This window comes from Paenibacillus marinisediminis (assembly GCF_054343325.1).
Window position 1 is genome coordinate 1 of record NZ_JBTGUH010000017.1, and the last position, 57,671, is coordinate 57,671.

The window sequence follows — 57,671 nt, forward strand, 5'->3', positions numbered from 1 at the left end:
TACCGCTACCTCGAGTTCTTCTACAACCGAAAGCGATCTAACAGTACCCTCGGATATATGTCGCCGGTACGATTTGAGCAATTGTACTACGAGAGAGCAGCATAACTTAAGGGTGTCCACTCTATTGACAGAAGAGCATATTACCTGTTACAGCACGGGAAAGGTGTTCCTTGGGAGCGTTAACGGGGAATTTCCCGCTTACAGAGGGGCGGCGGAATCTGTCGACGCTTACGCTTAAGTCGAAGCACAATTAAAAAAGCGTGGGCAGCCCATAACAGGCCGACCACGCGCTTTTATGATTGCATGAGATATTCAACTTACTACTGGCCTAGCGCTTGCAAGCCAAGCGCCATAGCGCCTGTGATGCCAGCACGGTCATCGAGACCTGGAGCCACAATATATTCGCTGTTCGTATCCAACACCGCTGGATGCTGAACATATCCGTTCAAGAGACGCTTCACTTCCTCGCGAATGCGCGGGAACAAGTGCAGCTGCTTCGACACGCCGCCGCCCAAGATAATCTTCTCAGGTGAGATCGTCAATATATAGTTCATGATCGCTTGAGCCAGATAGAACGCTTGGAAATCCCAAGCCTTATGATCTTCACCAAGCTCATAAGCCTTAACGCCCCAACGCGCTTCAATTGCAGGCCCTGCCGCCATGCCTTCAAGGCAGTCATGATGGTAAGGACATTTGCCCGCATACGTATCTTCAGCATGACGCTTAATCATGATATGACCCATCTCAGGGTGCGTCAATCCGTGTATAAGCTTGCCTTCCACAACAGCGCCAGCACCAATACCGGTACCTACCGTAATGTACAGGCAGCTGTTCAAGCCCTTGGCAGCGCCGAACATTGCTTCCCCAAGCGCCGCGCCGTTCACATCAGTATCGAAGCCGATCGGCACATCAAAATGACGCTTCAAATGGCCCACCACATCATATCCGCTCCAATGCGGCTTAGGTGTCATCGCGATATGTCCATACGTCGGACTGTTCAGATTCAAGTCAATCGGCCCAAATGATCCGAAGCCGATCGCGTCAACGCCTTTATCCTTAAAGTATTCAACGACACGTCCCATCGTCTCTTCTGGAGTCGTAGTCGGGAATGATTCAATACCTTCAATCTTACCGTCCGGAGTTCCTACGCCTACGACGAATTTCGTGCCTCCGCCTTCAATTGCACCTATTCTTGTCATATCTATTTCTCCTCGCTCTCCTACCTGCAATCTCTTCATAGTTTCATGTTGTGATTAGGTTGACGTTCATTATGCTAATTATACGACACCTCTTACGCATATTCATTATATCATTTAGGTTAAATTAATAAATAGATGTGATCGCGCGATTTATAGTTGTTCATTTTTACCATAAACCCATAGACTTTATCCCTTTGCTGTATTAAAATATCTCTAACCATTCGATCAATCTAAAGGAGGAACTCTTATGACAACATCCGCTCAAGCAGGTATGTTTGGACAGTTCGGCGGCAGCTTCATCCCGCCTCAGTTGCAGCAAGCGATGGATCAATTAGCAGATGCTTTCTACCGATATAAGGATGACCCCGACTTCATCGAAGAATACAATTACTGCTTGCGGGAATACGTTGGCAGACCTAGCCCGTTGACCTTTGCCAAGCATCTGACGGACAAGCTCGGAGGAGCAAAAGTATACCTGAAGCGCGAAGATCTGAACCATACCGGTTCTCACAAGATTAACAATGTATTAGGTCAGATCCTGCTTGCTAAGCGGATGGGCGCTCATCGCATCATCGCTGAGACTGGTGCAGGGCAGCACGGAGTTGCAACAGCAACTGTCTGCGCGATGTTCGGCATGGAATGCATCATTTATATGGGCGCGGAGGATATTCGGAGACAAGCTTTGAACGTATTTCGCATGGAGCTTCTCGGCGCTAAGGTCGTTTCGGTCACGAAAGGACAAGGCCGGTTGAAAGATGCTGTGGATGAAGCGCTTAATGATCTCGTGGAAAATTATGACCATACCTTCTACTTGCTCGGTTCAGCAGTGGGACCGCATCCATATCCTTCGATCGTGCATCATTTTCAATCGATTATCAGCCAAGAATCCAAGCGCCAGATCCTAGAGCTGGAAGGAAAACTCCCCACTGCTGTTATCGCTTGCGTTGGCGGCGGCAGTAACGCGATCGGTTCGTTCGCGCATTATCTGGATGAGCCCTCTGTACGCTTGATTGGCGTTGAGCCGGATAAGGCAGCGACGATGAAGCTTGGTGTTCCTGCTGTGCTGCATGGCTTCAAATGTCTGGTGCTTCTCGATGAAGAAGGCAATCCAGCCCCTACTTACTCCATCGCCGCTGGACTTGATTATCCTGGCGTAGGCCCTGAGCACAGCCATCTGAAGGAGTCCGGACGCGGAGAGTATGTTGCGGTATCCGATGAAGAAGTTCTGAACGCGTTCCAGGTTCTATCCCAAACAGAAGGCATCATTCCAGCGCTGGAAAGCTCTCATGCCGTTGCTTATGCCTTAAAGCTTGCGCCAGAGCTAAACAAGGATGACATCATCATCGTGAACATTTCTGGTCGCGGCGATAAAGATGTGGAGCAAGTATTCGAAATGCTTCGAAAATAAAAACAACCACCTAAAAGCAGCCTTGGACCGAATTCACCATTCGGACTGAGGCTGTTTCTATTTCCTCGCTCCCCTCCAGCAGCCCCCTCTGTAAAACTTCTCCACGCCCATGCTCCTAAACTATTAATACTTAACAGCCGATATAGTATAAATAGTATGTCTACAGGAGGAGCCAGCCGTGCAACGCATTGTTAGAAAGATCAATCAATGGCTGCTGATCATGATCACGCTCGTCGTATGTGCTCTTTCGATCCAAGCCGCGCTGCGCACACCAAAGGAACACCAATCATCCGATCCATTATTCCGCATAACTGCGGATGATGTCGTGCTGATGATGTACAGTAATACCGCGCGCGTCGGACAGTATCTAGTGTCGATTGACGAGCATGTGCCTGATGCAGCTCCCTACGTGAAGGACGGGGAAACACTCGTGCCGGCTCGATTTCTTGCAGCCCGCCTGAACGCACAAATAACAAGTCAGGATAAGCCAGGATACATCAACCTGTCTTCTGAGGATACAACCCTCGAATATCAAGGAAATGTTGCTGTAGTCCGTTCACATTCAGGAAATACGTCTCAGCGAATAGAATTGAACACCGCTCCAATCGTAAAGGACGGTATCACTTATGTGCCGCTTCGCGCCGCAAGCGACGCCCTAGGTCGCAATCTGTTCGTACAAGACGGTATTGTGTTTATGACGAAAAATAAAACAGCGCCCCCGCCCGAGCAGTGGAATAGCTGGCGTGAAGAGCTGTCCGTTTATATTGCATATGAATCATTCGGTTCGTATACCGTTGATTCACAAGGTACGACGCAGGCTCTATTCCAGAGCTGGAGCGAAGCGTACGCTTACGCGACTCAAGCTCCTGGGCGAACTATTAAATATCGCGGCGATATCGCACTTTGGGATCCGAAGAAGCAGCCGCCGAACGAGCTGCGGCTAACTGGAGCCCCGCTCATTCTCCAGCTGCCCGATCTGCCGCGCGGCTGTGAAGTAACCTCGCTTGCGATGCTCCTGCAGCATGCAGGCGTTCAAGTTGATAAGATGGAGCTGGCCAACCGGATCCGTAAAGATCCAACGCCGTATCGCAAGTCTGATGGGGTCACCTACTTCGGCAACCCGCATGATGGGTTTGTTGGCAATATGTACACCTTTGATCAGCCGGGGCTTGGTGTGTATCATGATCCGATCGCTGACTTGGCTGAACAGTATGTGCCGGGTCGGGTTGTTGACCTGACGGGAACATCGTTCGAGCACCTGCTCTGGATCGTAGGTCAAGGTCATCCAGCATGGGTTATACACACTACCTTATATGATGAAGTGCCAGCATCAGCATGGCTCACATGGCAGACACCGTCTGGTCCGGTCAAAGTAACGTATTATGAGCATTCGATGCTCGTCACCGGCTATGACGAGAAGTATGTATACGTGAATGATCCGCTTAACCGTAAGGATCGGATTGAGCGGGCGGCATTCCAACGCGGTTGGGAACAGATGGGAAGCCAAGCGATAATTATATTACCTGACACGGCGAAATAACTAAAGAGGGGCATTCACCGAACATTTATCGGTGAATGCCCCTCTTCTATTCAATCCGAACCAGCATCCTTAGAAGATTTGCCCGCTCGCTTCATATATTCATCGTAACGGTCATCCAACTCCTGCGCCATTTGTCGATACTGAATCGTTTCCTCTACAATTGGATCCATCATTGTCTGGATTCGAACTTCAGTCCGCGGCGCCAGCTTCTTGCGAGCACCTTCTTGCGGATCTTCCGCCTGCATGTCTCCAAAGGTGAGCAGCGTTTCAATCTGTTCTTCCAGATCGGTTACGGACTTTGGTTTCTTCTCGTCCACAGTCATACCTCCTTCACCCATGTAGCATGCGCATGGCAAAAGAATTTCATGAATGAACTAGGCCGATATTGCATTCTAGCCTTGTGCATCCGCCTCTTTCAACACATGAATCACATCATCGTGGATGTGTCCATTGGTCGCAAGCATGTCACGCACACACAATTGATACGGTTGGCCATGTGTATCTGTAATCTTCCCTCCGGATTCGGTTACGAGCAGACTGCCCGCAGCCAGATCCCATGCGTTCAGATTAAGCTCCCAGAAGCCGTCCAACCGACCAGCTGCTACATAAGCGAGATGAAGCGCTGCCGAGCCGCCGTTCCGTATGTTGCGCACCTGCGGCGCAATTGCGGTCATCCCCTTCAGATTAAGCGGAAGCGCCCGCTCGCGTTCAGTAGGGAATCCAGTCGCCATCAAGCATCCAGAAAGCTCTGTTTCAGCAGATACCTGCATCCGCAGACCGTGAACATATGCGCCTTTGCCTTTCTCAGCGACGAACAGTTCATCTCTCATCGGATCGTATACGACACCTACGACAACCTCTCCTTTATGCGCAAGCGCAATAGAGACCGAGAAGTAAGGAAACCCGTGAACGAAGTTCGTTGTTCCATCCACAGGATCGATGATCCATAAATATTCAGAAGACTTCAATTGATTGATCGCATTATTTGCAGCGTCAGCTCCAGGAGCTACGCTCTCTTCACCTAATATGTCATGGTCAGGAAAATGCGTCATAATCAATTTCTTGATCATGACCTCTGCACCTTTATCCACCTCAGTGACAATATCATGCATTGAAGATTTTATCGTCAAGGACTTGAATTGACCAAGTCGGGATTTGATCCATTCTCCAGCTTTCGCCGCGGCGTTAACCGCCACTGCTGTATAACTTTTGCTGCTTACTACATAAGGTTCTTGCTCTTGACTTCCCACCTGATCTCACACCCTTTACATAAAAATGTCAGTACCCTCTTTAACTATACGTGCACTATTGCACAAAGTTTCACTGCATTCAGCGGATGTCACTATTATATCATCATTAGCCCCAGAAGCCGCTTATAATCATGCGTATCGCCAAAACGAACAACGTAATTCGCAGCAGCATCAGCAAGCCTTTGCCGGACATGCGGTTCGCTATTGAAGCGCCTATCTTGCCTCCAATCCAGGCGCTTGGCGCCAATACGAGCACTAGACTCCAATCGATTGCTCCGTTCCAAGCATGAACCGTCGTTCCCAGTATAGAACTAAGAAAGATCACAAACATCGAAGTGGCTGTCGCGATATGCGCAGGATAACGAAACAGCAGTACCATTAAAGGCACAAACAAGGAGCCGCCGCCAATGCCAAATAAGCCCGAAACAAAGCCAACAAAGAAGCCGATCACGAGCATCACTGCAATATTTTGCCCATATTCATGCTGTACGCCAGCACCGTCAACGAATGAGCGGGTAACACGCCAGTTAATATGCAATGGCTTCATTCGTTCCTTCATGATCATCAAGATCGCCATCGCCAGCATAAAGAAGCCGAATACGATCTGGAAGGAATCATTTTGAAAATATTGAGTCATAGCAGCCCCGAGCATTGAAGCAGGACCGCTTGTTATAAAATACAATACACCGCTCCGCCAATCCACGCGTTTCACTTTCTTGTAGGCAAGAGTTGAGGATAATGAAGTGAAGATGAGAACAGCTAAGGAAGTAGCTACAGCCGTTTGAGAGCTTATGTCTTGATTAAGAAAGGTAGGACCCAGAAAGATAAGACCGGGAACGAGAATAATTCCCCCGCCCAAGCCGACAAGGCTGCCAAACGAAGAAGCCACCAAGCCGATAAGGACGAGCACTAATATAGTTTCTAGCACACTATGTTCCTACTTTCACATATTGAATTTGAGCTGTACAAGGACTACGAGCTTGATAGCCGCCCCTGCCGCAGACAGTCACCCTTTCTGGTGCAGTGACCAGAGAGGACAACTGGCTGCGAGAGCGACATGATCGTCGATCCGATTATACGCCTACAATATGGTAGCCGCTGTCGACATAGATGACTTCACCTGTAATACCGCGTGACCATGGGCTCATCAGGAACATCGCTGTATCGCCCACTTCCGCTGTATCGGTTGTACGGCGAAGAGGAGCCTTCTCTTCCACCTGTCTAAGGATCGAGTTGAAATCGGAGATCCCCTTAGCAGCCAGCGTACGAATCGGTCCAGCCGATATCGCATTCACACGCACATTGAATTGACCAAGATCATTGGCCAAGTAACGTACGGAAGCCTCAAGAGCAGCCTTCGCCACACCCATAACGTTATAGTTCTTCATCGCGCGCTCAGCACCCAAGTAAGTCATAGTCATGATGCTGCCGCCCTCCGTCATCAGCGGATACAAGCGCTTCGATACCGCTACGAGCGAATAAGCGCTGATATCATGAGCTAATGCGAAGCCAGCACGCGAAGTTTCTGCATACAAGCCTTCTAATTCTTCTGTCTTGGCAAATGCAATGCTATGTACTAGCCCGTGCAGTACGCCAAACTCTTCTTTTAATTGTGCAGCGAGTGTGTCGATCTCCTCATCAACGGTTACATTGCAAGGAAGAATCACGGAATTCGGAATTGTTTCCGCCAATTTGCGAACACGGCCTTCCACTCGCTCACTCTCATATGTAAATGCCAATCTTGCGCCTTGAGCAGCCAGTGACTGTGCAATCGCCCATGCGATACTGCGATCATTTGCAACGCCCATAACTACAATATTCTTGCCTGCCAACACCTGGGACATATTGTTCCTCCTCTTTATAACAACGGATACTTCATAGTCAACGTATCGTATTTTACGAACATTTTCAAGCACAAATTAGTACCTAGTCACAATTCACGGCTAATTGTACTGCAATCCTTATCTCCCTGTTAACCTTCTATTTTAACTGTCGCATGATCCATGACCTCTACCCCTTCACCTGCATAGGACATCAGCATTCTCATAAGGGCGAACAACGCCTCATCCTTCCGCTTCGCCTCGATCATGACATCAAGCCGATCGGTTATAGGCGCAATGCTTCGCATAAAGGCCAGCAGCGGCGCGACATCCACGTAGTCAGCATGACCACGTGGATCCTTCTCACTCTTCGGACTGGAGACGTGAATCTTCGGCGGCAGCGGATCATCTGGAGGAGCGTCGGCTTGTCCGTATGGTGTGTCCCAAGTCTTTAGGACTCGCGGCCACAGCTCCTCTGGCTTATCGCCGTCATTGTTCACCCATTGGTGATGAATGTCGAGCACCATCGGCACTTGAAGCTGCTCACATATCTCCAGCGTTTCCCGAGCTGTAAACGTCTTGTCGTCATTTTCTAATGTCATCCGACGCTTGATGGATTCCGGCAGCCTTGTAAAATGCTCGATAAAGCGCCCCCCTGCCGCCTCCTTGTCGCCATATGCCCCGCCGACATGAATATTGTTCTTCGCGCGCGCGTCCAGTCCCATCGCCTCCAGCATCCGAACATGATGCTCCAGATCTCGGATGGACTTCTCCAGCACCTCCTGGCGAGAGGTGCTTAGAACTGTAAAGTGGTCGGGATGGAAGGAGAGCCTCATCCCGTGTTTATTTGCATAGTCTCCTATTGCGAGAAATGCATCCGCCAGCGCGGGAAACGGATCCCAATCGTGAAGCGCCTCATGTGTCGCCAGCGGGATCAGCTTAGATGAGCAGCGATAGAGACGGATATCATGCGCTATACTATGCTTCAACAACCGCAGCGTATTATGAAGATTCTCTTCCGCCAACCTTTCCAATTTGCGAATGGCAGCTTCGCGATCATCCAGCTTACTGAAGCTGGTGTATGTCATCGTTCTGGAAGGAGAGGAATTGGCAACAGTCATAGACATCGCGACATAACCGAATCGCACCAGCATAGGCAATCGACTCTCTTTCTATTCAGCGTGCTGTCTTCATAGGAATGACACTGAATGGCACGTTCTTAATACTATCGTTTCCTAATATATTTCAGTTCATAAGGTGTAGTCTGGATAATTTGATCGCAGCAGCAATATGCCGAGCAATATGCCGATATCGTGACAAAGCTATTTATAAGAAACTTTCTCTTCGATCATACGTCACTATGAAAGAGTAGATCCTAATAAAGGGGTGCAAGCACGATGGAACAACGCATTGAGCAGTGGTTAAATGAATTGACGATTGAGGAAAAAGCCGCATTAACAGTAGGCGCCAGCTTCTGGTCTACTGAACCGATCGAACGACTAGGCATACCGTCTATCAACATGACAGATGGTCCGCATGGCGTACGTAAAGCGCAGGCCAATACGGAGATCGGCTTCGATTCGATTCCAGCAACCTGTTTTCCAACCGCGTCCGCATTAGCTTCATCCTGGAATACGGAACTTTTGGAACGGATCGGACACGCATTGGGTCAAGAAAGCCAAGCTCTAGACGTACAGGTGCTGCTCGGCCCAGGCATCAACATGAAGCGTTCGCCGCTGTGCGGCCGCAACTTTGAATATTTCTCAGAAGATCCTTTGTTATCCGGCACGCTCGGAACCGCTTGGGTGCGCGGAGTACAGGGCGAAGGTGTAGGCGTTTCACTGAAGCATTATGCGCTGAACAATCAGGAGCATGAGCGGATGACGATCAGCGCGGAAGTGGATGAGCGCGCGATGCATGAGATTTATTTGAGCGCGTTTGAGCAGGTGGTGAAGGAGGCGCAGCCTGCGACGATCATGGCCGCTTACAACAAGATCAACGGGGTGTATGCGACGGAGCATGAATACCTGTTGGAGCATGTATTGCGCGAGCGCTGGGGCTTCGAAGGCATCGTCGTGTCCGATTGGGGCGCGGTCAATGACAAGCCCGCTTCGATTCGCGCGGGCATGGACCTGCAGATGCCGGGGCGCGACGACGCCGGCGCGCAGAAGCTGGCGGCGCTCGTGCGGAGCGGCGAGTTCCCCGAGGCGCTGCTCGACCGCGCCGTGCGGCGCATTCTGCGCCTCGCGGCGGAGGTGGATTCGCACCGCCGCATGGGGGCGAGCTTCGACGCGGAAGCGCACCACCAGCTCGCGCGCGAAGCAGCGGCCGAGTGCATCGTGCTGCTGAAGAATGAAGCCGGCTTATTGCCGCTTCATCCAGACCGTCAGCAGCACGTTGCGGTGATCGGCCGCTTTGCGCGGGAGCCGCGCTTCCAAGGCGCCGGCAGCTCGCAGATCGTGCCGACGCAGGTGGACAGCGTGCTCGCCGAGCTCGAGAAGCTCGCCGGCGGGCGCATGCGCTTCACCTACTGCGAAGGCTACGGCGACAGCGCCGAGCCTGACGAGGCGCTCATTGCGGCGGCCGTCGAAGCGGCGCGCGGCGCTGATGCCGCCATCATCATGGCGGGGCTGCCGCCCGCGTTCGAGTCGGAAGGCTTCGACCGCAAGCATATCGATATGCCGGCAGCGCATGATCGCCTCATCGAAGCGGTCTGCGCAGCGCAGCCAGCGACAGCGGTCGTGCTCGTGAACGGCGCCGCGGTCGCGATGCCTTGGGTCGATGCGCCTCAGGCGATCGTAGAGAGCTGGCTCACCGGGCAAGCATCCGGCGGCGCGGTTGCCGACGTGCTGCTCGGCGCGGTGAATCCGTCCGGCAAGCTGTCGGAGACGTTCCCGGTTCGACTGCAGGATACGCCTGCCTACTTGAACTTCCCGGGCGAGCACGATCAAGTTCATTACGGCGAAGGCATCTTCATAGGCTATCGCTACTACGATAAGAAGAGCATCAAGCCGCTGTTCCCATTTGGATACGGGCTGTCGTATACAACCTTCGCATTATCTGATCTGCAGCTAAGCTCCGGCAGCATATCAGATCAGGAAGCTTTGAACGTATCCCTTCAGGTTACGAATACCGGCTCTGTGGCTGGAGCCGAGGTTGTGCAAGTGTACGTTCGCGACATAGCTTGCAGCGTTCAGCGCCCAGAACGCGAGCTCAAAGCCTTCGGCAAAGTATGGCTCGCTCCAGGTGAAACGCAAACGGTGACGCTCACGCTCCAACCTCGCTCCTTCGCCTTCTATGACACGACGCTCCAAGATTGGCGCGTAGAGTCAGGCTCGTTCGAGATCGCGGCGGGTACATCAAGCGCTGACCTGCCGCTGCGCCAGATCGTGGAGGTAACCGCAGCTGAACCATACGCGCAGCCGTTCCACAGCATGTCGCTCTTGAAGCATGTTCTAGCTTGCTACAGTGTTGAACAGGCGCTGGGCATGCTGTTTGAAACATTCGGCGTCGAACCGCCGCAATCCGGCGCGCTCTACCAAGACGAGTTCATGCTCACCTTCGCCATGGATATGCCGATTGGCAAGCTCGTCAAGATGATGGCGCAAGTCGATTCCGATCAAGCGATCAACGCTTGGATTGATCGCTTGAATGAGCAGCATAGCTAAACATGCTTCAACATAGCAGAAGTCCGAGGATTCAATAATCCCTCGGACTTCTTTGCAACTCAATTGGTTAACTGCCTTTCATGCAGTCAATTCACCCATCTCCCCGCCTAAAGAGGTGGTTCAACCGCAATATATACAGTTATTTAGGGTGCAACCGGTCGAGAATACCTTCAGCAGCTAAATTAACTGTACGATATGAAGTTATTCCCCAGACTCCATATTCGGCGCCAAATTAACTGTACATTTTGCAGTTAAGTCTGATGCCGGCGATAGCTGCTATTTCCCCACATCGAATGCCACCCAAACTCGGCCGCATCACCGTATCTCCGCGCCGCTTCCAAATTACGCTATAATCATGCGATCCTCACGCCGAACTCAGCCCTATCGAGCATTACATCTCCTCGATCCTGACCCAGCGCCGCTCGCTGATAGAGCGCTCCACCGCCTCCAGCACCTGCTGGCACTTTACGCCGTCGCGGAAGTTCGGCATAGGCTGTCTATCCTCCGCGATCGCTTGCAGCAGCTCCACCGTCTCATGGATGAACGTGTGCTCATAGCCGATCGTGTGTCCCGCAGGCCACCACGCCTCCATGTAAGCATGAGCCGGATCCGTGGCTATCACGCGGCGGAAGCCCTGCACATCTGCCTCATCGCTAGTAAAATACACTTGCAGCTCGTTCATCCGCTCGAAGTCGAACTTCACGCTGCCCTTGCTGCCGTTGATCTCAAACGCGTTCGTGCAGCGATGTCCCGGCGCAAACCGCGTCGCCTCAAAGCTGCCGAGCGCTCCATTCGCGAAGCGCGCCATGAACAGCGTAGCATCATCCACGCTCACAGCCGCTCGCTCTTCGTCCGCTCCACCCATCGCGTTACTTTTTCCGCTCGCCTCGCGCTCGGTTCCACCCGCTCCATGCGCATCAGCGCCGTCCGCCTCAACTCCCGCACCGCTGCTCCGACTAATCGCGCTCAATCCGCTCATCGCCGCCGGCAGCGGCCGCTCCTTCACGAACGTCTCGCTCATGCCGATCACCTCATCCAGATCACCGATCAGGTAATGAGCGAGATCGATCAGATGTGCGCCCAGATCGCCATGCGATCCTGAGCCCGCTACCTCCTTCTGCAGCCGCCAGACGAGCGGAAACATCGGATCCACGATCCAATCCTGCAAGAATTGCGCTCTCATATGATAGATCCGACCGAGCCGCCCGTCCTGAACCAGCTTCTTCGCGAGCTGCACTGCGGGAGCGAAGCGGTAATTGAAGCCGACCATATGCTTCACACCCGCCGCCTCCACCGCTTCCAGCATCTCGCGGGAATCCGCCAGCGTCAGCGCGAGCGGCTTCTCGCAGAAGATATGCTTACCGCAAGCTGCTGCGGCGAGCGCAATTTCCTTATGTACATTGCTGGGTGCATTAATATCGATCAAGTCGATATCGTCCCGCTTCACCATATCGCGCCAATCCGTCTCATAACTCTCCCAACCGAACTGCCCCGCCGCCTGCCGCACTGCGTCGGCGTCACGTCCACAGATAGCCCTCATTATCGGCTTCGGCACATTCGGGAAAAACATCGGCACATCGTGATACGCATGACTATGCGCTTTCCCCATGAATTTGTATCCAACCATTCCTACTCGAATCTCTTGCATCCGCTTCTCCTCCTTAACGGTAGTACAATCGTTTGTAGAGTATATGAATGTCAGCGTACATTACTTACAATATCTTTTCTATACTGCAAGGCGCTTCTCCTGCTACTGGACAACCCTGACAAAATCACTATTGACTTCGGTGGTCAACAAGAATACAATCATCTTGACCACATCGGTCAAGATCTTGTCTCTGCGGAATGGAGGTGCAAACTATGTTCGAGAAATTTCATAGTATCGACGCGGAGAAGCAAGCGCGAATCCTCAATGCGGCAATGAATGAATTTGCGCGTAATGGCTATGCTAACGCCTCAACCAATGAGATCGTGAAAGCCGCTGGAATATCCAAAGGGCTGCTGTTTCACTATTTTGACAACAAGAAGCAGCTGTTCCTATACATCTACGATTACTGCTTGGATATTTCCATGAAGGAGCTATACGAACAAATTGACTTTGAGGAGACCGACCTATTCGCCAAGATCCGTCAGATTCAGAACATTAAGCTGGAGATCGTGCTGCGTCACCCTGAGTTTTTCAGATTTGTCGAAACTGCATATACCGATCAATCTTCCGACATTAAAGATGATATTGATCAACGCAATACAGACCTGCTTGCATCCAGCATGAGCCGTCTCTTCGCCAACATTGACCATTCCAAATTCAAAGACAATCTAGATATACCTAAGACGATCAATATCATCCTTTGGAGCTTGGAAGGCTATGGTCAACAGCTGATGAAAACAGCAAAATTAACAGGTCAAGAATTGGATTATGTTGCAGCAGCACATGAGTTTGATCATTATATTGAGATCTTAAAGAACGGCTTCTACAAATAACGCTTGGAGGTTGCCCCTATGAATGTGATCGAGATTAAGAACTTAACGAAGAGATACGGTAATGCTAGAGGTATTGAGGATGTTAGCTTCAATGTTGAAGAAGGAGAAATCTTCGGCTTCATCGGTCCTAACGGGGCGGGTAAATCGACCACGATTCGCACCTTGCTCTCCCTCATCTATCCAACAAGCGGCAGTGCCACGATATTCGGCAAGGATATCGTCAAGCATTCATCCGACATCAAGCAGCTCATCGGGTATTTGCCGTCAGAAGTATTTTATTATGAGAACATGAAGGTTATTGATCTGCTCAAGTACTCCGCTTCCTTCTACAAGAAGGATTGCAATCAGCGCATTCATGAACTCGCATCGATGCTTAATCTCGACCTCAACAAGAAGATTGAGGACCTGTCCTTCGGCAACAAGAAGAAGGTAGGGATCGTGCAGGGACTTCTCCATTCACCGAAGCTGATTATATTAGATGAACCAACCAGCGGCCTGGACCCGCTGATGCAGCAAACCTTCTTCGAGCTTATTAAGGAGGAAAATAAAAAAGGAGCAACCATCCTGTTCTCCTCGCACATCCTGAGCGAAGTGCAGCATACCTGCGACCGCGTTGCCATCATTAAAGAGGGCCGGATCATCAAGATTGAGAAGATCAGCACGCTGCGTGAAAATACGTATAAGAAGATTGCTGTCGAAGCCAAGCAACCGATTAATCGCCAGCATTTTGATGTCAAAGGAGTTACGAAGCTCGACGTCCATGACAAGTCCGCAACCTTCTTGTTCAGTGGCAGCATGAATGCGATCATGAAGGCGTTAGCTGCGCTTGACCTCCGTAACATAAGCATCGAGGAGCCTGATCTTGAGGAAATCTTCATGCACTACTATCAGAAGGAGGAGTAGGCTTATGAATGTATTCTGGTTCGAACTCAAATCTTATCGAAGCTCCATTCTGACATGGACGCTCTCGCTTGCTCTGATTACCGTTGCATTCATGGCGCTCTTCCCTGCCTATGCCAGCAATGAAGAGGTGCTGAGAGAACTGCTGGCAGGCTTCCCGGATGCCGTGCTTGCGATGTTTGCATTGGATCTGGACACCTTCTTCAGCATTCCAGGCTTCTATTCTTTCATCTTCTTATATATAGCGCTCTGCGGGGCTATCCAAGCGATCAATATGGGGATCTCCATCATATCGAAGGAGAATCGCCACAAGACTGCAGACTTCCTGCTGTCGAAGCCTGCCAAGCGTCATCAGATCTTAACAGGGAAGCTGTTTGCCGTACTGGCCGCCATCGTATTCACGAACATCGTGTATCTAACTACAGCTATTGTGTCAGCAAAACTGATGACAACCGAAGCCTTCAGCATGAAGGTGTTTGTATTAATCTCGCTTTCCTTGTTCTTTCTGCAATTGGTGTTTGCTGCATTTGGGGTGCTCATTGCTGTTGTATTTCGAAAAATAAAATCGGTTATATCCGTTTCGCTCAGCGTCGTGTTCAGCTTCTTTATCATCGCCATGCTCGACTCGGTCCTGAACAAGGAAGCGATCAGCTACTTGACTCCGTTCAAGTTCTTCGATCCGAACTATATCGTTGCGAATGCCAGCTATGAGCTTCCGCTTGTACTATATTCCATCGCTGTGTTTGCTGTTGCCATCGCAGTCAGCTATATCCTATACATCAAACAAGATGTTTACACGGCATAAGGGGGGCGGGCATATGAATATATTCTGGAGAGAAATGAAGTCCAATCTCAAATCGATTATCATCTGGAGCATAGCGATGCTGTCCATCATCGCTGTCAGCATTGGCAAATACGCCGGCTTATCTGCATCTGAGATATCTTTGAACGAGATTGTCGCAAAGATGCCGAAAGCCCTGCAAACGATGATGGGCGGAGCAGCATTTGATTTTTCGAAGGCGAGCGGATTCTATGGTGCCATCTTCGGCTATCTGCTCCTGATCGCAACGATCCATGCCGCTATGCTGGGCGCTAACATCCTCGCGAAGGAAGAGCGGGATAAGACAGCGGAATTCCTGCTGTCCAAGCCGATTACCCGCGGTACCATCGTCGGATCAAAACTCGCGAGCGCGCTATGCAATATCGTGATTCTCACTCTCGTTACTTGGGGCATGTCCGTTATGATCATGAAAGCATTTGGCGAAAATGAACAGGTCACTGCTGAGATTACGATACTGATGGCCGGAATGCTGATTCTGCAGCTGTTATTCTTCTCGCTGGGCTTCGTCCTGAGCGCCGTGTTTGCCCAGGCCAAGCGCGCTTCCGGCATCACAGTAGCCGTCCTGCTTCTTACTTATTTGCTATCCTTCATGATTGATCTTTCAGATTCATTAAGCGGTTTGGCTTTCCTGACACCGTTTAAATATTTTGACACGGCAGCGATACTCGGCGGAGGCGGACTTGATGGCGTATATGTGATCGTTTCACTTGCATTATCCGCTCTGTTTATCGCGATGACCTTCGTGTTCTATCAGAAGCGCGACTTAAACCTATAAATACACAAACCGGACTGACGGGCCCGCAAGCCTGTTCAGTCCGGTTCTATTATGCCTAATGCTATTTCTGATCTCCAAAGAACATCTCATACGCTAGCGCGGTCTGCACACGCGACTCTTCATCCGTCAGCTTCCTAATCAGCACCATCTCAACCTCTGTGACTTCTTCACCCTGAAAATTGATTTCTGCGATAGAAGCCACGATCTTGACGATGGCAACCGCCACATTATCAAGGGAATAAGCAATGACCTTCTGACCTGTCGGAAATACACGAAACCCTGACTTTTTCATTTTGCCGCGGCCGTATTCTAGCAGCTCGTACAGCTCTTGCTCCGACTTAAACTTACATACTGAGTTGAACTCTGTCTGAAATCCCATTCAATCAGCTCCTCTCTATCCTGCTGTCCTTATTGAACCATGAAATGAGAGACAGAGGCAATTCCTTTATTCTATCTGTTGCGTGACGCGCTGTCCGGCATCCGCTTGCCGCAGCTCGGGCAGTACATCCACCCCGCCAAAACGGCTGCATGACAAGAAGGGCACTGGATATGTTGTTTATCACCGCAGTTAGGGCAATATTCGAAGGTATCCAGCATCATGTGAGAACAGGTCTGACAAGCATGCATGGTCTGTGGCCGCATCCCTGCGTCCAACCCATTAGGGCCATATTGCCCTGCCGCATACGCTCCCACTGGATTGCGAACGATAACGTACAACAGCAAGCCGATAGGGATATACATCGCGATCAAGGTCCACAGCCATACGTTCATTCCGCGTGAACGAGCGTCGAGATACACATATCGACCGACAAAGCACCCTATAAGTACGATGAATATCATGAATCCAAAGAAAATATACAGGAGCAGCGGGTTCCCTTCATGTAATAATCCAAGTGTACCTATAAATCCGATACCCGCCACCATCATAGATACGAAAGTGGTCACAATGATAAATAATGTCTTGCTATTCATAGATGCGTCCTCCTCTAATCAATGTTCGAATATACGCCAAGGATTGAAGCTCCTCTCGATTGCGAAGCCCCCAGATGATAAACAGCTGAACTCCAACCATGCCAAGCAGTGTCCACAGAGCCATGGTCCAGATCCATTCGTTCCGAAGACTCGGAACGAATACAGCTAGCAGTCCTCCTATGAACAATAGAAAGAGCGCTCCCCAGAGTATAGTTACGACGAGCGTAGCTATAAGGCCGTTCCTCTTCATCTTGTGCTTCGTTTGCTCCACTACGGCTTGAGGAAGCTCGATCCGTTCTTCCTTCATTTCTTGAAGCAGCTCTTCCAATCTGTTATCTTCCATCATCCAGCACCTCCATCTGCTTCTTCAACGCTAGTTTAGCCGCGTGCAATCTTGACTTGACCGTCCCTTCCGCGATTCCTAAAATATCAGCCATCTCACGATAGCTGCATTCTTGCATGTAGAACAGCACGATGGCAATACGATGCTCGTCCTTTAACTGGCCTAAGGCCTTCCGCACGAGTTCCTTCTCCTGCAGCTTCAGCATATGCCGCTCTGGCTGCATGCTGTCGTCCACAGCGCGTTCCATCTCGATCTTCTGGCTGTCGGCATCCCAGTACGGCTTGATTCGCAGCAGCCAGCGCTTCGCTTTGCGATATCGGTCACGATACAGGTTGATCGCGATCGTAAACAGCCAGCTCTCCTCAGAGCGCATACCATCCATCTCGCCCGCATGCTTCATGACTCGCAGCCACACATCCTGAAACAAGTCATTCGCTTCCGCTTGGGAGCGGCACAGGTGCATGCAGAATCGGTATAACGGCTGCTGATACCGTCGCATTAATGCCTCGATCGACGGGTCATTCTCTCGCTGCAGGCTTGCTATATTATCCCTCACCAGCCGCCTCCCCCTTATTGCTTCTATTCAGTATGACGCCCAAGCCTCACGCTTGTTCGCCAGTTTAGAAAAAAGTTTTCCACACAACATTAAGCAGCCCCCTGTGCGGCATAGCACGCACAGGGGGCTGTATGGAGAAGCGGCATATGCTTCTCTTATTTACTTTCGTATTGAAGCTGCTGTTTTACCTCATAGCGGTCAAGCGCCAGCTGTATAAGACGGTCAAGCAGCTCGCGGTACGGCAGCCCTGTTTCCTTCCACATCAGCGGGTACATGCTGTACGGTGTGAAGCCAGGCATCGTATTGACTTCATTAATGAATACCTGCATGTCGGAACGACGTACAAAGAAGTCAACGCGTGACAGTCCGGAGCCGTCAATCGCGCGGTATGCCTCAACAGCCATCGCACGCAGCATCTCCGTCAGCTCGCTGTCGATTGGAGCCGGGATCGCCATTTTTGACTTGCCGTCAGTATACTTCGCTTTATAATCATAGAATTCATGCTCTGATATAATCTCGCCCGGCACAGAAGCCTGGGGATAATCGTTGCCCAATACGCTGACCTCAATCTCACGGGCATCAACGAACTCTTCTACGACAACTTTGCGATCGTAGTTCAGCGCCAGGTCAACTGCGGCAATCAGTTCCTCGCGATTGCGCGCCTTCGATATGCCCACTGATGAGCCCAAGTTAGCCGGCTTTACAAAGCATGGATACCCGAGCAGCTCCTCAATATCGATCAGCACCTGCTCACGCTCATGCTTCCATTCCGCAGCGATAAAGTCAACATAATCGCACTGCGGCAATCCGATCGCCGCGAATGCTTGCTTCATGAAGGCTTTATCCATGCCAACCGCGGAGGCGAGTACACCCGCGCCTACGTATGGAATGTTGGCCATCTCGAACAAGCCTTGAATCGTGCCGTCCTCGCCATTCGTGCCATGCACGAGCGGGAACATCACATCGATTGCTTCATCAGAGGCCGAATTCGCGCCGCTATCCAAGCCCGCGAACAGAAGTCCCATCGCAGCAACCGTTCCGCCGCGCGCTGAGCTAAGCGTCAGCTCGGAAGCATCTTGGAATGGAGCTTGCATCGTCGATCCTACTCTCCATTCGCCTGTCTTCGTAATGTAGAACGGAACAAGTTCGTATTTGTCATAATCAAATGCATTCATTACCGCGTATGCCGTCGATAACGATACCTCATGCTCTCCAGATTTACCGCCGTACACAATGCCGACGCGCATTTTTCCCAGTTGTCCCATAATTCCCTCCGTCAGCGCTCCTTTGCGCTACATTTCCTGTTTCGACGCATTCTGCAGCACAGCATCACATAAGTGCAAGCACGCCAAGACGCTTCAGTTTGGCAGCTCAGCACTCTAGCGATCCAGCAGCGATTCGTCTATGCAGCACGCAATAACGGCACCACTCGACCGTGCAAGCTAGAAAGCGTCTGTAATATGAAAGAAACGATACGTTGTCGCTTCTGTCCAAGCATATGAATCCTGGTAATCCCAATACCGATGGCGGCTGTTGTTCGTATGCGCATTGACGAGAGGCATTCCTTTCATATCAAATGCAGTTACGATCGTACTATGTTGGAAATTGCCATTTCCATCCCAATCGTACTGAATGATATCGCCAAGCTGCAGTTCCTTTGGTTCATCGACACGTTCCGCACGCAGACCTGAAGTGCTATTGTCCAAATAACGGTTCAGACCGTTCGACACAGCCCAGCTGAAGCTCCACGCTTCGCGGCCGTTCACCATGCCTTTGAACCACCAGCCCATTTCCCTTTTACCAGTATAGTTCATAGGTGCACCACCTGCAAAGAGACATTGCGAAACGTAATTGGTGCAATCGACTTCAAACGCCAGAAATCTTGGATTCGATTCATTCCACCACTGCTCCGCGTACTCTACTGCCTTATTCCTCCGATATGGAATCCTTGAAGCAGGCTTCTGCCCTCCTAAAATATCTGTATTCAAATAAGGTGTAGAACGCGAGATGTGCGCCTTCTCTTCCTTCTCTTCACGATAGATACCGCGGGCATGACGTTCCGCCTGAGGCTGTTCGATCTGGGTAATCACCCAGCCATCGCCTTCTTTACCTAATGTAATCCGCTCGCTCTCAATTCGTTCCTCCATCATCTGAAGTCCCTGCTGTTCCAGCATCAACTGCACATGGAATTCCAGATCAACGACGGCTTCGCCTTCACTTTCATGTGTACGCACGAGCTTGGCCTTTGTCTCGCTGCGCACAGGGTACGTATCGCGAGCACTGTACCATTCCTTCATGCGCTGAGCCCGCTCGCTCATTCGCATCGTATAGCCCATGTCCATTATTGGCACCTGCAGCGGCTGACGCCGGTCATCTACTTCATTGCGGTTATGCTGGTCCACATATAAGTAAAGTGTATTCTTCCAAGCCTGACGCATCCCATGTCCCCTCCGAATCATCATCGATTTGACGTAATCGCTACTGCTAGCGGTCTTGTCCTTCTTTTACTTGCATCTATTACAACCATTGTATGCAAGCGGGAACGCGGGCATGTCGAGAGGGTTGAATTAGGTATTATTTCACAGGAAAAACACTTTACCATTCTTGGAGAAAAAGCTATACTAAAGGTGTAAATCACTTTTTGAAATCAAGTTCCATCTAGTGAAACAGAGTCGGATTAATCAGTTTGATCTCCATTTTTCACAACAGACATATGAAATGAACTGCGAATGATGATCGCACACAACACTGAGGGAGGTTCTACTATGACAAGAACTGATGCATACTCCTCCGCCCGCGACCTGAGCGTTGGAGGCCAATCGTACCGCTATTACAGCCTGGAATCACTGGAGAAGCAAGGTTATGGCGGCATTTCACGCCTGCCGTTCTCGATCAAAGTGCTTCTGGAAGCAGCAATCCGTCAATTCGACGGCCATGCCATCACGAAAGAGCATGTCGCACAGCTTGCGAACTGGGCAGATGGACGTGATGAGAACAAGGAAATTCCATTCATTCCTGCACGTATCGTTCTTCAAGACTTCACTGGTGTGCCAGTTGTTGTTGACTTGGCTGCTATGCGCGACACAGTGAAGAAGGCAGGCGGAGATCCTAAGCAGATCAACCCGCTCGTTCCTGTTGATCTTGTCATTGACCACTCCGTTATGGTTGATGCTTTCGGATCGAAGGATGCGCTTGAATACAACATGAACGTCGAATTTGAACGCAACGAAGAGCGTTACCGTTTCCTCCGTTGGGCGCAAACGGCATTTGATAACTTCCGCGCGGTTCCTCCTGCGACGGGTATCGTTCACCAAGTTAACTTGGAGTACCTCGCTTCCGTTGCGGCTACAAAAAATGTTGACGGCGTTGTAGAAGTATTCCCAGACTCCCTGGTCGGAACAGACTCTCATACGACGATGATCAACGGTCTTGGCGTTGTAGGTTGGGGCGTAGGCGGTATTGAGGCAGAAGCAGGAATGCTTGGTCAACCGCTCTATTTTGTTACACCAGAAGTTATCGGCTTCAAGCTGACTGGCAGCCTTGCAGAAGGCGCAACAGCAACTGACTTGGCGTTGACGGTTACGCAGATGCTGCGCAAGAAAGGCGTAGTAGGCAAGTTCGTTGAGTTCTATGGCCCAGGACTCGCAAGCATCGGTCTTGCAGACCGTGCAACTGTAGCGAACATGGCACCAGAATACGGCGCAACAATCGGTTTCTTCCCGGTTGACAGCGAAACATTGAACTACATGCGCGGCACTGGCCGTTCTGAATCACAAATCGAGCTCGTTGAAGCTTACTATAAAGCACAAGGCATGTTCCGCGAGGCGAATACGCCGGATCCTGTATTCTCGGATACAATCGAGCTTGATCTCGCTTCCGTCGTACCAAGCTTGGCTGGACCTAAGCGTCCACAAGACCGCGTAGAACTGACCGATATGAAGAAATCTTTCAACGAGATCATCCGCACGCCGATCGAAAAGGGCGGATACGGATTATCCGATGAGAAGATTGATGAAATGGTAACCGTTCAGCATCCAAACGGTGCAGTGAGCAAGTTTGGTACTGGCGCAGTCGTGATCGCTGCGATCACTAGCTGTACAAATACATCTAACCCTAGCGTTATGATCGGTGCGGGTCTTGTAGCGAAGAAGGCAGTTGAGCGCGGCTTGACGAAGCCAGCTTACGTGAAGAGCAGCTTGACACCAGGTTCTCTAGTGGTTACGGAGTACTTGCAGAAGGCAGGACTGCTCGACTCGCTCGAGGCACTTGGCTTCCACGTTGCAGGCTACGGCTGCGCAACATGCATCGGTAACTCCGGCCCATTGCCAGACGAAGTTGGCAAGGCAATCGCAGACAACGACATGACGGTTGCAGCTGTATTGTCCGGTAACCGTAACTTCGAAGGCCGCGTACATGCACAAGTGAAGGCGAACTATCTGGCTTCTCCTCCACTCGTCGTTGCATACGCGCTCGCTGGTACAGTAAACATCGATCTTGCAAACGATCCAATCGGCTACGATCAGAACAACCAGGCTGTATATCTGAAGGATATCTGGCCTACTTCCGCAGAGATCAAGCAAGCGGTGGCTGACGCTATCACACCTGCTATGTTCCGCGAGAAGTACGAGCACGTGTTCACGCAGAACGAGCGTTGGAACTCCATTCCGGTTCCGACTGGAGAGCTGTATGAGTGGGATGAGAAGTCCACATACATTCAGAACCCTCCGTTCTTCGCGAACCTTGGCGAGGGCTTGGCTGACATTCAAGATATCAAAGACGCTAACATATTGGCACTGCTCGGTGATTCCGTTACGACTGACCATATCTCGCCAGCTGGCAACATCAAGGTAGACAGCCCTGCAGGCTCCTACTTGATCGACAATGGCGTGAAGAAGCAGGACTTCAACTCCTACGGTTCCCGTCGCGGCAACCATGAAGTGATGATGCGCGGTACATTCGCTAACATCCGTATTCGCAACCAAGTAGCTCCTGGTACAGAAGGCGGCGTAACGACATACCTTCCTACTGAAGAAGTGATGTCCATCTACGATGCATCCATGAAGTATCAAGCTAGCGGCAACAACCTTGTCGTCATCGCTGGTAAAGAGTACGGCACGGGCAGCTCCCGTGACTGGGCAGCTAAGGGTACTTATCTGCTTGGCGTGAAGGCTGTCATCGCTGAGAGCTTTGAGCGTATTCACCGCTCAAACCTCGTTGGCATGGGCGTTCTGCCGCTTCAATTCGAAGCAGGCCAAGGCTGGAAGCAGCTTGGACTCACTGGCCGTGAGAAGATCGATATCGAAGGCCTATCGAACGACGTGCAGCCAGGCCAATCCGTGCGCGTAACAGCTACACGTGAAGACGGCACATCCTTCGAATTCAACGCAATAGCTCGTCTCGACAGCTCCGTTGACGTTGATTACTACCATAACGGCGGCATCCTGCAAACAGTGCTCCGTCAAATGATCGCTAACGAACGCACTCATGCCTAATTCATAATCTTGTAACGAACACCCGCTGGAGCCATGCTCTAGCGGGTGTTTTGTTGCAGGGATTAAGCATGAACGAGCCGCATAATCCCAGCCCCACTGTGCATGCATATGGTGCTGCACGTTCCCCCTATACCTCATATGCTCACCCCACGCCTCAGGTAAGTGGCAGCTGTAAGGTCCCTTCCTGCTTGCATTTGACCACTATCCCATCCAATCAGGTAACCTGCTCCTGAGCGTGTGGGATATTACATAAATGGCGGCTAGGGAGACCCTTCCTGCATGTATTCGACCATTATCCCATCCAATCAGGTAACCTACTCCTGAGCAAGCGGGATATTACCCAAAAGGCAGTTTGGGCGAACCTTCCTGCTTGTATTCGACCATTATCCCATCCAATCAGGTAACCTACTCCTGAGCCAGCGGGATATTACCCGAATGGCAGTTGCGAGTTCTCTTCTTGCTTGTATTCGACCACTATCCCATCGAATCAGGTAACCTATTCCTGAGCGAACGGGATATTACACAAATGGCGGCTGGGGGTTCCCTTCCTGCATGTATTCGACCACTATTCCATCCAATCAGGTAACCTACTCCTGAGCCAGCGGGATATTACATAAATGGCGGCTAGGGAGACCCTTCCTGCATGTATTCGACCATTATCCCATCCAATCAGGTAACCTACTCCTGAGCGAGCGGGATATTACCCGAATGGCGGCTGGGGAGACCCTTCCTGCTTGTATTCGACCATTATCCCATCCAATCAGTTAACCTGCTCCTGAGCCAGCGGGATATTACCCAAATGGCGGCTGGGGCACTCTTCCCGATTGTATTCGACCACTATCCCATCCAATCAGGTAACCTACTCCTGAGCAAACGGGATATTACCCGAATGGTGGCTAGAGGTTCCCTTCCTACTTGTATTTGACCACTATCCCATCGAATCAGGTAACCTACTCCTGAGCCAGCGGGATATTACTCAAATGGCAGCTAGGGAGACCCTTCCTGCATGTATTCGACCATTATCACATCCAATCAGGTTACCTACTCCTGAGCGAACGGGATACTACTCAAATGGCGGCTGAGGATTCCTTCCCTGCATGTATTCGACCACTATCCCATCCAATCAGTTAACCTGCTCCTGAGCCAGCGGGATATTACACAAATGGCGGCTAGGGAGAACCTACCTACTTGCATTTGACCACTATCCCATCCAATCAGTGAGCCTGATTCTGAGCCAGCGGGATATTACCCAAATGGTGGAATAGTGTGGTGATGATTATTTGACGAATAGTTAAAAGCTATTTTTACCCGTTACAGCGTGGAAACTTCGCCGAGGGCTCGAGTTAACGGGGGAAAAACTTCTTAAGGATGCGCAGCGGTGAGCGCCAAGGGTCGCTACCACGGAAGATGTGGACGGGTCACTTCCCAACGGATAGGCACCTGCATAGGATAGAGCACCAATACGTTAGGCTCCTTGAAGGAGGTGCATTTATGGGAATCGAATTAACCGCGATACACGGCATATATGTGCTGTTTATCGCCATCATCATCGGATGCCTGCTGTTTCGGAAGGATACGACGCTCGTCTGCATCGTGGGCATTCTGGCCATTGGATGGCTCGCCAGCTCTTCTCTCACTATTGCTGTAAGCGGTGTCTTTAACGCCTTCATCTATGCCATCCGCGAACTGCTGGGCACAATTCTCATCATTTCTATCATTGTCGGAATGGGTCGTGTGCTGCTCGCTTCTGGCATCAATGAAGCGCTGGTGTCACCTTTTACCCGACTCATGCGCGGACCGACAATGGCATATTGGACAGTTGGTATCGTGATGTTCATCATCTCGCTCTTCTTCTGGCCATCGCCCGCTGTTGCACTGATCGGGGCGGTGCTGCTGCCGGCAGCTATCCGCGTTGGGCTGCCCGCTCTCGCCGTTGCAATGGCGATGAACTTGTTCGGACACGGCATCGCTCTATCCGGCGACTTTATCATTCAGGGCGCGCCCAAGCTGACCGCTGACGCGGCCGGGGTACCTGTTCAGGGTGTTATTAACGCCAGCATCCCGCTCGTCATCGTCATGGGCGTCGTCACTACAGTCGCAGCCTTCTGGTTCATACGCCGCGACATGAAGTCCGGCAAGCTCAACATGAACAGCGGCACCACCGAAGTAGATAACAAGAGCAGCTTCGATGTTGAGCGTCAGCCGCTCTCGACCAAGCTGAAGCGCATCATGGCAGTCATTATCGTGCTGCTCTTCGCACTCGACGTATTCCTGCTATCACACTATAACCTGCAGGGCGGCGATGCAACTGCGCTGATTGGCGGTACAGCAGCGCTTATCCTACTCGTCGTCAGCTTGCTCACTCATAAGGGCAAAGGCATGGAGAAGACAACATCCTATCTCGTCGACGGCTTCCTGTTCGGATTTCGAGTATTCGGCCCCGTTATTCCGATCGCCGCCTTCTTCTATCTCGGCGATGCCGCCCTGTTCGATCTGTTCGGCAAAGTGCTGCCGGAAGCTTCGCACGGTATCGTCAACGACCTTGGCGTTGCGCTTGCGAACACAATGCCGATCCACCCTGCCATCGGCGCTGTAACGATGACTGCTGTCGGAGCAGTCACCGGCCTTGACGGCTCCGGCTTCTCAGGCATCTCACTCGCTGGCTCGGTCGCTTCCGTGTTCGGCACAGCAATTGGCAGCGGCACTGAGACATTAACCGCTCTCGGACAGATCGCTGCGATCTGGGTTGGCGGCGGTACATTGATCCCATGGGCGCTCATACCTGCCGCAGCCATCAGCGGAGTCAGCCCATTCGAGCTTGCGCGCCGCAACCTCTTGCCTGTGCTGATTGGCTTAGTCGTGACCACCATTGTCGCCATGATTATTTTAATGTTAACCTAATGCTTGCACACTAAGCAGCCCGCTTGAGACATCATTCCATATCTCAAGCGGGCTGCTGCATTATACAATTAAGCCTGTTCTGCCATGCAGGTTGCAGCCACATAGCCGAAAGTCATAGATGGACCGATCGTCGCACCGGATCCTGGGTAAGTTTCACCCATAACGGAAGCCGAACAGTTGCCGGTTGCAAACAATCCTTCGATAACTTCGCCGTTGTCTGTCACAACACGGGCGAACTCGTCTGTAAGCAATCCGCCCTTCGTGCCGATATCCCCTGGAACGACTGGAACTGCGTAGAATGGTCCATTTTCCAATGCCAGCAGGTTCGGATTCTTCAGTGTTGGATCCCCATAGTAGCGGTCATAAGCGCTGTCCCCGCGATGAAAATCCTCATCAACACCATTCTTGGCAAACCGATTGAAGCGTTCAAAGGTAGCCGTCAATTTGTCAGCAGGGACGCCCATTTGCTTCGCCAGCTCGGCAGGAGTGGCTGCTTTCTTGACAAATCCGCTATCCAACCATTTCTGAGGAAATGGCTGACCAGGGAACAGGCCCAAGAAAATATAACGCTTCTTCGCAAGCTCATCCAGGATAATCCAACAGGTCGAAGTCTTCGCATCAGGTCTATCCTTCGCATACATCGTATCCACAAACTCATGGTATGGCACACATTCGTTAACGAACCGCTCACCCGCTCCATTAACGGCCATCATATTCGGAATCCCGCGGTCAGCAACAAGGAAGAATGGCTTGCTGCCTGGAGGCACAACAGACGGCGCCCCCCATACGCGTTCCATCAGGTCGAGCTTTGCGCCAAGACGTACGGATGCGCCAATGACATCGCCAGTTTGAGCTTCCGCTGAGGATGTCCATTCCACTTTAGATGGTGCTGGCAAATATTTATCACGCATCTGCTGATTATGAGAGAAGCCGCCAGCAGCCAGAATAACGCCGCGCTTTGCTTCGATGCGAACCTGTTTGCCATTGCGCTCTGCAGTAATACCGATGACACGCCCATTGTCGGTTACATAATCCACAAATGAAGTGTTCAACCACATATCGCCTTTCACCTCCAAATGAGCCATGCGTAGACGCGCGATCAATGCTGAGCCAAGCGTTGCATACTTAGCGCCTGTTATCTTACTCCCAATCAAGCGCATTCCAAGCTTAATTGAAGTACGTTTGCCGATCCAAGTGCGCGTAATCATATTGACCTTATGAAATTCAGATGTATTCATGACCAGCCCCTTCGTAGGAAGGCCATTCTCCCGCATGTTCGGAAGATCGTCACCCAGCTTGCGCAAATCAACCATTAACGGCTCAATGGAGCGACCGTTAGGGTTGCCACCCGCATGTTCAGGATAATAATCTGAATAGGCTGGAGTATATCTGAATCGCACATAGGTCGTATTTCCATACAGAAAACGGAGCATTTCCCCACCGCGCTTTACATAGGCCTCTTTGCGCGCATCAGACACACGGTCACCTACTGTTGAGTTCATATAAGCCATAGCTTTATCATATGTATCCCTTAAACCCGCTTGTTCCAGATAAAAATTGTTCGGTATCCATAACGCGCCGCCGGATAGCGCACTGGAACCTCCATACTTGCTTGTCTTCTCAATCACGAGCGATTTCAAGCCTTTCAATTGAGCTGTTAGAGCCGCAGTAAGTCCGCCGGAACCAGATCCCACAACAACGACATCGAAACTTGCATCCCACTTGTTACTCATTAACTTTTCCTCCTAAAAAAATGATGAGGTAAGCTTAATAGGCTGCCTTTCTTGATGTACTCAAAATGTTTTGAAATTATTCGGATTTCGAGAAGCGTTGTGCTTGAATATTCGATACAGTTATGATGTAAGGGAAAATGTGGGTTTTTATAAGTTCAATACGATCACGAAAAGGGGTATACTTCCATGAAGTTAGGAATTGTAGGTTTAGATACTTCTCACTCTGTGGCTTTTACCGAGCTGTTAAACAATCCTTCTAATCCAAACCATATACCGGGTGGACAGATTGTTATCGCTTCTCCTGGTATTTCGAGCTCTATACCTGTTAGTTCAACTAGAGCAGAAGGCTACATGCGTACCTTGCAGGACGACTACGGCATTCCAATCACAGAGAGCTTAGAGCAGGTTGCACATGAATCTGACGCCATACTGCTAACCTCTGCTGACGGTGAACTGCATGAAGCGCAGCTGCAGAAGTTGGCTCCTTACGGCAAGCCGATCTATATCGATAAACCATTCGCTCTCTCTGTTGATGTGGCAGCACGCATGATACATACCGCTAACCAATATCATATCCCGCTCATGAGCAGTTCAGCTCTTCGATATACCGATGTGTTGGTTGAAGCCCTTAACAGCTCCACTGATCCAATCGACAGTGTTGATGTGTACGGACCGATTCCATCGATGGACGGTGTTCCCGGCTGGTTCTGGTACGGCATTCACTCGGTCGAGCTGATGCATGCAGTAATGGGCGCTGGATGCAGCACCGTGCAAGCAACACCTACGCCAGATGGAGCACATGTGCTGATTCGCTGGGAAGATGGACGCTGCGCATCTATTCGCGGCTTGCTGAACGGCAGTTCATTTGGCGCTGTAATCCATCGCCACATGGCTTCGCAGCAGGTTGACATCTCGACAATGCGCAAGCCATTCTATGCAAGCTTATTGGAACAGGTCGTCACGATGTTCCAGACTGGGCAAACGCCGCTGCCTGTCTCGCATACGCTTGAAGTGATTGGCTGCTTGGAAGCTATTCATGAAAGCCTGCGCACAGGTCAGCCGGCTCATATCGCCAAGCCATAACAACAAAGGGCATTTCCCCGGAAGCCTTCAGCCGAGGAAATGCCCTTTATTATTCAACTATGTAACCGTGCGCATCATCGTTTTCATCCGCTTGGCGGCTTCTTGCATATGCGGGATATATTCGCGCATCTTGTCCACCGACATGCGGCTGACCGGACCTGATACGGACAGCGCTGCCATCAGCGCATCCGTTCGCCCAAAGATCGGAACCGATACCGCCGCGGCTCCTGGCTCACGTTCTTCTATACTAACGGCATACCCAAGTTGACGCACTTCGTTAAGCTGCTCAATATAGCTGTCTCGGTCAATGGATAACGGCCATTCACTGGCTGACAGCACTGCCTTCTGCTGCTCCTCATCCGCATACGCCAACAGCACCTTGCTGGAGGCGCCCACATATAAGGGCAATCTCACTCCGACTGGCGCGACTCGACGGATCGCCTGGTTGCTCTGTACCGCTTGAATCCGAATACGGTCATTTCCGTTCATCACATACAAGCTGACAGTTTCACTAAGCTGATCGCGCAGACGCTCCATCTCCGGCAACAGAAGCTGCGATGGATCGTCCACCTGCGTGAGATTAGCAGCGAGCTCCCACACGCTGTAGCCGAGCCGGAACTTATCTCCGTTCCGCAATATAAATCCGCGTTCTTCCAACGTCGCAAGCAGCCGATGCACGGTGCTCTTATTCAGACCAATACGTGCGGCAATCTCCGTTAAAGTCATATCCCGTTCAACGGCAAAGCACTGCAATATGTCAAGCGCTCGTTCGACCGCTCGAACCGTCTGTTTCCCTTCCCGTTCCGCCACTGCGTCCCCTTCTTTCGTTTCACACTATGAAACTTTGTTACATACAGTATAACCCCAAAATACTTCCGTCGCAATTGATAGATTCACTTCAAGTTGAGACAATCGGCTTATGAATATCGGCCCATGAATGAAGCGTCCGTTCTTCCCCTCGACAAACTTTACACTGATGTTTCAATATTACGAATGGATTACATTCAGCTAACAAATCCCGCACTGTTATTGCATTGTAAGCGCTATCTGAATACGATGGAGATAAGCGTTACACATGCCAAGCAGGTAACCTGCCCGCAGCAGATGTCGAATGATGAGGATACTCTCGCCATGCGCCGTAAGTGTACGATTCAAGTAGGAGGCGATTGAGATGAACGCACCATCAACAACACCTGTACTGCAGCCTGCCTTTCCGGTACCTTCAACTGCCTTAGACAGAAGAATCAAGCTGAAGCATATTGGAATCGCACTCTCTCTATCCGTCGTATTCGGCGCAGTGATTATCTTCTTAATTCTTCATGCTTTCATCGCCTGGATGTTAGCCAATCCGCAGGTACCGCCGTTGTTCTCGAATCCGATGACAGCCAAGGGAATGGCCTATGATACGGTATCTTTCCCTGCTGCAGATGGACAAACGCTTGTAGATGGCTGGTATATTCCTGCTAGTGAAGCTTCATCCAGCACCATCGTGTTCAGTCATGGTTATGGCGCTAATCGCGAAGAGTACTGGGTTCCGATGTATGACCTTGCCAGCTTCGCACATCGACTTGGCTATAATGTCATCATGTTTGACTACGGCTTTGCGTCAGAAGCGCATCGAACGAAAGCGACTGGCGGGTATCTAGAGAAGCAGCAGCTTCTAGGCGCAGTAGAGCTTGCTAAGGAACGCGGCGCTGAGGATATCATCGTATGGGGCTTCTCTATGGGAGCAGGAACCGCTCTGCAGGCTGCACTCTTAACGGATGATATCGACGGCATGATTCTTGACAGTACCTTTCTGCTAGAGCCCGATACACTGTATCATAACCTGCAGACTTATATCGATCTGCCGAAGCAGCCATCGCTCAGCATCATTCGGATGATGATGCCGCTCTTGAACGATACGAGCATGAAGCAGATCCCTTACGATGAAGTGAAGTCACATCAATACACGATTCCAACCTTATTCATACATGGCACGAAAGACGATAAAGCACCATTTACCATTGCGGAGCAGATCGCGGCTAATCAGGATCCAAGTTACTCCTCTTCTTGGATCGTTCCCGACGCTCAGCATGAAATGATATACCGTACGCACAGCAAGGAATATCTGCGTAAGGTGTCCTCCTTTTTAAGCGGGGCTGATAGACAAACGGCCCAACTCATTGCACAGTAAGCAAAGAGCACCAATCCACGATGAACCGTGGCATTGGTGCTCTTTGCGTTAGCAAGTACACACAAGCTACATCTCCGCAGAGGAGATGCGATCAAAATCAAACATCCCTTCCTTAAATCCGCTGTACAGCACCATGACCATATCGGGCTTATATTCCTTAATATAATCATATACCGTCCCCTGCTTATATAATCTTAGATCAAGCGCTCTTACCTCATTCGCGCACAGAGACAAGAACGAGTAGATCGGCAGTGCATAGGAATCTTTAATCAGCACAATCTTGCCGCTGTTCACTCGTTTATTGTGGAACACGAGCTCCGCATGATCCCCGTGATAAACCGCATAACGATTCGTCGATGCCGGCTTATTCGGGTCCACATAATCCTTGACCAGCACGGCCTCCTCAAATCCGCCCTCAAACCGTTTCGTCGCATTGCTATCCCGCTGGATCAGCTCTTGCTCTGTATCGAAACGCGGTGTGATCAGAGTGAAATCGTCCACACCCCCATACAGCTGTCCAACTCTCCTTCCTTGGGAACCGAGAAAGAAACGCTCATATGTGGCTCGATTATACTGCCGTATATCGCTGTACTTGGGATCGATCTGAAAGCCATAGCGTTCATTCAACGTCTTCACAATCACACCGAAGCTGTAGAAGGCAGTATCAATCGTCCAATGATGATCTGTATTATAGAATGCGTCCTGCATAGCCATCCCGCTGCCTCGAATGACTTTCCTTAAGTCGATATAGTCAATATGCCTATCCTTAAGTCCAGCCAGAAAGGCATCCGCGTTATGCTCAGAATAATCCTGTACCCCGATAGGAAGTTGATGCTCGCTATTATAGATCTTCGAAGGCGGCAGCACATATAGAAGCGGAATACCGAATGTATCCAGATAACGCTGGAATGCTGCCATACTGCTCACATACTGCGCTACATCTTGCCTCTTCGTCACAAATACAAGCTGATTATCCGCCGTCTTATACACCGTATTGGCAGGCTCGATATCCTCTACCACCTTCTTATCGATTACACGCTGGTACAAGCCGTTGACCTCGATGAAGGCCTTTCTATAAACGAAATTGTTATTAATAGCCTCCTCTGTCTCGGCAATCGCAGCTTGAACCGCATCAAGAGGATGACCTGGCGAATGCGACATTTCTTGCTGATAACTGGCACGCACGGCTTGAAAGATCGACTCGGATTGAAGCGCGATGCCAGCTGAGATGACGATGAGAAACCCGATAAACATAACTGCCGTAAGCCTGCTGCCCTTCATATATCCGCACACATCCTCAGAAGTTAAAATAAATAAACGGGTTATAGGAGCCCTTCACTATGAACGAAACAGACGTTATGAGGACAGCTAAGCAGGCAATCGTATAACAGATTGCTCCCCATCTGCTGCTGCGAAGCGGGATACGCTCCGCGAACCATCCTGCGATAGGAGTGGAAAACAGAATACCTAAGAGGAAGATTACTTTATATTCGTCTGCATATAGAATCGTCTGCTCATCGAGTATTCCCCCTTCCCCTGCTCCAAACAGCGCCTTCAGATATTGAACAGCATGTCCTAGATCGACTGAACGGAACAGCACCCAGCCGAGCATTACAAACAGCAGCGTGTACACACGCCTAAGTGCGTTTAATTTCACCGTTCGCTCGAAGCCTGTCAATTTCTCATATGTAATCAATACAAAGTACATCAGTCCCCAGGCAACAAATGTCCAGTTCGCCCCATGCCATATTCCTGTCAATGCCCATACGATAAACAGGTTCCATACCAATCTCCCCTTGCTGTTCACTCTGCTGCCGCCGAGCGGAATATAGACATAATCCCTGAACCATGTTCCAAGCGATATATGCCACCTGCGCCAAAATTCAGATATCGAGGTAGAAATGTAAGGATAGTTGAAATTTTCCAGAAAGTGAAAACCGAACATCTTTCCTAATCCAATCGCCATGTCAGAGTACCCGGAGAAATCGAATAGAATCTGCAGCGAGTAAGCGACAGCACCCAGCCAAGCGAAAGATAACGTCAATTCATCTGCCTGCATGGAAAATGCATGATCCGCCACAATGGCCATTGAATTCGCGATAAGCACCTTTTTCCCTAAACCAACGATAAATCGGCATACTCCCTCGGCAAATTGGTCCATTGTTTCACGGCGGTGATCGATCTGATCGGCAATCGTTTCATACCGTACGATCGGTCCTGCAACGAGCTGCGGAAACAGCGCAATATAAAGACCGAGATTCAGAGGGTTGCGCTGTACATCGCCGCGCTTGCGGTATACATCCACCACATAAGAGATCGCCTGAAAGGTGAAAAATGATAACCCGAGAGGAAGCGATATGTCAGGCACGGTTAAGCTTGTCCCCAGCCAAGCATTCAGGTTCTCGACAGTAAATCCCGCATACTTGAATAGAAATAGGATAGATAGGTTATACACCAGCATCGATACTATGATGACACGCGAAAGCAGGCTGCCCCTATACTTGTCTACCGCGAGTCCGAACAGCCAATTTCCGAGAATCGAAGCCATCATAATCAATACAAACTTTGGTTCCCCCCATGCGTAGAACAGCAGGCTTGCAATTAATAAGAGCATATTTTGCGCTTTGCGGCTTCTGCTCAGAAGTACATAGTAGGCAAACAATACAACAGGCAGAAATACGAACAAAAAAATTATCGATGAAAACAGCATGCTGCACCTCTAGCCATAGGAGTCATCCGCATCCGATTAATCAATGCCTGTAATATGAAAGTATTAGCAAGTTCTCAGGATTATATGACATCTGAACATAGGTCAACCTCGCCTTGTCATACATTGATAAAGATATGATCGTGTCAGTGATAAATGAGGAGGGATCGGAGTGCTGCTCATATACGGGATGCTTATGCCCGTTCGTTTACTAGAGGAGATTCAACAGTGGAAAAATCAAGAGAAAGAGCATGCCGCCATCATTCGTCAGATCGTGCCTAACCTCGAACCATCGTATTCTCAGGTACTGACAGAGTGGGAGCACGTCTTTGCCAAGACTGAGGATACATCGCGGCAATGGCTGCATTCCATATTAAACAATGGCGGAAGAACCGATGAGGCGAATCTGCAGCAGATCGAACTGCTGCTGAAAGCTTCCAACTATCAATCGGAGCAATTTATTCAGCAAATGGAGTATCTGAAGCAGTATAGTCAGGCGATACGAGGCTCGTCGCTGGCTGAAACGATGATCGCGCACATCGTACGCGAATCTTATGTGTTCTTGAGCATGGTACAGGGGCTTGTCGATAAGCCGCTGGCTACGGTTAGCGCCTTGGCTGGACCTGCGGAGGCGAGCGCTGAGCCGTGGCACGAGGCGGCGTCAACGTCGGGAGCCGCGGCATCAGGCGGGCAGCAGCAGAGCGAGCCGATGGCGCATATTCACAGCGCCACCGGGGGCGGGGGCGATACCAGCATCGCGGCGCGCATCGGCAGCGGCTGGCAGACCGGCAGCGGTGTTCAAGTGCGCAACAGCGGCGGTACACGACCGGATGACGGCGCGGTGCCGATCGGCGGTCATACGCTGCCTCCGCTGCCGTACGCGTATAACGCGCTGGAGCCGTACATCGACGCCGAGACGATGCGCATTCATCACGACAAGCACCATCAGAGCTATGTCGATGGCCTGAATAAGGCCGAGTTGGCGCTTGCCGAGGCGCGCCGAACCGGCAATTTCGACCGCGTGAAGGCGCTCGAGCGCGATCTCGCGTTCAACGGTGCAGGGCATTATTTGCACACGATATTTTGGGACATTATGAGTCCGCGAGGCGGAGGCAAGCCGTCAGGTGAGCTGCTGAAGCAAATTGAGAGCGACTTCGGGAGCTATGATGCGTTTAAGCAGCATTTCTCTAAGGCGGCTGAAAATGTGGAGGGCGGAGGCTGGTCCATCCTCGTGTGGAGCCCGCGCAGCCACCGTTTGGAGATTCTGCAGGCTGAGAAGCATCAGAATCTGTCACAATGGGATGTAGTTCCGCTTCTGCCGCTTGATGTTTGGGAGCATGCTTACTATTTGAAGCATCAGAACAAGCGCGCGGACTACATCAAGGACTGGTGGAATGTCGTGAACTGGCCAGCCGTCAACGATCGCTACATGAAGGCGCGAGAATTGAAGTGGAAGCCATATTGAGCGTGAAGAAGGGACCAGGCTTACTCCAAGGCAGATGCTGCCTCTGGGGTAAGCCTTTTTCAATTAAATGCTGAGTGCTTCCCAGCCTAGAATAGAACGGATTGAAGGTTGACCTGTCCTTCGATCGTATTCTAAGCTATAATAGCATTTCATTTACACATTCTGGATACAGGGCGGTGTGTGAGCATGAAGTTATTTCGATTCGATGAAGATGCAGGCAAGTCGATCACTGCTTATAACAGCAGCAATTTAATCATGTCCAAGATTCTGTTCAATGAGGAGGGCACTCTTATCTACCATGTTGGCTGCATGCATATCGGCGCAGGCGGTAGTGTTGGCAGGCATCCCGCTAGCACGGATCAATTATTTCTAGTCGTGAGCGGTGAAGGTTGGGTTCAAGCGATGGAGAATCCCCCGGTACCTATTTCGTCAGGCTATGCGGCGTTCTGGGAACAAGGAGAGTGGCATGAATCCGGCTCAGAGAGCGGCATGACGGTTATCGTCATCGAAGGAAATGGGATAAAGCCCAATATGCCAGAAGTCTAGCTCGCTGTAACGGACACAGAGGACCTTATTATATAGTTTGAGGGACTTTTGATGGTTTTGGCGGACTCAGATGACCTTATTTGTGTCTAAACTAGATATAATCCACTCTTTTTCGGCAAATAAGAGCCATACGGTCCGCGGATACGGTGAATATACGTTTTCACGTGCAAATAAGGGCTCCTGTGTCCGCTTCGGATGCTCCCGCAACTGACTCTAAATGTTGATTTAAAATAAAGTTTGATTGTTTATAAAAAAGATTGATAATTTGTAATTAAATTTGATCAAAATCCTGTAGTGAAAAATACGGAACAGGTTATGAAACAGGAATAATGATTATAGAAGGCAAATTTCTACCTGTATATTCCATTTGCTTAGCTTAAGTTATGCAGTGAATAACATATTTCAAATATATGAAATGGGGAGAATCCATGTATTCTATTTTTAAAGATACTGTTGCTGATATGACCTGGCTAGAAATTGAAGAGGCATTACAAAAGGGTGCAGTGGTACTGTCACCGACTGGTGTGATTGAACAACAGGGGCCCCACTTGCCTACGGGGGTTGACATTTACGAGAGTCATTATATTTGTCGTTATTTAAAAAAAAGGTTAGAAAAAGAGAACATTTCATCTATAATAGCACCTCCTTACTACTTTGGTGTAAATCATATTACTGGTGCATTTCCCGGTTCTTTTACGTCAAGAAAGGAGACGGTACAGGCAGTCTTATTTGATATGTGGGAATCCCTTTTCAGATGGGGAGCGAAACATATTTTTGTCATTGATGTACACGGAGATCAACAGCATGGTGATGCGCTGATAGGAGCTATTAGAAAGACAAGGCAAACACTAAATATTGATGTTCGTTCAGTTATTGCTAATTTGTTAGCAAATCAGTTAGGGATTACAAAAGATCAAGAAGAATTTTTGATTTTTGATATTGATTTCTCCTTTGGTTCGTTTGAACCTACTCCGAATTATCCTGATTTTCATGCCGGAGCGCAGGGGACAGCACGTTTCTTGAAATATTTTCCTGACTTGGTGAGGAGAGAAAAAATCAAAGAACTATCCCCTAAGCTATTGAAAAAGGAGGAGATAGAGCAATGGCAAGAAGGAGGAGATAGAACAAAGGTAATTGTTCCAAAAGGATATGTGGGGAATCCTCAAGGATATACCCCTTTTTTGTCAGAAGATAAGTTAGATTTTATCAGTGGGTTTATTGAGTTTGCATCAAGGGAGTTACTTCATTATTTAAGAATACAATCAAAAAACAGAGGGTGAATTGTACTTGTCATTAAGATATAAGTTCAACAAGAAAAACCTAGCGTTTGTATTTCTGTTTTAATCAAACTTTATTCCAAACCATCTCTAAATAAAAGAGGAGCTTGTCCCGTAAGTAGAAAAACTACTTATGTGACAGCTCCTCCTGTTATTATTTTTGCTGCTTCGTAAAATATTCGAATAGATCGTCGCGCGCTTCCTCCAGGTACACTAGCTTAGGCTCACGTTCAATCCGAATCTTCATGCGTTGAGCTGTTTTCTCAAACAAGTCAAGCGTATCATTAGTCCGAATGATCAGCTTCTGCGGGCGAACGCCCTTCTCTTCGATTAGCTGCAGGAAGTGATTCAGGAACTCCTGCTCATAATTCTCGTCGTATGCCAAATGGAAACCTACTGCCGAACGAGTCAATCGATCAACCCAGATGCAAATGCGAGGGTAATATGGACGCTCTTGTTCTCCTTTGATCGCGACAGGTGCGAAGAAGAACTCCGTTTCCCAGATTCCCTTCTTCGTCGTGAAGCGGTTCATGACATCGTTCAAGCGAGCTTGATCTTCCAACATCACCTTATTCGGGCGCTTAAGTACAAAGTCCGGATCCATCCAGCGATCTTCCCATTCTCCGTTCACTTCCGTACGCACCAACACTTGACCTGACTTAGGCGCTGTAAGCAGCGTTTCGTCTTTCTTAGCGCGCTTCGCCATATCCATCGTCTGTTCCAGTACTGTTGTCATGAAACGAACCATCTCCGCGTCAAGTGTCCATGGAACAAGGCCTGGATCAAATACACGGAACATCGGCCACGCCTTGCGTCCGCGGAAGCGGCAGCCGAGCTCTTTGATCTCCGCATAATCGTGCTTCTCCAAGTCTGTACGATCTTCATAGGTTACCATAACGCAGCTTTGACGATGCAGCCATGCGTAGCGCTCGTCGCGTTCCAGCAGCATGTCGTGCAAGCTTTCCAAGCCCTCGCCGCCGCGGAATACAGCCAAGCCGAACAATTCCTCGTTCGAGCCCATAATGCTGCAGTAGCCGACTTCGCCAGTTTCCGGATTGCGTACACCGAAGATTTGGCCGTCGGACAACCAAGTCCAACAAGCCAGTTTCTTATATGCGCTAGCCGCTTCATACAATTTGAGCAGTTCTTGCTGCTCTGCCGTCAATACAACTTCTTGCTCCGCGGTCGTTTCCGACCGCTCCTTCGTCGTCGTCATGAGAGTTTTATTTCCTCCTTGAGTACATGCAGTACATACAGCATATGCTGTACCTGCAGTACGTCCCGAATAGTTTAGTGTCATCACCATTAAGGCTGATTTTCAAGCTCAAATATGCGCAATCGCGCCAAATGCTGCATCATTAAGATTGCAAATCGGCCTTATTGCTTGAGTGCTTGTTAGTATATTAATTGCTGTAATCTAGCTGCTCTAACTAACTGCATATCATACAGCTAGCTGCCGCCCACTCCGTCCTATAGCCAAACTAACTGCATTTCCTACAGTTAAATTACTGCAACCTGCGCATCCCAAGCCATTTCCGGCCATATAAATGTACCTTTTACAGTTAAATAAGCACATAGCGCCGATGTTTGGATAATTAACTGTACTTTATACAGTTAGGCAACAGCGAAGGCGGAGACAGGGCAGAAGCGGTGGCACGACCACAGCACGGTCAAGACCCTGCCGCACTAGTGGCATAAGACATAAAAACCCGTTCCTATCCCCGGAACGGGTTTCCATTTCATGAACATCGTAAACCCTATGTCTACTGCTTCAACAGCGCCATGAATTCCGCTCGTTGTGCCGGGTCCGCCTTGAAAACGCCTCGGGCTGCGGTCGTAACCGTCTTACTGCCTGGCTTCTTCACACCGCGTGCGCACATGCACAAATGCTCTCCCTCCACCACGACGAACACGCCATGCGGCTTGAGCACTTCTTCCATAATATCTGCAATTTGGGAGGTAATACGCTCCTGCACCTGCAGACGACGCGTTACCGCTTCTACCAAGCGGGCAAACTTGCTAAGACCCGCAATCTTACCGCTTGGAATGTAGCCAATGTGCACCTTGCCGAAGAACGGCGCCATATGGTGCTCGCACTGGCTATAATACGTGATATCCTTAACGATGACAAGCTCCTCATGCTGCTCGTCAAACGCAACACCCAACACATCACGAGGATCTACTGAGTATCCTCCAAATATCTCTTCATACATCCGCGTTACTCGCGCAGGTGTCTCGAGCAATCCTTCTCGCCCGACATCTTCCCCGATCAGCTTCAAAAGTTCCTTTACATGGAACTCAATCTGCTCCCGGTTCTCTCCTACGTGCATATTGACGTAATCCTTCACGCCAGCCATGATTGCTCCCCCTTTCGCCACCTCTCGCTTCGTGACGCAGCGCTTGCTGCTAAGCGCTACTTGCGTTTCTTGCCGCTGTTCGTCGCGTTATTCATCGCGCCGCTGTTCTTCTTCATCATCTGCTGCGCCTGCTGCATCTGCTTGCCGTTCAGATTATAGCCCATCTGCTTCGCCATCTTCTGCAGCATCTGAGGATCAGTTTGCATCTTCTCCATCTGCTTCTTCAAGTAGAAGACACCGCCGGCAAATCCGCCGATCGCTCCCAAAATAAGACATACGATTCCCGTGATCCACATCCACATCGTCTCAAGGTCACCCCAACTATTATCAATTATAGTCTACAATCTACCGTCATTTATGATAGCATGTCCGTTGATGCTTGACAATTACAGGTCTATCCTGATCTTGGCAAACCATCTATACTGCAGCTACTCTATAACACCTTCCAAACGCAATAACTGCTCCTTAATGCTTAATCCACCGCCGTATCCAACAAGTGCCCCGGAGGCACCGATCACGCGGTGACAAGGAACAATGATCGGCAGCGGGTTGCGATTGTTCGCGCCCCCGACCGCTCGGACTGCCGAAGGTTGGCCGATCGCTTCGGCCACCGCTTTGTACGAGCAAGTCGCGCCGTAAGGTATGGCGCAGAGCGCCTGCCATACCTTACGCTGGAAGTCCGTGCCGCGCAGATCGAGCGGCAAGTCGAACTCCCGCAGCTCGCCTGCAAAGTAGGCGGCGAGCTGCTCCTTCGCGTAGCGCAGCCGCTCCGGATGCCGCTGCAGCGTGACAGGCCCGATTCGCTTGGCAGCCCAGGCCCCAATGGCCTGGACGCGCTCCTCGAGCGGGCCAAACTCGAGTGCGCACAGCCCGTCGGGCGTCGCGCACAAGGTCAGCGGTCCAAGAGGTGAATCCACCTCTTGGACGTAGAGCGGCTCCGGCAGCGCCTCCGCCTCCGCAAGCGCCTGCCGCGCAGCGCGCAGCACCGCTTCATCCTGCTCGCGCTCTAGCGCAGCGCTGAGCGCCTCACGCGCCCCAGCGCCGCCCGTGCGGCCCAGCGCCCACGCCGCCGTCGCGCGCAGCTCCGCGCGCGGGTCGCTCCGCAGCAGCTCGCTGAGCTGCTGCACCGCGCTGCGGTCGCGGAAGTTGCCGAGCGCCACGACCGCGTTGCGCTGGATCGGCTTCTTGCCGCGCCACGCGGCGGCGCTCATCCCGAACCGCTCCTTGAACTCGCGGTTCGACAGCGACAGCATCGGAACGAGCAGCGGCTTCGCCGTCTCGGGTTCCGGCTGCAATTCCTGCTGGTGCGTCCAGTTGTAGCCTTTATTCTTCGGGCATACCACCTGGCATGTGTCGCACCCGTACAACCGATTGCCCATCTTGCGCATCATCTCATCAGTCAGCATATCCTTAAGCTGAGTCTGAAATGACACGCACCGCTGAGCGTTCAGCTGCCCCGGCCCAACAATCGCGCCGGTCGGGCACGCGTCGATGCAGCGCGTGCATTCCCCGCAATCCTCCGTCAACGGATGATCCGGAGGAAACGGGATGTTCGTGATCATCTCGCCTAAGTAGATCCAGGATCCGAACTGAGGCGAGATGATCGCGCAGTTCTTCGCGCTGAAGCCGATGCCAGCCCGCTCGGCTACAGCGCGGTCGCTCAGCTCGCCGGTATCCACCATGGCGAGCGTCTTCAGCGACTCGGACGGAACCTGCTCACGCAGGAACGTCGCGAGCCGCTGCAAGCGATCGCGCAGCACGTGGTGGTAATCCATCCCCCACGCGGTGCGCGCAAACATGCCCCGATACGAGCCAAGCTCGGACTTCGGTGCATCCGGCAGCTTCGATGGATAAGCTACCGCAATCGAAATGATCGACTGCGCTTCCGGCATGAGCCGGCGCGGATCCGTCCGCTTGTCCAGATCAGGCTCCTCGAAGCCCGATGCATACCCCTTATCGACAGACTGCTGAAGGCGCTCCTTCAGCAAGGTGAACGGTTCTGCCGTCGTGAAGCCGATCTGGTCGATACCCAGCTCCGGCAGTGCCGCTTGTATCCGCGCCTTCAGCTCCGCCCAGCGCGCAGCGCTCTGAACTCCCTGAGTCACATCCACTTCATTTAACTCACCCGAATCTTCCAGTCCACTAGAATCACTTGACTCACTCAACTCCTTGGTTTCCTTCAACGCATCCACCGCCGCTTGCGGCACCCAAGCCTTTTCATTGTCACTCGTCATTCCCGTTCACCTCCTCTCTGCGCAATCAACTTATAGCGGTCATGACAGCTGCTTAATCGCCATCCGAGCTAAGTAATCGCAATGATTGTTCAGCTCATTATCACTATGGCCTTTGACCTTAACGTATTCAACCTTGTGCTTCTGCATCAGCCGCCATAGCTCCTGCCACAGCTCCTTATTCTCAACAGGCTGTCCCTTGCTGTTGATCCAGCCCTTCTTCAGCCAGCCGTAGATCCAGCCTTGCTGAAAACAATTCACCACATACGCCGAGTCGCTGTATACTTTGACCCCGCATGGTTCATTCAGTGCCTTTAAGGCTTCGATAACCGCTTGGATCTCCATGCGATTATTCGTGGTATGGCGTTCCCCGCCAGACATTTCCTTGCGATATTGCCCATACAACAGAACAGCGCCCCAACCACCGGGACCTGGGTTCCCGGAGCAGGCGCCATCCGTGTAAATCATCACTTGCTTCACAAGACTACCTCCACTGCTCAATTGAGGACCGCATGAACCACATTTCCGCTCAATCCTTATGCATTCTTGAGCACAATTCATCCTGCTCAGCTGTCGTCATCCATTGTTTCCAATTCTCGTAATACCAAGACACCGCTTCATCATGAAAAGGTGTATGCCCATGCCTGATACGGGATAACACGGATTCCAAGCCGGCTGCTACCTTTCGTTCAACGATATCTGGATAGTGATATACCAGCCGATTATGATCGTATTCCTCCCGATCCACTACGGCTACTTGTCCGTTCGCATGGCGGATAACATCAAGGTCATAATCAATGTAAGTAAACACTCCCTCGCTCTCATGAGGAGGTGATGCGATATTGCAATAATACCGAATACCGCCTTCTTCAATCAACGCGACTACATTGAACCATTGATGCGGAATAAAGAACGTTACCGCAGGCACCTTGCTCATCCAGCGCTTGCCGTCGGATTCCAGTATCGGGGTTCGACTATTAATCAGCACATGCATCTCCTCAATGCGATGCAGCGGATGATGCTCAGATTCCGGCACTAACCAGTTCTCCATCCACATACGGTGAAGATGACCGTCATGCTTAAAGCTTTTTACGAGTACTTGATCATAACGTTCCATCCGATTTCCTCATTTATAAATGACATGGTGGTGAAGTTTATAGTAATAGAAAAGCATATCTTCTCACCGAATGCAACGGTTTCAAAGATATGCCTTCCTTAGTAAGAATATGAAGCTTTATACTTCATATCAAATTCACTTTATCCTGTAACGATGCGAAGCTTCTGCAGTGAACGCAATACGTGCTGCGCCCCGTATCCTAATTGTTCGAACCACGGCAATATAACTTCCGCATGCTCATCCGCGGCAATCATAATGTTCTTCACATTACGCTGCTGGAACTTCTGTTCCAGCTTGGCAACCAATGCGCGACCTACACCTTGACTGCGATAATCCGGATGAACCGCCAAGCGGTAATAATAACCATTGTTCCGGTCTACAGTTCCGATTACAATACCAACGATTGTCGTATTGAAGCCTTCTTCCGCCTCAGCTACAACGACTAATTCACCGTCTAACGACAACTGCCGCGCCAACGCTTCAAGCGTCTTTCCACAGCATTCTTCAGATAGCGAAGCCTCTAACAACTCAGTGGCCGGCATATAATCCGACAATCTAAAGGAACGTAAATTCATAGCTGATTCTCCCTCACCCTAAGCTATAATTGGTTCGAAACTTATCTCTTTCTACGTTTCATGCATGCTTCATCATATTCTCTCTATTTTTATCCTTTACAAATACGACAAATATCACGAAAATCCTTCTTTCTTGCTTAAAATTCTAAAGAAATCGCTAATAAACGTCCAAATCCTCTTGCAAGCGCTTTATAGTAAGCGTTTACAATTACCACTAATGGATGATTAACAATATTATGTAAATGAGACTAATCATTATCATTTTGGAATACAACTATCATTGCGCCACTAGAAGCTGAGCTCACATATCCAAATATTCAAGTTTATCTTCGTCATATTTCGGGTAATACAATAGAAGTGACACTTGATTACTGAGTGCTCAGACTTTTTAAACATTTTTGTTGATTTATTCGTTGGATTGCGGTTTAATGAAGATAAGAAGATACATATTTTTAGGAGGTATGAACCTTGGCACATCAACTACCAGCACTTCCATATGCTAATAATGCATTGGAGCCACACATTGACGAAACGACTATGATGATCCACCACGATCGTCACCATAACACGTATGTAACAAACTTGAACGCAGCATTGGAGTCCGCTCCTGAACTGCAATCCAAGTCTTTGGAAGATCTGATCGCTAATCTGGACAGCGTGCCTGAGAGCATCCGCACAGCAGTTCGCAACAATGGCGGCGGCCATGCTAACCACTCTCTGTTCTGGGAAGTTATCGGACCTAACGGCGGCGGCGCACCATCCGGTGCATTGGCAGCAGCTATCGACAGCGAGCTTGGCGGCTTTGACAGCTTCAAGGAAGCTTTCGCTAAAGCAGCAACAACTCGTTTCGGCAGCGGCTGGGCATTCTTGGCTGTAGATTCCGAAGGCAAACTGTCCGTATACAGCCTGCCTAACCAAGACTCCCCGATCATGGAAGGCAAGACACCTATTCTGGGTCTTGACGTATGGGAGCATGCTTACTACTTGAAATATCAAAACAAACGCCCTGACTACATCGCAGCATTCTGGAATGTTGTGAACTGGGCTGAAGTTGAGAAGCGCTACGCAGCAGCAGCAAACAAATAATTGCCTAACGGCTGACGAAAGAGGCTGTCCCTTAAGCATGTAGCTTAAGAGGCAGCCTCTTCTTTGTGTCTTATTAAGCTCTACTCTGACCATTTTCGGCCGTATCTGGCGCGGCAATGCTTGTGAATACGGTCGGCATTCGCTTCAATACGATCAATCCGCTCAGCGTGCAGGAAAGCAACACAATGCTCGTTCCTGTGAGAGCTCCTGAAACAGATAGCGTATCGGTGAGAATCCCGCCCAGCAGCGGCCCCATCATCATCCCTATGGCGTGAGTCATATTGAAGAGCGCATAGGCTACTCCATAGCCTCCGCCTGCTTCTTTATCGACGATTGCTCCCAGTGTAGGCAGCGTCGGCGACAGGGTGAAGCCAATGCTCGCTCCTACTAAGCAGGCAGCAACAAATGCCATCGGTATGCTCCCAACCAAGGTAAGCATCGGCAGCATAATGGCGATTCCCCCCAAGCCGAACAGCATGATGTAATATGGATTAAAGCGTGATGCCAGCGTACCTGCTACCGGAGCTATTAAGCCATACGCAAGCGTTACAGCCCCAAACAGCAGACCGAGCGTTATCGGCGACATCTGGAATTTTTCCGTCATATAGTTCGGCAGCAGCGGCTCCATCATCGCTAATGACGTCTCCGCGAGCAAGATGACCAATGCGGTATACAGAATCGGGCGATAACGCAGCAGTGATAGCGTGCTTCCGCCTTCGTTGTCCTCTGCTGCGGCGCGAGCGGGCTCACGCAGGAACAGCAACGTGAGAATTAAGATCACCGCTGTTATAGCGGCGGCGAACCAGAACGGCGTATGATGGTTGCCGATCTCAAACAACCATCCTCCTATGGGCGCACCAAGCAAAGAGCCCGATGAGATCCCCGTCATCGCGATCCCCATCACAGTTCCCCGAAGCGGTCCTGGAAATAGGTCCGCCAGCAATGCGAGAGCGGCAGTCCAGGATGCAGCAGCAGCAACCCCCTGCAGCAGTCGCGCGATTACGAGTGTTATTGTATTCGTAGAGAATACAAAGAACAGCGTCGCACCCACCATGAATAAGAGTCCGAGCACGATCGTCTTACGTCGTCCAATCTTATCTGTAACGCGTCCGAATAATGGCGTCGTCAGAAACAGACCTGCCGCATAGCTGCCAAATAAGATGCCAACCATAGTAGAAGACATCTGATACGTTTCGGTAAAATACGGTACAACCGGGATAAACAAACTGTACAAGAGCATATCAACGAATAAAATACTAATAACAAGCACTAACCCAGTTATCTGAGTTCGTGTCAATTGACGCATGATAGACATGATGATTCCACCTTTAAAACCAAATTGTTTTTTTTAGTTTTCACACAAGAAGCCCTAAGACTTCTTAGCAGTAATTAGGCGCTGACTCAGGATTCATGATCCGTACGCGGCACTAAACCGAACAGAATCACATCCGCAATGGAATTTACCGCATCCTGTAGAGAGATGTTTTGCTTGGCAAAGAACCGCTGATCCAATGTTGAGTTCAAGGCATCCGTAATGAGTTTAACGAGGAAGGCACTATTCCGCTTCTGAATCAATCCCTGCTCCATCCCTTGCTCGAGCAGTTCTCGAAGCACATCCCAATCATCCTTCAATAATCCATCAAGCCTCGACCACTGATCTGGAAACACTCGTTTCATTTGCTCCAATATGCGATGGTCTACCAGTTCAACGTAATCCGGCATCACCGTAATGATCGCTTTGATCTTATCCAGTATAGATAGAGAATTATCTTCTATGATCTGCTTCGAGCGCAGATTCGATTCCTGCAGCGCATGATCGATGATCGTATCCAATACCTCGGCCTTTGATGAAAAATGCTCATATAGAGTCCGTTTGCTAATCCCCAAACGCCGAGCAAGATCATCCATTGTGAACTTCATACCCTTTTCTACTATTTCTTCCGTAAAAGCTTTCATGATTCGTTCACGCATATGTTAATGTCTCACCTCCGCTTTATGACGATGATAAAACTGTATAATCAAATATAGTTTTCTCGGTTTTATATTAGTATTATAATTTATGCTCCCCCTTAATAGCAAGCCATCCCCTAAAATTTGTACGAAATAATACCTTTATGTACGATATACTGTTGATATTATTCTTCATCCGAGTGAACCACTTCATTCATTTTAGAGGTTAATGTAGCACTAGGAGGAGGCTGTCATGCCTAAAGATCTTATATCAGGAGACTCGTGCTTACCCGCAAACGCTGATAAGACGGCACCTGCATGCTGTGCGGCAAAACGTGCGGCCATAGTTGAGAGCAAGGCTTCCGCATCAGCAGCTGCTGAGGAGTTAATAGGATCGGATATTCATTTGTTGCGTTCAGAACAATTGCCATTGCAGATCGATTCTTGGCCTATCATTCAAGGCGGTGATTATTTACTGGGTACAGATGATGGAGAGGGCTTCGCGGCTGATGCTGAAGGACCGGCTCGTATCGTCACGATCAAGCCTTTTCGTATATCGCCTTATGCTGTGACGAATGCAGATTATGCCGCATTTATCGCCGACACCGGTTATGTTACCGAGGCGGAGCGATTCGGCTGGTCATTCGTATTCCATCTGCTGATCGAACAGCCTCAGCAAGTGGGCATCGTTGGCTCTCCTGCGCAAACACCATGGTGGTATGGCGTTGAAGGCGCTGATTGGCGTCATCCTGGCGGACCTTTCAGTTCCATCGAGAATCGAATGAATCATCCCGTTGTTCATGTATCATGGAACGATGCGATGGCCTATTGCCTGTGGGCTGGCGTTCGGTTGCCTACGGAAGTTGAATGGGAAGCGGCTGCGCGCGGTGGATTGGAGCGAAGAAGATATCCTTGGGGTGATGTGCTTCGACCAGATGGTCAGCATCGCTGCAACATATGGCAGGGCTTATTCCCTTCCAAAAATCATGCCAGCGACGGTTATCTCGGGACTGCGCCAGTCGATGCGTATCTCCCTAACGGATACGGATTGTATAACGTATCCGGCAATGTCTGGGAATGGTGCGCTGACTGGTTTACCTCGAATCCAGACGAGCGAGGTTCGACTTCGCGACCACAGGGGCCAACAATCGGCAATGCGCGCGTGATGAAAGGCGGCTCCTACTTGTGCCATCAATCGTATTGCAACCGCTATCGGGTAGCGGCTCGCAGCAGCAATACGCCTGACAGCTCTACTGGCAATATCGGCTTCCGCGTGGCGGCGGATGTCTGACTACGTACTGTGTTGATGTGGAGTGTGAAGTGTAGAATATCTCACGCACTCCACACCACTCGCTCAACGCTCGAATGGCCCGCTGCGACTCAAGAGCGATGCAGCGGTTATGCCCAATGCTAATCCAGATATCGGCGCCACAACAACTGCGCCGATCCAATTGCCGCTGGTTGACAGCAGCAGCTTCAACGCCAGCGTCACACACATGATCGCGCACGCGATCCCCCAGTATAACAGCTTGCCGCGAACTGACGGACGAATGTATGCGCCTTGAGTTGCGCCATTCCCCTGATCAGGCGCCGCGACTCGACCACTTCGGCGCAGGAAGTATAGCAGCACTAACAGCTCCAGCAGCATTCCCAGCAGGGACAACCCGTGCTGCAGCAGCTTGTAGACAGGTACTCCACCAGCGACAGTTGCCTTTAACCACGGCAGTTGGGTAACCATAGCGCCTGAAACATGCGTAAAGGCGTCTAACCCTATATGCGAGTAGAAACCAACGATGACTGAGCCAATAAAGACAGCCCAGTCCTTAAACGACCGCAAGCCCCATCTTGGACCGCTAGCAAGCATATATGCTCGTTGATCCAGGTCCCACCATGAGGGAAGGTGCCGCGATAACGCAAGCTTTACTACATGATGAAACCAATAGGCCAGCAGAATACTTAACGGTATCGCTTCGAAGAATAGCCCTGCTGCTGAATGTCCGATCCATTGATGGGGCTCTAGCGCGATAAAATATTCTAAATCCGGCGCCATAGCGCCGAGCACAAGCCCCGTCATGCTCACATAGGCAGGCTTAAGTGCCTTAAGTGGAGCAATATAGATCGGATGGGCAAATGTAAAGGGCATCTCACAGCCTCCCTATGTCAGCGGATATGGAGGTTTCCAGTCACATACCGCTTGATTGGCGATACGTATCGCTTCAGCGCGCTGCATATATTGCTTCGTCTTCTCATGCATCAACGACTGTTCCGTCATCCGGTCAATAAATAGAATCCCGTCCAGATGATCAAGCTCATGCTGAATGCATACCGCATACAATCCTTCCGCCTCGGTCCATACTTCTGCACCGTCACGGGCCATGCTGCGCACCTTCACTCTATTGTAACGCTTGACTACACCGTAATAGCCTGGCAGAGACAAGCAGCCTTCCATTCCTTCCTGCTCACCATCCGCTTCCACAATCTCGGGATTGATGAACTCACGCAGGCCTTCTCCTATATCCATCACAACTACACGGCGCAGCAGACCGATCTGCGGAGAAGCTAAACCAGCTCGCCCCGGCTCCCCATACAGTGTATCCTTCAAGTCATCCAACAAAGTCAATATGCGCGGCGTCATCTCCGTCACTGGCTTGCACACCTTCCGCAGCACAGGTTCGCCGAATGGCAGTATTGCACGAATCGTCATAGTTGTCCCCCTATATCTGATCTTCTATCTTGAAAATACTCATTAATTAAGCGTAAAAATAAGTTCGGAAACGCGTACGACTCCATGTCCTCTAAACCGATATACACATAACCTTCCGGAAGCGAAGCATCGGTGCGCGCCTCCGCTCGAAATACACGCATCTGCCAGTGAATATGGCTGAACGTATGCTCCGCATCGACATACCGCTCGACGGGATTCATTTCGATCCCTTCTATATGAAGCGTGCCACGCAGCATATCCATCGCCTCAGCATCCGGCAGCCCGGAGAGCGACGCCTGCTTCGGCGCCTGCACATGCGGCAGCTCCCACATGCGCGCCAGCAAGCCAGTTGCAGGACGCTGCCTGATCAGCAGCTTGCCTGCGTGGCGGCCAGTGCCTTCCACCAGCGCGGCATAGCGCAGCTCCGGCTTAGGCGGCTTCGCCTTCGTCTTAATCGGGAGAAGCTGTTCTTCTCCCGCAATTCTGCCTGCGCAGTGCTCCATCACTGGACACAGCAGGCATGCAGGCGACTTCGGCGTGCACACAAGCGCACCAAGCTCCATCAGCGCTTGGTTGAAATCAGACGCGTGCCCATCAGGAATGAGCTCGCGGGCAATATGCTCAATGCGAGGCCGTGTGCTCGGCTTCGCTATATCATCGTGCAATCTAAAATATCGCGATAAGACACGCATCACATTGCCGTCAACCGCCGGTTCCGGCTGATTGAACGCGATGCTCATAATGGCACCCGTCGTATATGGGCCTATCCCCTTCAGGCCCGATACCGCCGCCTTATCATTCGGCACCATGCCATCGTACTGCTCCTTAATCTCGCGCGCGGCGGCCTGCAGATTGCGGGCACGGGAGTAGTAGCCTAAGCCCTCCCAAGCTTTCAGCACTTCTTCCTCAGGCGCGTCAGCAAGCGCGGTTGCCGTCGGAAATTGTGCGGTGAACCGCTCAAAGTAAGGGATGACCGTATCGACGCGCGTTTGCTGAAGCATGATCTCAGACACCCATGTATAGTAAGGATTGGATTGACGCCGCCAAGGCAGATCTCGCCGATTATCTAAGTACCACTGCAGCAGTTCTCGGCTAAAATACCGTTTCTGTTCTTCCATTTCTTAGACGGCCCCTTTCTCGTTCTCTGCCCATTATACACGAAGGGACACAGTTGTGAACGTTTTGCCAACATGTTGCCGAACGTATTGCCATAACTATCCAACACAAGCATACTGTAATCAAAATCACACATTAAATACGCTAATCTAATCATGCATAAAAGGAGTGTCCACTCTATGTTATTGCGAAAGCGCACAGCGCGTCTCTTTTCTATTGCAGCGGCATTGTTCTTTCTCACGCTCATTGCCACGGCATGCGGCGGTAATTCAATGGCTGGCAGCAAGGAGAAATCTGAAGCACTTAAGGGGCCAGAAGATGCGGTAGCTGTATATAAGCAGACCTGTATGCAATGCCATGGCGCTGAGCTTAAAGGACGAATGGGTCCCGAAACCAATCTTCAGAAGATAGGCGAGAGACTGACGAAGGAAGATATCGTGGACACCATCAAGAATGGCGGGCCTAGCAGAATGCCAGCTATCAAAACGATCGATGATGCCGACGCCGAGAAGGTCGCCGCTTGGCTCGCTACATTGAAGTAAAGCGCACGCTACATAGGGGTTCTCCTTCAAGTAGAATAATCTACTCTTGGGACAACCCCTATAAGTATTTCATTTACACAAAAAGAACTCCAATCCCGACGGAAACAGCACCGAGACCAGAGATCTTCCTTAGATCCTGACTTATAGTTGTTCAATGACGCAGAATGCTGACGCCATACCCGGCTGATGCGAGATCGTCACATGAATCCGCGCACGATCGGGGTTCAGACGAATGCGTGTCCAAGCCTCCGCACTCAGCTTCGCAAGCGGCTTGCCGCTCGTATCCGGCAGTACTTCAATATCTTGAAAGCCCACCTGTTGACCGATCCCGCAGCCAATTGCTTTCGCCAGCGCTTCTTTCACCGCGAATCGCCCCGCTACCCATTCCGACAACCGCGGCTCTTTCAGATCCGCAACTTTAAGCTCTGCCGGGGTCAATACCCGCTGCAGAAACCGTCCCCTGCTCTTGCCATCCAATATACGCGATACACGCTCCAGCTCCAGGATGTCATGCCCGATGCCATATATCATTGCACTTCCTCCTTCGCGGGTGGAATGAATCTTCATATATCGAGCATAACGCTTCTAGGTGTTCATTATCAAGTGCAACAGTCTGTACACTAATCTATGAATCTTATGACTCTCGTGAAAATATACGAATTAACTCTATCATCCATCTAATCGAACAGCAGATTATACGAATACAGTATATTATCTTTAAAAGAGATGGAGGAATGAAGGCATGTTTAACAATTGCAACGGCAACTTTGATTTTGGTTTTGGACAGGAAGAGGGAATACGAAGACTTCTGTTTCGTATCGGTATCGGAACTCGCATCAGTGTACACTTTGACTGCACACATCGCACTGGTAAATTCCTTGGCATACATGACGGTTCTGTCCTCATCACTTCAAAAAACGTTCCATTTTTCATCCCTATCAGAAAAATTCTTGCTATCGACTTACCACCAGAATGAGCATGCGAGCATGAAAGGGGCTGCCTCGGCAGCCCCTTTATTTGTTTCTCTATTTACTTATTCTCCAATTTACGAGCTTGTTAATAACAACAACAGTAATCACGCTGTAGACGAACATCACGATACAATCGATCATAACATTCGACGTCCATCCCTCTATCAGCGACGTGCGCAGCGCATCAGCAGCATAAGTAGTAGGGAATATATAGGACACCCACTGCAGTGGTAGAGGAAGTTGATTCATATCTACCATTACCGGTGATAAGAAGGTTACAAACATCATTAAGACCTGAGTCAGCATGTTGGTTAGCTGATGGCTGGGCGACCAGAAACCGATACAGACACCGATTCCCACGCAGCTCGTTAAAGTTAATATCACAACTAGCAGCAATCCCCATGAATAGTGAAACGAGATTCCATATCCGAACTGTCCAATAATTCCGAGAATAACAAGCGAAGGAAATGTGCTCATGAGTCCGCGCAGCAGGTTAGCAATGACAAAGTTAAACTTGGAGATTGGAAGTGAAGCATAATACGTAAAGTGTCCTTGATGCTTCTGCCACGATATTTCCTGGCCCATGGCATTCATCCCCATCACGATTACACCGAAGATCATGTTGCCTGCAATAACCCGAATGATCATATCGTCGCTTGGATTCTCCATGAAAAAGTACATAAATAAAGTCGTCGTCAACGGGAACATCGTAGCCATAAGCAGTACCCAGGCCCAACTATCGCGGACAATAGCGAATTGAATTCGGAATAGAATGGACAGCTCTGTCCAGAGACGCTTAGATCCATGTATAGGTACAAATGATGCTGGCTGTGGCGAAGTCGTCACTAGCTTCATGCTCCGATCACCTCTTTTTCTTCTTGGTTATCCGTTTGTTTCACCTGCTCATCGATATGGAAATACACATCCTCCAAGCTTGGCGGCTTTACCGCATATTCCTCAATCGGCAGATCTTGATCGTTCACGATATAATCCAACACTTGGCTAGCGGATTGTTTATCTACGAATAGAGTGATGCGGTGTTCACCATTGTCCTGCACGTATCCCCAACGCTGTAACAGAGCCACTGTCTCCTCCTTGCGCCCGAACTCTGTGGTCACCTCAAACTTTAGCCGTTGGTCTACCTTCTGCTTCAGCTTTGCGACCGAATCGATCGCGAGCAGCTTGCCGTGATTAACGACGGCGATCCGATCTACAACCTGCTCTGCTTCCAGCACATTATGCGTAACGAGTATGACCGTGGCTCCTTGTTTATTGCGCTCTTTAATGAGGTTCCATACCATGCGGCGGTTCTTAGGATCAAGTTCATTCGTCGGCTCATCTAATATGAGCACCGGCAGATTGCCGATCAGCACCGTTCCAAGACCGATCATGCGGCGTTGTCCGCCCGATAGGTGCTTCATCTGCTTCTTCTTGAACTCCTGCAGGCCTATCATATCCAACAGCTCATTCGCCTGATGAGCAGCATCCGTCTTCGCCATCCCCCGCAATCTGCCTGTGAAAGTCAGCGCCTCATAGGCAGTCAGCGAGTCGAGCACATGCGGTTCTTGCGAGTAATACGCTACTTGTTCCGCGATATTGCGGGTCTGCTTGAATACGTCCTGACCATTGAAGCGGATGCTGCCTTTTGTCGGCTTCAAGTGGCCGATCAGCTGCTTGATTAACGTTGATTTGCCCGCTCCGTTCGGACCGAGGACGCCGAGAATTTCGCCTTCTCGAATGGTTAAGGAGATATCCTCGTTCGCTTTGATCTTGCCCTTCTTATACACCTGACTGATGTGGTCAACTTCATAAATGATCCTATTCATGAAAATGGTCCTCCTTATGACGGTGAGTATTGGTTACACGCGGTTATCTTCATTGAAGCCGGAAGCCTTAATGAAGCTTTACGACCGATATTGGATACTTTAATCTTAGCTCGGTGCCTCTAAGCCATGAAGCGTCCGCCGACCGAAACTCTAATCGTCCCACAGTTGAATTTATTACTCGGTCTGCAGACTGATAGGGGGACATAACAAAACCTTACAGTCATATGCTCCATCGCAGGCGCATGAGTCTGTAAGGTCTATGTGTAATCTATGTTATATAGGATTATCCGTGCAGTTTACGGTACACCTCGTAGCTGCGCCGCGCGCACTCCGATATCGCGATCGGATGAAAGCCGTTAATTTCTGAATACATCGTGTCATTTAGTTTGGAGGTCCAGCTCTCTGGCAACTGCTTCGCTCCATGAATGGCGCCCATGATCGAACCGACGGTTGCGCCGTTGCAATCCGTATCCCAGCCGCCAAGTACAGCTGTTGTGATCGCTGTCTCGAAATCTCCGCGAGCGAATACGAGCGCAGCAGCGCACAATGCGGCGTTGTTGTTCGTGTGAACCGGATGGTAGTGCTTAAAGGATTCCCATATCCGGTCTACTAACTCCAACTGACTAGTCGCTTCCTGCGCGATGCTGACCGCCAATCGGATATCCCTGGCTAATCGGCATTGACGCGGAATTTCGCTTAGGCCGATCTCGATAATACGCTCTGGATCGTCTTCTACAAACGCCGCAGCGATCATAGCTGATACGAACATAGCACCATAGATGCCGTTCTTCACATGAGAGAACGAAGCGTCGCGCCAAGCCAGCTCTGCCGCGAGCTCAGGCTTGCCTGCCGCCCCGTAGGCCAATCCGTCAACGCGAATCTGTGCTCCAATCCATTCGCGGTACGGATTCAAGTGAGCCCGTACCCAATCCTTTTGCGCTTCGGAATCTTCGCCGCGGTTCCAGCCGCGCTGATTGAGGAGCACTGTATAATTCGCATACGATTGCGCCTCCGCGGTGAACACTTTGCCGTAAGGCAAGTGCTTGAGCCACATGAATCCGGTGTCCCACGAGTCCCAAGCCAGCCCTTTCTCCTCCAGCATCAGAAGCCCTAGAACGGTATACCGAATATCGTCGTCGGTCTCCATATACTGAATGCGCTCCAGCTCACTTTGTCGAGCATAATCGGCCAATGCAATTCCATGCTGTTCCTGTGCTCGCGACTGTCCTGGCGTATAGTCCTTGATCGGCCAAGCATCCGCTCCCTCGAACCAGAGTTGGACGTTTTTCCAGCCTGGATGTCCGTCCGTACCGTTCATGAACGACCAGCTCTCCAGCGGCTTGCCGAGCGCGCAGCCGACGCTTCTACCGAGCCATGCGCCATGGAACTTGTCCCGCCACTGCTCCTCTGACCAGCTTGTTTCCATCTGGCGAGGACCTTCCGGTCTCACCGCACGAATCTCTTCCAGCCCATTCGGTTCATCATACGGGAAGTTAGCCGCAATCGGAAGCGCTGCCAACTGGTCGTAAACCGCCATCAGCTTGCCAGCATCCTGCCCCGCGTCCTCCAGCTTCTGTTGAAATCCATCAACCTCGCAGCCCTCTTCCGAGCGTTGCTTGATCTCCGCTTGCACCAAGTTGTGCAGCGCTTTCCATCCCCAGCTTGACATGAGACTATCCCCCGATCTTCATCATCCTAGCATCAGAACTGATTGAATTGTTTACATCTTCATTCTAGCGGGGAGAGCTTCTCACGTCGTCTTGTTTTCACTTCATATATTCTCAAAAAGGGCTAACTTCACAGCCTGCTCGCGGTATTCGAGCGGTGAAGCACCAACGATCTGCTTGAACGCGCGGTAAAACGGCCCGTGGCTTTGAAAGCCCGCCGCGTACATCACGTCCACAATTGACAGGTCGGAGCTTGCTAACAGCTTTTTGGCTTCGTTAACTCGCAGTTGAAGCACATATTGCTTGAACCCGATACCGAGCTTCTCCTGCAGCAGATGCCGTGCCCGGGATGGGCTCAATGCCAGCCTATCGGCGACATCTTCCAGAGATAACGGTTCTCGAAAATGCTCGTTCATATAGTCAAGCACCGGCTTGATCCGATAATACGACGTCAATGTGCGGTTCCAGTCGGCAGACGGTGCTTGTTCAACGTAATAGCGAAGCAGTTGGGCGCATATTTGCAGGATCTTGCCTCGCATCATCCCTTGATAGCCACGCTGCTTGCGCTCATGCTCATCTGCAAGCTCAAGGAACATTTCCCCGATGTACCGGGCTGTCGCTAATCCGCCGGGGATTCGGTTCTGGAATTTCGTCGGCAGATAGACAAACGGAAGCAGCAGCTCCTGATCCGCCTGTTCGATGAGGATCGGATCAAAATATAAAAACAAATAGCGGCTAGGGTTGTCCGCATTCGAGGCGGCGGCATGCCGTTCCAAATGATTGACAACAAATACGTCACCTGGCTGAACGGGATACGTTTTGTCGCCGAAATAAAATGCCCCGCTCCCCGACAAACAATAACCAATTTCCAAATGGTCATGTGTATGGAAAGGATCCGCGTGCACACGCGGCGACCACTCAAATAGGTGAATCAATGGTTCTTTTGCCATGCGTCCAAACCGCCCTTGATGGTTATTTATTTTCATTTCCATGTATATCCAGTATACCGTCAATGGTTGGTGAATGCAGCGAATTTATTGAGATGATAATCGACCTATGGGCTTGTCTACAGCAGGTTAATTAAACAGTCACATATCGTTCACTTGTGAACTTGTTTCATTTCAGTATAATATGGTTAATTTCATACATATCTTTCGGTTTGAGAGAGGAGAATGATCATGGGCATGACAATTATGATCTCAAAACCACTGGTCGCTCGCATACAACAAACAATTGCTGAACTTCAACATGTGTTATCGACGCTTACTCATCAACCTGCGCGTTTAGCATATTCTACGTTCATCGATACGGCACTATCGCCTAGAGGCACAGTACAAATCACCACGGCAGCTCAATTAGAGCATCCTGACTCCCCGTTCAAGCTCAAGCGCGAGCTGTTAGACGATGAAGTTCTCATTGCATACACTGCGGAGAAGGGCTTGCTTGTTATTGCGGGTACCGATGCTGTCATCGAGAACGCCTGCACGAAGCTAATGATGCTAATACGTGAGCAGTGCGCTGTAATTTCCGATCGTATGCCGCGGATAGAAGAACTGTTCTGGAACGGTACGGTATAGAACGTTTAATTTACGATGTTGTTCTACACCAATAAGAAACCGCTTACCTAGTCTACGAGGCTGGATCAGCGGTTTTTTTGTGCGCTATAACACGCTTGAACGGACTCAGAGGACGCTATTTGCTTCAAAACTAGCACAAATCTGCTGATTTGAGTCAAATAACGGCTCTACTGTCCGCTAACATGGCGAATTAGTGGTTTTCGCCACAAATAGCGGCCCGTGTGTCCGCTACCGCCCTCCTTGACGCAGCAAGCTCCCACCGTCTGTCACTCATACAGCCGATAGGAGCTATCTACTCCCGCACAGCTTCGCGGCAACACAAAAAGTCCCCACCGCACACCCTTTGCGATGGGGACTTCTATACCACTAGCGCCTTAGATTCCAGGAATCATAGAGCGCTTATGCTCCGTCTTCTTATACTGACGCTCGATCTTCTCCCGCGCTTCGTCGGAAACTGGCTTACCTTCGAGATAATCGCTGTTCTCCTCATACGTGATGCCCAGCTCTTTCTCATCGGTCTGCCCTTCCCACAAGCCTGCGGTTGGCGCCTTATCAATGACGCTCGCCGGAACGCCCAAGTAACGCGCCACTTGGCGTACCTGGCGCTTATTCAGCGAGCTAAGCGGCGTGATGTCTACCGCGCCATCGCCCCACTTCGTATAGAAGCCTGTCAGCGCTTCTGACGCGTGATCTGTCCCGACGACGAGCAGGTTCAGATCGAAGGCAAGCGCGTACTGTGTAACCATGCGCACACGAGCCTTTACATTCCCCTTGCCTGGGATGCTGATATGGCGATGATTCTGCATCTGCTTGAAAGCC

General features: G+C 50.4%; 54 protein-coding genes and 1 pseudogene (1 of these 55 running past the window's edge). 20 read left to right on the plus strand and 35 right to left on the minus strand.

The window, feature by feature from the left end; genetic code table 11:
- Positions 1-320: 320 nt before the first annotated feature.
- Positions 321-1,199 (minus strand): ROK family protein, encoded by an 879-nt coding sequence (locus tag ACXX53_RS21625; protein ID WP_458570768.1) that lies wholly within the window; start codon positions 1,197-1,199, stop codon positions 321-323.
- A gap of 247 nt (positions 1,200-1,446) precedes the next feature.
- Here ACXX53_RS21625 and trpB point away from each other — a divergent pair, with 247 nt between their 5' ends.
- A complete protein-coding gene (trpB, locus tag ACXX53_RS21630) occupies positions 1,447-2,607 on the plus strand; it encodes a tryptophan synthase subunit beta (RefSeq protein WP_458570769.1) in 1,161 nt (386 codons plus the stop codon).
- Positions 2,608-2,785: 178 nt separating this feature from the next.
- Positions 2,786-4,147 (plus strand): C39 family peptidase, encoded by a 1,362-nt coding sequence (locus tag ACXX53_RS21635; protein WP_458570770.1) that lies wholly within the window; start codon positions 2,786-2,788, stop codon positions 4,145-4,147.
- Positions 4,148-4,197: 50 nt separating this feature from the next.
- Here ACXX53_RS21635 and ACXX53_RS21640 read toward each other — a convergent pair whose 3' ends face one another.
- From ACXX53_RS21640 to uvsE, 5 genes are all read right to left on the minus strand, one after another.
- Positions 4,198-4,470, minus strand: a complete 273-nt coding sequence (locus tag ACXX53_RS21640; RefSeq protein ID WP_458570831.1) for a hypothetical protein — start codon at positions 4,468-4,470, stop codon at positions 4,198-4,200.
- A 69-nt stretch (positions 4,471-4,539) separates the two neighbouring features.
- Complete coding sequence (locus ACXX53_RS21645; RefSeq protein ID WP_458570771.1) at positions 4,540-5,397, minus strand: inositol monophosphatase family protein; 858 nt, start codon at positions 5,395-5,397, stop codon at positions 4,540-4,542.
- 106 nt (positions 5,398-5,503) lie between these two features.
- On the minus strand, positions 5,504-6,325 hold the full coding sequence (locus tag ACXX53_RS21650; RefSeq protein WP_458570772.1) for a sulfite exporter TauE/SafE family protein: 822 nt from the start codon (positions 6,323-6,325) through the stop codon (positions 5,504-5,506).
- A gap of 145 nt (positions 6,326-6,470) precedes the next feature.
- Positions 6,471-7,241, minus strand: a complete 771-nt coding sequence (gene fabI, locus ACXX53_RS21655) for an enoyl-ACP reductase FabI (protein WP_458570773.1) — start codon at positions 7,239-7,241, stop codon at positions 6,471-6,473.
- Between the two features lie 128 nt (positions 7,242-7,369).
- Complete coding sequence (gene uvsE / locus ACXX53_RS21660) at positions 7,370-8,371, minus strand: UV DNA damage repair endonuclease UvsE (protein ID WP_458570774.1); 1,002 nt, start codon at positions 8,369-8,371, stop codon at positions 7,370-7,372.
- 243 nt (positions 8,372-8,614) lie between these two features.
- On the opposite strand from uvsE, the gene ACXX53_RS21665 reads away from it, so the two are divergent.
- Complete coding sequence (locus ACXX53_RS21665; RefSeq protein WP_458570775.1) at positions 8,615-10,885, plus strand: glycoside hydrolase family 3 C-terminal domain-containing protein; 2,271 nt, start codon at positions 8,615-8,617, stop codon at positions 10,883-10,885.
- A gap of 391 nt (positions 10,886-11,276) precedes the next feature.
- Here the strand turns inward: ACXX53_RS21665 and ACXX53_RS21670 are convergent, their stop codons facing one another.
- Entirely contained in the window at positions 11,277-12,533 is a 1,257-nt protein-coding gene (locus ACXX53_RS21670) for a Gfo/Idh/MocA family protein (RefSeq protein ID WP_458570776.1), read from the minus strand.
- Positions 12,534-12,745: 212 nt separating this feature from the next.
- On the opposite strand from ACXX53_RS21670, the gene ACXX53_RS21675 reads away from it, so the two are divergent.
- The 4 genes from ACXX53_RS21675 to ACXX53_RS21690 are packed head-to-tail and all read left to right on the plus strand — an operon-like array spanning position 12,746 to position 15,882.
- Positions 12,746-13,366 carry a TetR/AcrR family transcriptional regulator gene (locus ACXX53_RS21675; RefSeq protein ID WP_458570777.1) on the plus strand — a complete coding sequence of 207 codons (621 nt, stop codon included), beginning with the start codon at positions 12,746-12,748 and terminating at the stop codon, positions 13,364-13,366.
- 18 nt (positions 13,367-13,384) lie between these two features.
- Complete coding sequence (locus ACXX53_RS21680) at positions 13,385-14,269, plus strand: ABC transporter ATP-binding protein (protein WP_458570778.1); 885 nt, start codon at positions 13,385-13,387, stop codon at positions 14,267-14,269.
- A gap of 4 nt (positions 14,270-14,273) precedes the next feature.
- The gene (locus tag ACXX53_RS21685) at positions 14,274-15,071 is read left to right on the plus strand and encodes an ABC transporter permease subunit (protein WP_458570779.1); all 798 of its coding nucleotides are present in this window, start codon (positions 14,274-14,276) and stop codon (positions 15,069-15,071) included.
- A 13-nt stretch (positions 15,072-15,084) separates the two neighbouring features.
- The gene (locus ACXX53_RS21690; protein ID WP_458570780.1) at positions 15,085-15,882 is read left to right on the plus strand and encodes an ABC transporter permease subunit; all 798 of its coding nucleotides are present in this window, start codon (positions 15,085-15,087) and stop codon (positions 15,880-15,882) included.
- Positions 15,883-15,943: 61 nt separating this feature from the next.
- Here the strand turns inward: ACXX53_RS21690 and ACXX53_RS21695 are convergent, their stop codons facing one another.
- The 6 genes from ACXX53_RS21695 to ACXX53_RS21720 form a co-directional block, all read right to left on the minus strand.
- Positions 15,944-16,261 carry a hypothetical protein gene (locus tag ACXX53_RS21695; protein WP_458570781.1) on the minus strand — a complete coding sequence of 106 codons (318 nt, stop codon included), beginning with the start codon at positions 16,259-16,261 and terminating at the stop codon, positions 15,944-15,946.
- 71 nt (positions 16,262-16,332) lie between these two features.
- A complete protein-coding gene (locus ACXX53_RS21700) occupies positions 16,333-16,854 on the minus strand; it encodes a double zinc ribbon domain-containing protein (RefSeq protein ID WP_458570782.1) in 522 nt (173 codons plus the stop codon).
- Positions 16,847-17,197, minus strand: coding sequence for a hypothetical protein (locus ACXX53_RS21705; protein WP_458570783.1), 351 nt, complete (start codon positions 17,195-17,197; stop codon positions 16,847-16,849). Before ACXX53_RS21705 ends, ACXX53_RS21700 begins: the two co-directional genes overlap by 8 nt.
- A complete protein-coding gene (locus ACXX53_RS21710) occupies positions 17,187-17,753 on the minus strand; it encodes an RNA polymerase sigma factor (RefSeq protein ID WP_458570784.1) in 567 nt (188 codons plus the stop codon). The genes ACXX53_RS21705 and ACXX53_RS21710 overlap by 11 nt, the downstream gene beginning before the upstream one ends.
- Before the next feature lie 155 nt (positions 17,754-17,908).
- Complete coding sequence (locus tag ACXX53_RS21715; protein WP_458570785.1) at positions 17,909-19,018, minus strand: D-alanine--D-alanine ligase; 1,110 nt, start codon at positions 19,016-19,018, stop codon at positions 17,909-17,911.
- A 177-nt stretch (positions 19,019-19,195) separates the two neighbouring features.
- Positions 19,196-20,191: an amidase domain-containing protein gene (locus ACXX53_RS21720; protein ID WP_458570786.1), complete on the minus strand. Its 996-nt coding sequence runs from the start codon at positions 20,189-20,191 to the stop codon at positions 19,196-19,198.
- Positions 20,192-20,518: 327 nt separating this feature from the next.
- Here ACXX53_RS21720 and acnA point away from each other — a divergent pair, with 327 nt between their 5' ends.
- Both acnA and ACXX53_RS21730 read left to right on the plus strand, forming a co-directional pair.
- Positions 20,519-23,245, plus strand: a complete 2,727-nt coding sequence (gene acnA, locus ACXX53_RS21725) for an aconitate hydratase AcnA (protein WP_458570787.1) — start codon at positions 20,519-20,521, stop codon at positions 23,243-23,245.
- A 1,491-nt stretch (positions 23,246-24,736) separates the two neighbouring features.
- Positions 24,737-26,146 (plus strand): hypothetical protein, encoded by a 1,410-nt coding sequence (locus tag ACXX53_RS21730; RefSeq protein ID WP_458570788.1) that lies wholly within the window; start codon positions 24,737-24,739, stop codon positions 26,144-26,146.
- Between the two features lie 68 nt (positions 26,147-26,214).
- On the opposite strand, the gene ACXX53_RS21735 is transcribed toward ACXX53_RS21730, so the two are convergent.
- Positions 26,215-27,879: an FAD-binding protein gene (locus ACXX53_RS21735; protein WP_458570789.1), complete on the minus strand. Its 1,665-nt coding sequence runs from the start codon at positions 27,877-27,879 to the stop codon at positions 26,215-26,217.
- A 186-nt stretch (positions 27,880-28,065) separates the two neighbouring features.
- Between ACXX53_RS21735 and ACXX53_RS21740 the strand changes: the two genes are divergently transcribed.
- Complete coding sequence (locus tag ACXX53_RS21740) at positions 28,066-28,962, plus strand: Gfo/Idh/MocA family protein (RefSeq protein ID WP_458570790.1); 897 nt, start codon at positions 28,066-28,068, stop codon at positions 28,960-28,962.
- 57 nt (positions 28,963-29,019) lie between these two features.
- Here ACXX53_RS21740 and ACXX53_RS21745 read toward each other — a convergent pair whose 3' ends face one another.
- Positions 29,020-29,772 (minus strand): IclR family transcriptional regulator, encoded by a 753-nt coding sequence (locus ACXX53_RS21745; protein WP_458570791.1) that lies wholly within the window; start codon positions 29,770-29,772, stop codon positions 29,020-29,022.
- A 219-nt stretch (positions 29,773-29,991) separates the two neighbouring features.
- Here ACXX53_RS21745 and ACXX53_RS21750 point away from each other — a divergent pair, with 219 nt between their 5' ends.
- Positions 29,992-30,132 carry a hypothetical protein gene (locus tag ACXX53_RS21750; protein WP_458570792.1) on the plus strand — a complete coding sequence of 47 codons (141 nt, stop codon included), beginning with the start codon at positions 29,992-29,994 and terminating at the stop codon, positions 30,130-30,132.
- Between the two features lies 1 nt (position 30,133).
- Complete coding sequence (locus ACXX53_RS21755) at positions 30,134-31,138, plus strand: alpha/beta hydrolase (RefSeq protein WP_458570793.1); 1,005 nt, start codon at positions 30,134-30,136, stop codon at positions 31,136-31,138.
- Between the two features lie 66 nt (positions 31,139-31,204).
- Here the strand turns inward: ACXX53_RS21755 and ACXX53_RS21760 are convergent, their stop codons facing one another.
- Positions 31,205-32,419, minus strand: coding sequence for an alginate O-acetyltransferase AlgX-related protein (locus ACXX53_RS21760; protein ID WP_458570794.1), 1,215 nt, complete (start codon positions 32,417-32,419; stop codon positions 31,205-31,207).
- 16 nt (positions 32,420-32,435) lie between these two features.
- On the minus strand, positions 32,436-33,848 hold the full coding sequence (locus ACXX53_RS21765) for an MBOAT family O-acyltransferase (protein WP_458570795.1): 1,413 nt from the start codon (positions 33,846-33,848) through the stop codon (positions 32,436-32,438).
- A 169-nt stretch (positions 33,849-34,017) separates the two neighbouring features.
- On the opposite strand from ACXX53_RS21765, the gene ACXX53_RS21770 reads away from it, so the two are divergent.
- The 3 genes from ACXX53_RS21770 (at position 34,018) to ACXX53_RS21780 (ending at position 37,136) form a co-directional block, all read left to right on the plus strand.
- The gene (locus ACXX53_RS21770; RefSeq protein WP_458570796.1) at positions 34,018-35,310 is read left to right on the plus strand and encodes a Fe-Mn family superoxide dismutase; all 1,293 of its coding nucleotides are present in this window, start codon (positions 34,018-34,020) and stop codon (positions 35,308-35,310) included.
- Positions 35,311-35,496: 186 nt separating this feature from the next.
- Positions 35,497-35,856, plus strand: a complete 360-nt coding sequence (locus tag ACXX53_RS21775; protein WP_458570797.1) for a cupin domain-containing protein — start codon at positions 35,497-35,499, stop codon at positions 35,854-35,856.
- A 410-nt stretch (positions 35,857-36,266) separates the two neighbouring features.
- Complete coding sequence (locus tag ACXX53_RS21780; RefSeq protein ID WP_458570798.1) at positions 36,267-37,136, plus strand: creatininase family protein; 870 nt, start codon at positions 36,267-36,269, stop codon at positions 37,134-37,136.
- Positions 37,137-37,287: 151 nt separating this feature from the next.
- On the opposite strand, the gene ACXX53_RS21785 is transcribed toward ACXX53_RS21780, so the two are convergent.
- The 7 genes from ACXX53_RS21785 to ACXX53_RS21815 form a co-directional block, all read right to left on the minus strand.
- A complete protein-coding gene (locus ACXX53_RS21785) occupies positions 37,288-38,349 on the minus strand; it encodes a DUF7309 domain-containing protein (protein WP_458570799.1) in 1,062 nt (353 codons plus the stop codon).
- A 547-nt stretch (positions 38,350-38,896) separates the two neighbouring features.
- The gene (gene folE / locus ACXX53_RS21790; RefSeq protein WP_458570800.1) at positions 38,897-39,490 is read right to left on the minus strand and encodes a GTP cyclohydrolase I FolE; all 594 of its coding nucleotides are present in this window, start codon (positions 39,488-39,490) and stop codon (positions 38,897-38,899) included.
- A 56-nt stretch (positions 39,491-39,546) separates the two neighbouring features.
- Positions 39,547-39,792, minus strand: a complete 246-nt coding sequence (locus ACXX53_RS21795; protein WP_458570801.1) for a YneF family protein — start codon at positions 39,790-39,792, stop codon at positions 39,547-39,549.
- Between the two features lie 126 nt (positions 39,793-39,918).
- Complete coding sequence (gene queG / locus ACXX53_RS21800) at positions 39,919-41,724, minus strand: tRNA epoxyqueuosine(34) reductase QueG (RefSeq protein ID WP_458570802.1); 1,806 nt, start codon at positions 41,722-41,724, stop codon at positions 39,919-39,921.
- A gap of 39 nt (positions 41,725-41,763) precedes the next feature.
- Positions 41,764-42,201, minus strand: a complete 438-nt coding sequence (rnhA, locus tag ACXX53_RS21805) for a ribonuclease HI (protein WP_458570803.1) — start codon at positions 42,199-42,201, stop codon at positions 41,764-41,766.
- Positions 42,202-42,250: 49 nt separating this feature from the next.
- Entirely contained in the window at positions 42,251-42,838 is a 588-nt protein-coding gene (locus ACXX53_RS21810) for a DUF402 domain-containing protein (RefSeq protein ID WP_458570804.1), read from the minus strand.
- 140 nt (positions 42,839-42,978) lie between these two features.
- Positions 42,979-43,413: a GNAT family N-acetyltransferase gene (locus ACXX53_RS21815; protein ID WP_458570805.1), complete on the minus strand. Its 435-nt coding sequence runs from the start codon at positions 43,411-43,413 to the stop codon at positions 42,979-42,981.
- 468 nt (positions 43,414-43,881) lie between these two features.
- Here ACXX53_RS21815 and ACXX53_RS21820 point away from each other — a divergent pair, with 468 nt between their 5' ends.
- Positions 43,882-44,499 carry a superoxide dismutase gene (locus tag ACXX53_RS21820; RefSeq protein ID WP_458570806.1) on the plus strand — a complete coding sequence of 206 codons (618 nt, stop codon included), beginning with the start codon at positions 43,882-43,884 and terminating at the stop codon, positions 44,497-44,499.
- A gap of 73 nt (positions 44,500-44,572) precedes the next feature.
- Here ACXX53_RS21820 and ACXX53_RS21825 read toward each other — a convergent pair whose 3' ends face one another.
- Both ACXX53_RS21825 and ACXX53_RS21830 read right to left on the minus strand, forming a co-directional pair.
- Positions 44,573-45,814: an MFS transporter gene (locus ACXX53_RS21825; RefSeq protein WP_458570807.1), complete on the minus strand. Its 1,242-nt coding sequence runs from the start codon at positions 45,812-45,814 to the stop codon at positions 44,573-44,575.
- Between the two features lie 86 nt (positions 45,815-45,900).
- A complete protein-coding gene (locus tag ACXX53_RS21830) occupies positions 45,901-46,455 on the minus strand; it encodes a TetR/AcrR family transcriptional regulator (RefSeq protein ID WP_458570808.1) in 555 nt (184 codons plus the stop codon).
- 247 nt (positions 46,456-46,702) lie between these two features.
- Between ACXX53_RS21830 and ACXX53_RS21835 the strand changes: the two genes are divergently transcribed.
- Positions 46,703-47,740, plus strand: coding sequence for a formylglycine-generating enzyme family protein (locus ACXX53_RS21835; protein ID WP_458570809.1), 1,038 nt, complete (start codon positions 46,703-46,705; stop codon positions 47,738-47,740).
- A gap of 63 nt (positions 47,741-47,803) precedes the next feature.
- Here ACXX53_RS21835 and ACXX53_RS21840 read toward each other — a convergent pair whose 3' ends face one another.
- Genes ACXX53_RS21840 through mutY form a run of 3 tightly spaced genes read right to left on the minus strand, consistent with a single transcriptional unit; the run spans position 47,804 to position 50,271 of the window.
- On the minus strand, positions 47,804-48,592 hold the full coding sequence (locus ACXX53_RS21840; RefSeq protein WP_458570810.1) for a DUF4184 family protein: 789 nt from the start codon (positions 48,590-48,592) through the stop codon (positions 47,804-47,806).
- Positions 48,593-48,604: 12 nt separating this feature from the next.
- Positions 48,605-49,153 (minus strand): peptide deformylase, encoded by a 549-nt coding sequence (gene def / locus ACXX53_RS21845; protein WP_458570811.1) that lies wholly within the window; start codon positions 49,151-49,153, stop codon positions 48,605-48,607.
- Positions 49,150-50,271: an A/G-specific adenine glycosylase gene (gene mutY, locus ACXX53_RS21850; RefSeq protein ID WP_458570812.1), complete on the minus strand. Its 1,122-nt coding sequence runs from the start codon at positions 50,269-50,271 to the stop codon at positions 49,150-49,152. The genes def and mutY overlap by 4 nt, the downstream gene beginning before the upstream one ends.
- Positions 50,272-50,448: 177 nt before the next feature.
- Between mutY and ACXX53_RS21855 the strand changes: the two genes are divergently transcribed.
- The gene (locus tag ACXX53_RS21855; protein ID WP_458570813.1) at positions 50,449-50,811 is read left to right on the plus strand and encodes a c-type cytochrome; all 363 of its coding nucleotides are present in this window, start codon (positions 50,449-50,451) and stop codon (positions 50,809-50,811) included.
- Between the two features lie 141 nt (positions 50,812-50,952).
- On the opposite strand, the gene acpS is transcribed toward ACXX53_RS21855, so the two are convergent.
- Entirely contained in the window at positions 50,953-51,342 is a 390-nt protein-coding gene (acpS, locus tag ACXX53_RS21860) for a holo-ACP synthase (protein WP_458570814.1), read from the minus strand.
- A gap of 211 nt (positions 51,343-51,553) precedes the next feature.
- Here acpS and ACXX53_RS21865 point away from each other — a divergent pair, with 211 nt between their 5' ends.
- Entirely contained in the window at positions 51,554-51,787 is a 234-nt protein-coding gene (locus tag ACXX53_RS21865; RefSeq protein WP_458570815.1) for a hypothetical protein, read from the plus strand.
- A 49-nt stretch (positions 51,788-51,836) separates the two neighbouring features.
- Here the strand turns inward: ACXX53_RS21865 and ACXX53_RS21870 are convergent, their stop codons facing one another.
- The 4 genes and pseudogenes from ACXX53_RS21870 to ACXX53_RS21885 form a co-directional block, all read right to left on the minus strand.
- On the minus strand, positions 51,837-52,637 hold the full coding sequence (locus ACXX53_RS21870) for an ABC transporter permease (RefSeq protein WP_458570816.1): 801 nt from the start codon (positions 52,635-52,637) through the stop codon (positions 51,837-51,839).
- Positions 52,634-53,530, minus strand: a pseudogene (locus tag ACXX53_RS21875) (ABC transporter ATP-binding protein); the annotation flags it as partial. The pseudogene ACXX53_RS21875 and the gene ACXX53_RS21870, both read right to left, overlap by 4 nt.
- Positions 53,531-53,891: 361 nt before the next feature.
- Positions 53,892-55,277: an ADP-ribosylglycohydrolase family protein gene (locus tag ACXX53_RS21880; RefSeq protein ID WP_458570817.1), complete on the minus strand. Its 1,386-nt coding sequence runs from the start codon at positions 55,275-55,277 to the stop codon at positions 53,892-53,894.
- Positions 55,278-55,379: 102 nt separating this feature from the next.
- Positions 55,380-56,267, minus strand: a complete 888-nt coding sequence (locus ACXX53_RS21885; RefSeq protein ID WP_458570818.1) for a helix-turn-helix domain-containing protein — start codon at positions 56,265-56,267, stop codon at positions 55,380-55,382.
- A 186-nt stretch (positions 56,268-56,453) separates the two neighbouring features.
- Here ACXX53_RS21885 and ACXX53_RS21890 point away from each other — a divergent pair, with 186 nt between their 5' ends.
- Entirely contained in the window at positions 56,454-56,852 is a 399-nt protein-coding gene (locus ACXX53_RS21890; protein ID WP_458570819.1) for a hypothetical protein, read from the plus strand.
- A gap of 374 nt (positions 56,853-57,226) precedes the next feature.
- On the opposite strand, the gene nadE is transcribed toward ACXX53_RS21890, so the two are convergent.
- Positions 57,227-57,671, minus strand: partial view of an ammonia-dependent NAD(+) synthetase gene (gene nadE, locus ACXX53_RS21895; protein ID WP_458570820.1) — the 3' portion only. Its footprint extends 365 nt past the window's final position; the window shows 445 of its 810 coding nt (coding positions 366-810); the start codon falls outside the window, past its right edge; its stop codon occupies positions 57,227-57,229.

Bases quoted from the DNA above. Each gene is read 5' to 3' on its own strand.
- ACXX53_RS21735 (WP_458570789.1), bottom strand. From the start codon at position 27,879: ATGAGTAACAAGTGGGATGCAAGTTTCGATGTCGTTGTTGTGGGATCT.
- ACXX53_RS21775 (WP_458570797.1), top strand. From the start codon at position 35,497: ATGAAGTTATTTCGATTCGATGAAGATGCAGGCAAGTCGATCACTGCT.
- ACXX53_RS21695 (WP_458570781.1), bottom strand. From the start codon at position 16,261: ATGGGATTTCAGACAGAGTTCAACTCAGTATGTAAGTTTAAGTCGGAG.
- ACXX53_RS21720 (WP_458570786.1), bottom strand. From the start codon at position 20,191: ATGCGTCAGGCTTGGAAGAATACACTTTACTTATATGTGGACCAGCAT.
- ACXX53_RS21690 (WP_458570780.1), top strand. From the start codon at position 15,085: ATGAATATATTCTGGAGAGAAATGAAGTCCAATCTCAAATCGATTATC.
- ACXX53_RS21795 (WP_458570801.1), bottom strand. From the start codon at position 39,792: ATGTGGATGTGGATCACGGGAATCGTATGTCTTATTTTGGGAGCGATC.
- folE (WP_458570800.1), bottom strand. From the start codon at position 39,490: ATGGCTGGCGTGAAGGATTACGTCAATATGCACGTAGGAGAGAACCGG.
- ACXX53_RS21670 (WP_458570776.1), bottom strand. From the start codon at position 12,533: ATGCAAGAGATTCGAGTAGGAATGGTTGGATACAAATTCATGGGGAAA.
- queG (WP_458570802.1), bottom strand. From the start codon at position 41,724: ATGACGAGTGACAATGAAAAGGCTTGGGTGCCGCAAGCGGCGGTGGAT.
- ACXX53_RS21810 (WP_458570804.1), bottom strand. From the start codon at position 42,838: ATGGAACGTTATGATCAAGTACTCGTAAAAAGCTTTAAGCATGACGGT.
- ACXX53_RS21730 (WP_458570788.1), top strand. From the start codon at position 24,737: ATGGGAATCGAATTAACCGCGATACACGGCATATATGTGCTGTTTATC.
- ACXX53_RS21665 (WP_458570775.1), top strand. From the start codon at position 8,615: ATGGAACAACGCATTGAGCAGTGGTTAAATGAATTGACGATTGAGGAA.
- ACXX53_RS21625 (WP_458570768.1), bottom strand. From the start codon at position 1,199: ATGACAAGAATAGGTGCAATTGAAGGCGGAGGCACGAAATTCGTCGTA.
- ACXX53_RS21785 (WP_458570799.1), bottom strand. From the start codon at position 38,349: ATGACGACGACGAAGGAGCGGTCGGAAACGACCGCGGAGCAAGAAGTT.
- acnA (WP_458570787.1), top strand. From the start codon at position 20,519: ATGACAAGAACTGATGCATACTCCTCCGCCCGCGACCTGAGCGTTGGA.
- ACXX53_RS21685 (WP_458570779.1), top strand. From the start codon at position 14,274: ATGAATGTATTCTGGTTCGAACTCAAATCTTATCGAAGCTCCATTCTG.
- ACXX53_RS21840 (WP_458570810.1), bottom strand. From the start codon at position 48,592: ATGCCCTTTACATTTGCCCATCCGATCTATATTGCTCCACTTAAGGCA.
- fabI (WP_458570773.1), bottom strand. From the start codon at position 7,241: ATGTCCCAGGTGTTGGCAGGCAAGAATATTGTAGTTATGGGCGTTGCA.
- ACXX53_RS21780 (WP_458570798.1), top strand. From the start codon at position 36,267: ATGAAATGGGGAGAATCCATGTATTCTATTTTTAAAGATACTGTTGCT.
- ACXX53_RS21885 (WP_458570818.1), bottom strand. From the start codon at position 56,267: ATGGAAATGAAAATAAATAACCATCAAGGGCGGTTTGGACGCATGGCA.
- ACXX53_RS21830 (WP_458570808.1), bottom strand. From the start codon at position 46,455: ATGAAAGCTTTTACGGAAGAAATAGTAGAAAAGGGTATGAAGTTCACA.
- ACXX53_RS21700 (WP_458570782.1), bottom strand. From the start codon at position 16,854: ATGAATAGCAAGACATTATTTATCATTGTGACCACTTTCGTATCTATG.
- ACXX53_RS21765 (WP_458570795.1), bottom strand. From the start codon at position 33,848: ATGCTGTTTTCATCGATAATTTTTTTGTTCGTATTTCTGCCTGTTGTA.
- def (WP_458570811.1), bottom strand. From the start codon at position 49,153: ATGACGATTCGTGCAATACTGCCATTCGGCGAACCTGTGCTGCGGAAG.
- ACXX53_RS21680 (WP_458570778.1), top strand. From the start codon at position 13,385: ATGAATGTGATCGAGATTAAGAACTTAACGAAGAGATACGGTAATGCT.
- ACXX53_RS21865 (WP_458570815.1), top strand. From the start codon at position 51,554: ATGTTTAACAATTGCAACGGCAACTTTGATTTTGGTTTTGGACAGGAA.
- uvsE (WP_458570774.1), bottom strand. From the start codon at position 8,371: ATGCTGGTGCGATTCGGTTATGTCGCGATGTCTATGACTGTTGCCAAT.
- ACXX53_RS21675 (WP_458570777.1), top strand. From the start codon at position 12,746: ATGTTCGAGAAATTTCATAGTATCGACGCGGAGAAGCAAGCGCGAATC.
- ACXX53_RS21870 (WP_458570816.1), bottom strand. From the start codon at position 52,637: ATGAAGCTAGTGACGACTTCGCCACAGCCAGCATCATTTGTACCTATA.
- ACXX53_RS21835 (WP_458570809.1), top strand. From the start codon at position 46,703: ATGCCTAAAGATCTTATATCAGGAGACTCGTGCTTACCCGCAAACGCT.
- ACXX53_RS21755 (WP_458570793.1), top strand. From the start codon at position 30,134: ATGAACGCACCATCAACAACACCTGTACTGCAGCCTGCCTTTCCGGTA.
- ACXX53_RS21825 (WP_458570807.1), bottom strand. From the start codon at position 45,814: ATGTCTATCATGCGTCAATTGACACGAACTCAGATAACTGGGTTAGTG.
- ACXX53_RS21705 (WP_458570783.1), bottom strand. From the start codon at position 17,197: ATGGAAGATAACAGATTGGAAGAGCTGCTTCAAGAAATGAAGGAAGAA.
- ACXX53_RS21880 (WP_458570817.1), bottom strand. From the start codon at position 55,277: ATGTCAAGCTGGGGATGGAAAGCGCTGCACAACTTGGTGCAAGCGGAG.
- ACXX53_RS21760 (WP_458570794.1), bottom strand. From the start codon at position 32,419: ATGAAGGGCAGCAGGCTTACGGCAGTTATGTTTATCGGGTTTCTCATC.
- acpS (WP_458570814.1), bottom strand. From the start codon at position 51,342: ATGATATATGGCATCGGGCATGACATCCTGGAGCTGGAGCGTGTATCG.
- ACXX53_RS21815 (WP_458570805.1), bottom strand. From the start codon at position 43,413: ATGAATTTACGTTCCTTTAGATTGTCGGATTATATGCCGGCCACTGAG.
- ACXX53_RS21855 (WP_458570813.1), top strand. From the start codon at position 50,449: ATGTTATTGCGAAAGCGCACAGCGCGTCTCTTTTCTATTGCAGCGGCA.
- ACXX53_RS21890 (WP_458570819.1), top strand. From the start codon at position 56,454: ATGGGCATGACAATTATGATCTCAAAACCACTGGTCGCTCGCATACAA.
- trpB (WP_458570769.1), top strand. From the start codon at position 1,447: ATGACAACATCCGCTCAAGCAGGTATGTTTGGACAGTTCGGCGGCAGC.
- ACXX53_RS21715 (WP_458570785.1), bottom strand. From the start codon at position 19,018: ATGGGACAACTGGGAAAAATGCGCGTCGGCATTGTGTACGGCGGTAAA.
- mutY (WP_458570812.1), bottom strand. From the start codon at position 50,271: ATGGAAGAACAGAAACGGTATTTTAGCCGAGAACTGCTGCAGTGGTAC.
- ACXX53_RS21640 (WP_458570831.1), bottom strand. From the start codon at position 4,470: ATGACTGTGGACGAGAAGAAACCAAAGTCCGTAACCGATCTGGAAGAA.
- ACXX53_RS21740 (WP_458570790.1), top strand. From the start codon at position 28,066: ATGAAGTTAGGAATTGTAGGTTTAGATACTTCTCACTCTGTGGCTTTT.